Origin of the sequence: Anaerosphaera aminiphila DSM 21120 (assembly GCF_900129925.1) — a bacterium.
Taxonomy (GTDB): Bacteria; Bacillota; Clostridia; order Tissierellales; family Peptoniphilaceae; genus Anaerosphaera; species Anaerosphaera aminiphila.
Genome location: NZ_FQXI01000001.1, coordinates 403,700 through 461,370, shown reverse-complemented (window position 1 = coordinate 461,370; position 57,671 = coordinate 403,700). Strand labels below are relative to the sequence as shown.

The following is a 57,671-nucleotide window of genomic DNA, read 5'->3' as shown; positions in this document are numbered from 1 at the left end:
CAAGTTATTATGTTTTTAATTGGAGGGCTTTTAATATACTTAGCTATAGAAAAAGAGTACGAACCTTCATTACTTTTACCTATTGGATTTGGAGCAATATTGTGTAATATACCTCTATCTTCAGCAGTAGGTGAAACCGGATTTTTAACCATTTTATACAATGCGGGAATTTCAACAGAGTTGTTCCCAGTATTAATATTTATTGCAGTAGGTGCAATGATTGACTTTAAACCGTTAATTGCAAGTCCGTTTATGTTGTTTTTTGGAGCAGCAGCACAATTTGGAATATTTGCAACTATGATGTTTGCACTTGCAACAGGTCATTTTTCACTACCGGAAGCAGCTTCAATAGGAATTATAGGTGCAGCAGATGGACCAACTTCAATTTATGTAGCAAAGGAATTTGCTCAAAATTACCTTGGACCAATTTCAGTTGCAGCATATTCTTATATGTCACTTGTTCCTATTATACAACCACCGGTAATTAAACTGCTTACTTCTAAAAAAGAGAGAAAAATTAGAATGAAGTATGCGCAAGTTCACGTGCCAAAGGTTGTGGAAATACTATTTCCAATAGTTATTACTATTATTTCAGGAGTTATTGCTCCAATGAGTGTGGCTTTAATAGGAGCACTTATGTTTGGAAACTTAATTAGAGTTTGTGGAGTGTTGGAGAGATTATCACTAACTGCTCAAAATGAACTTGCAAACCTGGTAACAATATTACTTGGAATTACTATAGGTTCTACAATGTCTGCAGATGCGTTCTTAAATACATCAACACTTATGATTATGGGAATGGGATTAGTTGCTTTTATATTCGACACAGCAGGTGGAGTTTTATTTGCAAAGTTCTTAAACTTATTCTTAAAAGAAAAAGTAAATCCTATGATTGGTGCAGCGGGAATATCTGCATTTCCAATGTCAGGTAGAGTTGTGCAAAAAATAGCTACAGAAGAAGATCCGACAAATTTTATACTAATGCAAGCTATGAGTGCCAATGTAGCTGGTCAATTGGGTTCTGTAATAGCTGGTAGTATGATATTGGCATTAGTACCATTATTTATGTAAGTGGAGGAAGATTATGGACGCTCTATTAATGAAGCAAGGATTAGAAGTTGCCGTACTTGGATTGGCAGGAGTATTTGCAGTATTAATACTATTTTATATTTCTGTAAAAGTAATGTTGGTAATTTTTAAAAATAAAAAATAATAAATTATAAATAAAAATACCCTTCTAATTTTAGGAGGGTATTTTAAATTTTATTTTAAAGCGTAGGAATTTTTAATTATCCTGTAGAGAAAAAATATTGCTACAATTAAGCTAAGTCCTTCAGAAATAGTAGCTGCAAACCAAATGTTTTCCGCTTTAAAAAAGCGTATTACAAATTGAAGTGCCAGGAAGATAAATACAAATCCTCTGGATAGAGACAGTATAATAGCCGGCTTGGCATGTCCCATTGCAGCAAAGAACCCTCCAATTAACAAGTTAAGTCCAACTATTAAATAGGAAAGAGAATACTTGTGAATACCGGAGTAAGTTATAGATAAAATGTCGAAATCGCTGTTTTCTAAGAAAATTTGAACTATGTCTTTAGTAAAAATATTTACAATTGCAAAGGCAATAAGGCTTAAAATAATTGCTATTGTAATGGCAAAAATTAAAATATTTCGATAGGATTTTTTATCTCCTTTACCATAGTAAAAGCTAACCAGTGGTTGCATTCCCTGTGTTAGTCCGGACATAGTTGCAAGTATAAACAAAGTTATATAGGAAATTACAGTATAGGATATTAAAGACTTCTCGCCTAGAGTAGATGCCAAAAAGTTATTAAACAACAAAATAATTAAACTGGTGGACATTTCATTTAAAAAGTCACCAAGTCCTAAGGGTATAACCTGTTTAAGTAAATTTGGTTTCAGTTTTGTCTTTACGATTTTCAACTTTGACTTTCCAAATATAAAGTGAAATAGAAATACAACACATGAGAGAACTTGTGCAATTCCAGTTGCAACAGCAGCTCCTATAATTCCCCAGTGAAATATTGCTACAAACAAGTAGTCCAGTAGAATATTAGTAAGCCCCGAGACAATTACTCCAACAGTTGCAAGTATTGGGAAACCGTCAATTTTTACCATGACTTCTAAATTGTAGGAGACCATAAAAAATATACAGAAGTAAAGTATTACTGACAGGTATTGCCTTACAAAAACTTCAGTGTATTTAGTTGCTCCTAAAAATTCAACTATTTGTGGTAAAAAAACTTTAAATGAAATTGTAAGTACTATAGAAAATAAAATAAGTATTCCCAGTACTGAAGAAAAAACTTCACTGGCTTCTTTGTTTTTATTTTTTCCCAAGAGTATTCCAACTATAGTTGAAGTTCCAACTCCAAAGATAATGGCCAGTGCAAAAAGTGAATTTACAAAGGGCATTGCAATATTTACAGCTGAAAATTCAACTTCTCCAACATAATTTGCTATAAAGTAGCCATCTACCATAGTATAAAAAGAAAAGACCCACATTGCCATAATAGAAGGTATTACAAAGCGAAAAAATGTCTTTATAAGTGAAGAAATATTAAAACCCCCTGTCATTATTTTAAAATATATTACTACATTCATTTTAACATTTATATTAAAAAAAGGAAATTTTACTAAAGTTGTATTGTTTAACAATATAAATAAATGTACAAAATAAACACAGTATTATGCTTAGTGACCAAAATTATTATAAGTTAGTAAAACAATTTAAGAAAAGAGGAAAATGTTGTATACTATAAAAAGACAATAATTATCTACATATTTATTGTTAAAAGAATAAGGAGGATCAAAAAATGAAAGAACAAAAAAACAAAGAAATTAAGATGGTAGACACCTTTGTTATTATTTTCTTTGTTGTGTTAGCAGCAGCGCTTTTAACATATGTTGTTCCAAAAGGTTCATTTGAAACAGAGGAGATTAGCTATACTTTAAATGATGAAGTAAAAACTAGAACTGTAATAAAAAATGGAACCTTTGAATATGAGAGAGATGAAGCAGGTGAACCACTAAGAGATGGAGTCAAAGTTTTTGGAACAGATGCCGACGAAAAGCCTGGATTTTTAAACTATATGTTTGAGGGAATTGTTTCAGGAGATAGGTCTGGAAGTGCTATTGGTGTAATCGCTTTCATATTAGTAATTGGTGGCGCATTTCAAATAGTTATGAGTACGGGAGCTATTGATGCTGGAATAATGAGAATGATTACAAAATTAAATGGAAAAGAAGCCATATTAATACCCATATTATTTTTACTTTTTTCTCTTGGAGGAGCAATTTTTGGAATGGGAGAGGAGTCCATACCTTTTGTAATGATTGTAGTTCCAATGGTTATAGCCATGGGATATGATGCTATTGTAGGGGTAATGGTCACCTATGTGGCAACTCAAATCGGATTTACCACTTCATGGATGAACCCATTTTCAGTTGCAATAGCACAGGGAATTGCACAAGTTCCGGTTATGTCAGGAGCTGGATTTAGAATTATTATGTGGATTGTATTTAATGTTGTAGCTATTACATTTACAATGCTATATGCTAGGAAAATTAAAAGAGATCCTAAAAAATCACTTGCCTATGAATCAGACCAGTACTTTAGAGATGATTTAGAGAAAGGTAAAAGTGTTGAGCAGGACTTTAAGTTGGGACATAAATTAATAATTTTAGACCTTGTTTTAGTAATGATTTGGGTTATTTGGGGAGTAGTTAAAAAAGGTTACTATATACCGGAAATTGCCAGTCAATTTTTTACAATGGGTTTAGTAGCAGGAGTTATAGGAATTATATTTAAATTAAACAACATGACTATGGATGGTGTGGCGAAGTCATTTAGAGATGGAGCTAAGGACTTATTGGGGCCTGCTTTAGTAGTTGGTATGGCTCAAGGTATTATTTACGTACTAGGTGGTACAGACCCTACAAGCCCAACAGTTTTAAATACTATTTTACAATCAGCTTCAGGATTAATTGCGGGACTGCCTGCTGCTATATCAGCATGGGTTATGTTTGTATTCCAGTCAATATTTAACTTTTTTGTAGTTTCAGGTTCAGGACAAGCCAGTCTTACAATGCCAATAATGGCACCACTTGCAGATTTAGCAGGAATTACAAGACAAGTCGCAGTATTGGCATTTCAACTAGGTGATGGACTTACAAATATTATAGTGCCAACATCCGGACTTTTAATGGCAGTACTTGGAGCGGCAAAAATAGAGTGGATTAGTTGGGCTAAGTTCCAAATTAAATTTCAAGTACTACTATTTGTACTTGCTTCAGTATTTATGTTTGTAGCAGTAGCTATAGGATTTGTATAAAATGAAAAGCACTTTAAAACTAATTAAAAATGCTGAGATCTACAGTCCCAAATATCTGGGGAAGAAAGATATTTTAATAGGTGGTAGAGAGATTTTAGCAATTGGAGATAATTTAAAAATTGATAGCAGTGTTGAGCATGAAACTGTTGATTTTAAAGGGGATTATTTAATTCCAGGACTAATAGATAACCATGTTCATATAATTGGAGGTGGAGGTGAAGGTGGATTTAAACTTCGCACTCCGGAAATTATGTTGTCAGATATTACATTAGCAGGAGTTACTACAGTAATAGGAGTTCTTGGCACAGATGGAACGACCAGAACTATGACAAATTTATTGGCAAAGGCAAGAGGGCTTGAAGAAGAGGGTATTACTACTTTTATTCAAACAGGCTCCTATGAAATTCCAGTTAGAACTATAACAGGTTCAATTGTAGATGATATTATTTTAATAGATAAGGTAATAGGAGTAGGAGAAGTTGCACTTTCAGATCATCGTTCAACTTGTCCTACATTTGAAGAGCTGGCAAAAGTTATATCTCAAGCCAGACTTGGAGGAATGCTAAGTGGTAAGGCAGGGGTAGTAAATGTTCACATGGGAGATGGAACAGATATGTTAAGTCTTATTTATGAAGTTTTAGATAGGACTTCAATTCCAATAAGACAAATTGTTCCAACGCATATGAATAGAAACCCTCAGCTATTTTCCGAGGCAATTAAATATGCAAATATTGGTGGTTTTGTAGATTTTACTACAAGTACTACTGAGGTATTTTTAGCCGAAGGAGAAACTAAGTGTTCTAAAGCTATGGAAATATTTTATAGAAAGGGAATACTTGACAGAGTTACCCTATCGTCAGACGGTCAGGGTTCACTTCCTGAGTTTGATGGAGATGGACATATGACGGGAGTTGGCGTTGGAGAGGTAAAGAGTATTTTTAAAGAAATAAGAGATTCTATAGTTGAAGAAAAAATACCTTTAGAAGATGCCATAACTGTAGCTACTAAAAATACAGCAGAACATTTTAAATTAGATAGAAAAGGCGAAATAAAAGTTGGAAATGATGCTGATTTACTTCGTTTAGATGAAAATTATAATATAGTAGATGTATATGCAATGGGAAATACATTAGTTAAAGATAAAGCTCCCGTTGTAAAGGGAACCTATGAAAAATAGGAGTTGCTTGTGCAACTTCTTTTTTTTGTGTTATAATTTTCAATAATATATAAGAATCTTTAACTAAAAGATTTGAAATGTTAGAGGTGGTAATTTGAAAAATTTAGAAACGAATGTAAAAGATACAGCACTTATTTTTGAAGGCGGTGGAATGCGTGGAGTATTTACAGCTGCCATTGCCAATGTATTAAATGAAAAGGAAATATTTTTTGACTATGTAGCCGGAATATCAGCAGGTTCAAGTAATACTGTAAACTATATTTCAAGAGATGCTGAGAGGACAAAAAAATCCTATATTGACATTGTAGATGATCCAAGTTTTGGAGGACTTAAAACTTTTTTAAAGGGAGAGGGCTTTTTTAATTCGGAGTATATTTATGAAAAGTGGGGAAAATTTGATGGAGCAGCTCCATTTAATATGGAAAATTTTCTCTTAAATCCGGCAAAATTTAAAATAGGTACATTTAATATAAATACTGGAGAGACAGTATATTGGGGAAGAGAATATGCAAATACGATTGATAGGCTTATGAGAATAGTTAGAGCTTCATCATCTATGCCATTTTTCATGCCTAAGACAGAAATTGAAGGAGAAATGTACTATGATGGAGGATTAAATGGTGGAATACCATTGGATATTGCAAAAAAAGATGGATACAGCAAGTATTTTATAGTTAGGACTAGAAAAAAAGACTATAGAAAAGTTCCAATGACTAAGAGAGAAGATTTATTGATAAAGACATATTTTAAGAAGTATCCCAAAGTATATGATGCAATGGCAGTTAGATACGAAAAATATAATAGTACTTTAGAAAATATAAACCAGTTGGAAAAAGACGGGAGAGCACTTGTAGTCTATCCTGAAGAGATGTTTGTTGAAAGTAAAGATACTGATAGGAAGAAGTTAACAGAGATGTACAACATCTCTTATAGTCAGGGATTAAAAGAAGTAGAGAAGTGGATAAGTTTTTTAAATTTATAGTGCTAAAATTTTGAAAAACACAGTATAAATGCAGTGGAATATCCAATTTGAAAGTAAAAAGTTATATAATAATATTAATAAAATAAATGAGAAGTATTTTTAGAGTTTTAATTATTTTTATTAAATTACTTTAAAAAGTAAATAATTGTTATTAGTATTTTAAATTGGAGGTTTTTCTATGCAACTTTTAATTACACTTTGTATTGCACTTGCTTGTGGATTTTTGCTATATAAATTAAAAGTTCCCGGTGGAATGATGGTTGGAGCAATACTTGGTTCGGCAATTTACAATATACTTACAGATAGTGCCGTATTTCCTGCTGAGGCTAAGTTTTTAGCACAGGTTATAGCCGGAGCATTTATTGGATCTGGAATGAATAGAAGTGACTTAGTAAGGCTTCCAAAACTTATAAAGCCCATTTTAATATTACTTTTAAATTTAATAGTGATAAATATTGTACTGGGAATATTAATTTGGAATATAAGTGATTTAGACCTTTTAACTTCTCTTATGAGTGTAGTTCCCGGAGGGATGAGTGACATTCCACTAATAGCAGCTGATATGGGAGCCAATACAGGAGTTGTGGCAACATTACAATTTGTCAGAATGAGTGTGGGAGTAGGATTATTTCCAATACTAATTCAAAAATTGGATACTAAACTATCTCATGAAAAGCCAAAAAAATCTGAAGAGAATAAAAAAGGCTCAAATATAAAAATAAATAGAGAGTACAACTATAGACACTTAGCTATAACACTTTGTGTGGCGCTAGTTGGTGGATACATTGGAAAGAAGTCTGGTGTTCCCGCAGGTATACTTGCATTTTCAATGATTAGCGTACTCATATTAAAACTTACAACAGGAGTTGGCAATTTGCCACTTGAACTTAAAAGACTGGCTCAAGTTTTATCTGGAGCTTACATAGGAGTGGGAATTAGAGCCAGTGATATTGCGATTGTGAAGACGCTGTTATTGCCGGTACTGCTTATTATATTATTTTACTTATTAAATTGTCTGTGGACTGGATTTGTTTTAAATAAACGTTGTAATTTTGAGAGAAAGGAAGCCCTGCTAGCTGCAACTCCGGCTGGAGCCAGCGATATGGCGCTTATTTCTTCAGATATTGGAGTGGACAGCGTTGATTTAATAGTAATGCAAATTGTTAGAATGATAGTAGTAATTTCAGTATTTCCTCAAATGGTTTCACTGGTAGTAAATATTCTACAGTAATAATAAAATTTTAGAAAATATTTAGATTCTGTTTAGAATTTATTTATCTTTGAACTTTATAATATAAGTAGTACTAAAAAGGAGAGGATTGTAATGAGGAGTATATATTTAAGAAAGGGAATAATCTTAACACTTTTATTGGCTATGGTGTTGGGAATGACATCAATTGTCTATGCAGAAAAACAAGAGACAAAAATATCTGCAGAAGAATATGGTAAAAAGGCAATTAATATAATGAATAAGAATGGACTCTACAGTAATACTAAAGAGTGGGAAACTGCTAAAGAGAAAGCGTTAGAAGATTTAAAGCACACAAAAACCTATGAAGATACATATCCTATCTTAGAAAAGGCAATTAAAGTTGCAGGTGGGAAACACTCATCAGTTTCAATAAAACCAACAGTTGACACTTCAAAAGAAAAAACTGAAAAAGAGTATCCAAAGTCTTCATATAAAAATAATATACTTACGCTAAAAATGCCTAGCTACATGGGAACCAGTGAAGAGGGGCAAAAATATGCAGACACTTTGGCAAATGCAATAATAACCAGTAAAAACTTAAAAGGAGTAATAGTAGATCTTTCAGAAAATGGTGGAGGAGATATGGGTCCTATGCTTGCAGGTTTGGCGTCGCTACTGCCAGATGGAGATTTAATGTACTTTGAAACAAATAAAATTACTTCACCTGTAAAATTAGTAAATGGTCATATAGTTGGTGGTGGAACTCCAACTAGAGCAAAAGTGGGGCATATTAAAGTAAGTGTTCCCGTTGCAATAATAACTGGAGAAAAAACTGCAAGTTCTGCTGAGGCAACACTTGTATCTTTTATGGGTCTTGATTATGTAAAGACATTTGGAAAGCCGACTGCAGGGTATGCAACAGGAAATGTAGTAATGCCTTTAAGTAATGAAGCAAAGCTTATATTAACTACATCAAGAGATAAAGCTAGAACTGGAGATGTTTTTGACGAGAATCCAATTAAGCCAGATGTAGTAACTGAAAAACCTTATGAAGAAGCAGTTAAGTGGATAGAAGAACAAATAAAGAATTAGATAAAATGAAAAAGAGACTTTAAACAGTCTCTTTATTTTTTATACTGAAAAGTCAAAAAAATAACTTTTCTTTTTTGTATCAATATTTTTAACTGGTTCTTTAATAATTGTTTCTATAGAAATTTTAAGAGCTCTACAGATTTCTTCAGTGGTCATACTTGGAGTGTTTGGCTTATTTACTACCTGTGTTTCTAAATAGGGTACGTGAATAAACCCACCTATTATACTATTATATTCCTTATTTTTATTTATAAAGTAGAGTAGTCCATACATAATGTGATTACAGACATAAGTGCCCGCAGAGTTTGAAATATCGGCAGGAATATTTTCAGATTTTAAATTTTCAACAATTTTTTTAATGGGTAGTTTTGAAAAGTAAGCATTTTCACCATCTTTAAAAATGGGAACGTCAACTGGCTGCATGCCTTTATTGTCAGGTATTCTAGCATCATCAATATTTATGGCAACTCTCTCAGGAATAATATTGGCTTGACCACCGGCTTGGCCTATACATAAAACTATACTTGGATTAAAATTTTCTATGGCTTTAATTAAAATATCAATGGAGTCTTCAAATATAACGGGAAGTTCAAGTTTTATAATGTTATAGTCAAGAATTTTGTCGGGAAGCAGCTTTATGGCTTCATAACCTGAATTGACGGTTTCACTGTCAAAGGGTTCAAATCCTGTAATTAAAAGGTTCATAAATATCTCTCCTCATCATTAATATACTAGATAATAAAATTTTACTATTAAAAAAAATAAATTCAAGTAGACAATTAAAAACATTTAACTTGACTTGAATATCAATATATCGTAATATTACAATATATTGATATAAGGAGTAGTATAAATGGATATGAAAAAAGATTACGATCTTTTAAGAGAGCGAGCAGAGTTGTTAAAAGTATTGGGACATCCTGTGCGCCTTTGTATAGTTAGAGGACTTTTAAACGAGGGAGAAAAAAATGTGGGAGATATGCAGGAGTGCTTGGAAATTCCACAGTCTACAGTTTCTCAGCACTTAGCCATATTAAAGTCAGCAGGGATAATAGATAATTCAAGACAAAAAACAGAAAACTATTATCACATTTCAAGTCCGTTGGCAAAAGAACTAATAGAAGTACTATTTAAATAAAGGAGAATGACTGATGAAAAAAACTATTGTAATTGTGGGTGGAGTTGCCGGCGGGGCAAGTGCTGCTGCGAGACTTAGAAGAATAAGTGAAGATACGAAAATTATAATGTTTGAGAAGGGAGAGTTTATATCCTTTGCAAATTGCGGTCTGCCATATTATATTGGCGGAAGTATTGTGGAAAGGGACGCTCTACTTGTTCAAACAGTTGAGGGAATGAACGAGAGATTTAATATAGACATAAGAAATTATAGTGAAGTTAAAAGTATAGATAGAGAAAATAAAAGTGTTTCAGTTTTAAATATAAAAGAAAATAAAATTTATGAACAAAGTTATGACGTGCTTTTACTTTCTCCGGGGGCAAGTCCAATTAAACCACCTATTGCAGGGCTGGAAGATTCAAAAAATGTATTTACACTTAGGAATATTCCAGATACAGATGTGATAAAAGACTTTGTAGATAATAAAAAACCGAAAAGAGCTACAGTTATAGGTGGCGGATTTATTGGTGTTGAAATGGCTGAAAATTTAACAGAGCTTGGAATTAAAGTTACATTAATTGAAGCAACTGATCAAGTTATGGCTCCTTTTGATACAGAAATGGCGGCAATAATTCACAATCATTTAAGAGAAAATAATGTGGATTTAATTTTAGGTGATGGAGTAAAACAATTTGAAGAAGAGGGAAGAGTAATAGTAACCTCCAGTGGAAGAAAGATAGAAACTGATCTGACAATTATGTCAATAGGAGTTAAACCAGATAGCCAAATTGCTGTAGAAGCAGGCTTAAAAACAGGAAAAAAAGGGCATATTATTGTAGATGAACACATGAGAACTTCTGATGAAAATATATTTGCAGTGGGAGACGTAATAGAATTTAAGGACTATATATTTAAAGAGCCAATGTCTCTTGCTCTAGCTTCACCAGCAAATAGACAAGCTAGAATTGCAGCAAATGTAATCATGGGTAAGGAAGATGTCTACAAGGGATTTTTAGGTTCATCAGTGGCGAAAATATTTGACCTTACAGCAGCTTCAACTGGGTGGAATGAAAAGAGACTTAAAGCAGAAAATAAAAATTTTGACAGTGTTACTGTAGAGTTAAATAATCATGCCGGATACTATCCTGGAGCAGAGCCAATTCACTTAAAAGTGCTATATGAAGTACCAACAGGCAGAGTGTTAGGTGGTCAATCTATAGGGGCTTTAGGAGCTGAAAAGAGAATAGACGTACTTGCAACGGCAATTCAGGCAAATATGACTGTAGATGATTTAACTGACTTAGAATTATCTTATGCGCCACCTTACTCTTCAGCAAAAGACCCGGTAAATATGGCGGGATATGTAGCACAAAATAAATTAGAAAGTACTTTAAAAGACGTAAGTGTCTTGGAAATAGATGAGATAGCAAAAAATGAAAATGCATATGTAATTGACGTACGAGAACCTGAAGAAGTAATACTGGGAACTGTGCCGGGTGCAGTAAATATTCCAATGGAGGACTTAAGAAAAAAAGTTGATGAAATTCCCAAGGACAAAGATATATATATAACTTGTCAAGTTGGAAGGAGAGGCTATTTTAGCTGTAGAATTTTAGATGGCTTGGGAGTAAAAGCAACTAACTTAGCCGGAGGTTATTCACTTTACAGAGAGCAATATGGAATAACCAGTAGCAGTGAAGAATCAAATCAACTTGAAAATTTAAATGTGTCTTGTGCAGATAATCCGGATATATTAAAAAAGGACTTCAGTATAAATAAATCAGTTGATGCAAGAGGATTACAATGTCCTGGACCAATAGCCGCAACTTATAAGGCACTAGAAGAGCTAAACGATGGAGATATTCTTGAAGTAAAAGCTTCAGAACCTGGATTTAAAAGAGATATTGGTGCATGGAGTGAAAAAACCGGCAATAGATTAGTGAGTTTAACTAAAGAAGACACTTACTATAGGGCAATAATATCTAAGGGAAGGCAAGAAGTTAAGACTTTAGATACAAAGAGCAAAGATGGTGCTACAATGGTAGTATTTTCAGGGGACTTAGATAAGGCAATGGCATCTCTAATAATTGCAACAGGAGCTGCTTCAATGGGAAAAGAAGTTACGATGTTCTTCACATTTTGGGGCTTGAACATCCTTAGAAAAAAAGGTGTAAGTGTTGAAAAAGACAGTATGGAAAAAATGTTTTCCATGATGATGCCTGAAGGAATAAGTGAATTAAAACTTTCAAAGATGAACATGGCCGGAATGGGAACTACAATGATGAAAAAAGTTATGGATGAAAAAAACGTAGACTCTCCTGAAAAACTGTTAAAGCAAGCTAGGGAAATGGGTGTAAATTTAGTGGCTTGTGCAATGAGCATGGATATTATGGGAATAAAAGAAGAAGAGTTAATTGATGGAGTAGAAGTTGCAGGAGTGGCGACCTACTTGGCAAGAACAGAAGAAGCAGGACTTAATTTGTTTATATAAACAATCAACATGGAAGAATAAAGCCTTAGTTTATTGTTTTAACTGTAATTAGAAGTGCAAAGGGTAGTGTTAATTATGCTGTTTTTCATAATTGTAGTTGTTTAAATAGTATAATAAATTCTTTGTTTGCCACAGGATTTTAATATAATTTGCTATAATAAATATTATATTGTATAAATAGTATAGTAGCGAAATTAAAGTAGGTGGAGAAAAATATGCAAAATATTGGATTTATAGTAAATTGTTTTACACTAGTGTTTTTAATTATATTTCTATTGGCTCTATTAATTTTAAGGGAAAAGGCTGTAATGTTTATAAGAACCTTTAGTGAACTTCCTAAAAATCAAAGAGACAAGTACAATAAAGTAGAAATAATTAATGACTTTAAGAGAAATATAATTTACTCTATAATATTTTTAGCAATAAGTTCTCTGATATCTTATTTTATTTCATCAAAAGTGGGAGTAGTACTCTTTGCGATTTGGATAGTTGTATATTTTATAAATAATATATATTTTAACAGAAATTTTAATAAATATAGAAGTGAATAAATAGTATAGAGAGTTGTGATTTTTCACAACTCTTTTTCTAAAAGAAGATATTTAATGTATAATAAGTTTAAAGAGTATTGTTAAATAAATTTTAGTTTAAGGAGGCAATATGGAAAAGTTATCTAGAGAAAATGTAATCTACAATTTTGAAAATGGAATGAGAGAAAGTTACAGAGTAAAGGAAAATGAAATATTCACTGTAGAAACCTGTGACTGTTTTCACCAACAGATTACAAGTGAAGAACAAGTTTTGTTAGAAATAGATATGGACATAGTAAATCCGGCAACTGGACCTATTTATGTTGAAGGTGCCAAAAAGGGCGATATATTAAAAGTTGAAATATTAGATATTAAAGTTGCAGATAAGGGAGTTAGTGCGGCAATACCAGGCTCAGGAGGTCTTCCTGAAGAATCAAGAGATGCAATTGTAAAAGTAATAGAAATAAAAAATAGTAAGGCCAATTACTTGGGAAAAGAAATTCCAATAGTTCCAATGATTGGAGTAATTGGAGTTGCACCTAGTGAAGAAAGTGGAGTTTGGGGAAGTCACACTCCATATAGACATGGTGGAAATATGGATACTAAGACTATTACTAAGGGAACAACGCTTTATTTTGACGTTGCTCAAGAAGGAGCTATGTTGTCTCTGGGAGATTTACATGCTGTAATGGGAGATGGAGAACTTTGCTTTACAGGACTTGAAATTCCGGGAGAAGTGGAACTGAAGGTCTCAGTCATAAAGAGTAGTAGAGAGCTGGGTTGGCCGGTGCTGGAGTCAAAAGATAAAATTTCTATAATTGCCTCTGGAGAGACACTGGAAGACGCTATGAAAGAAGCTGCCAGTGCAGGAGTTAAGTTTATTAGCGAGGCTTTAAATGTCACATGGGCAGAAGCTTATGTCATGGCAAGTTTAGCACTTGACCTTAAAATTTCACAAGTTGTAAACCCAATGAAAACCATAAGAGCAGAAATTCCAAAGTATATTTTAAGTATGGAGAAACTTTTAGAGGACAAGTAAAATCAGTATAGTAGGTTATTAAATATATAGAATTAGAAATTAAAAACGGACTGAAATGTAGTCCGTTTTTATATTTAGAATGGGTATTAATTAAAATATAGATTAGGGGTGTTATTGTGAATCCAAGAAATAAAAAAAGTAAAACTAAAAAGGATGAAAATAATAAAAAAATACGCTTGTGCTGTGGAAGTGACTTATATAAAAACACTATAGAAAATTACGTAAATAGGAGAATAAGTGTAGAAGAAAATCTAGAAAAAAAGAAATAAATTTTTAAAGTTGACCTATAGCAAAAGTTTTTAGTTGATATGTTATAATTATATATAATATTTAAATGCAATATAGATTTGAAAGGACGTTAAAAAATGGGAGTATATGGAGTAATTAGTGGTAAGGGCGGAGTTGGAAAGTCGTTGGTGACCAGTCTTTTAGCTGTAGAAAGTAATAGAAGAGGTCTTACAACGGCAATACTGGATGGAGATTTAACGGGGCCTTCTATTCCGAAAGCTTTTAATTTAAAAGATAATTTACTGGGAGTTGACGGTCTTATTGAACCTGCGGAAACAAAAACGGGAATTCAAGTAGTGTCTATTAATTTAATGCTTGACGATCCATCTCAACCGGTGCTTTGGAAAGGACCACTTTTAGGTGGAGCAATAGATCAGTTTTGGAAAGAGACAAACTGGAAACACGTAGATATGACCTTTATAGATATGCCACCTGGAACAGGAGACATTGCAATGAAAGTTATGACAGATATTCCGCTAGATGGGTTAATATTAGTTACAACACCTCAGGACTTAGTTCAAATGATTATGAAAAAAGCTGCGAATATGGCTAAAAAGCTAAATATTCCAATTATTGGACTAGTGGAAAATATGAGTTACTATATTTGTCCTAACTGTAATACTAAACATGAAATATTTGGACCTTCTCAAGTAAAAGAAGTTGCTGAAGAAATAGGAGCACTCAGTCATGTGAGCTTGGGTATGAGTGAGGAAATAAGAAAATTAGTTGACAGTGGAAATATTGAAGAAATAAAAGAAACTGGGCTTTCCTCAATAGTAGATAAGCTAATTGCAAAAGAATAGAAATTAAAAAATAGACAAGTTAATTTACTTGTTTATTTTTATGCGTAAAAGAGAAAGTAGAAGTTTATTTTCTGCAATTATCTCATTTATTGTTTAAAAATACTGTATAATATATTTGAATCTGAATTTCAAAAGGTGAGTTTTAACTATTAAATTTTAAATTATAGAAATAGAGTTGAAAAATATGAACATGTTAATAGAATCAATCAATTTAAAGGGAAGTGTAAAGGCCATAACATCTAAGTCATATGCTCACAGAGTGTTGATTTGTGCTGCACTTTCAGATAAGTCAACAACTTTTAAAATAGATGAGTTTTCAGAAGATATACTTGCTACTATTAGCTGCTTAGAAGAATTAGGGGCAAAAATTGAAATAGACGGCAGTAAAATAGTAGTCTATCCAATAGTAAAAAAAGAAACCATTCCAATATTAAACTGTAAAGAAAGCGGTTCAACACTTAGATTTCTCTTACCTGTGGCAACTACAATCTATGAAAGAGTAATATTTAAAGGAGAGGGACGCCTTCCGGAGAGGCCGCTTAGTGACTTAGTGGAAGAAATTGAAAATCATGGTGTTAAATTCTCGTCAAGGACTATTCCCTTTGAAACAGAGGGAAAGTTAAATTACAAAGAGAGTTTTAATATTTCGGGAAATATTAGCTCGCAGTATATTTCAGGCTTACTATTGGCAGCGGGTATTTTAGAAGACGAAGTTGAAATAAATATTACAACAAAACTGGAATCTAAGAGCTATATAGATTTAACAGTGGAAGTAATGGAAAAATATGGAATAGAAATAGTGGAAAGTGGCAACAAAATTGTAAAGAGAAAAAGTTACAAGACAATTTATAGAGAGGCTACAATAGAAAATGACTGGTCAAATGCGGCCTTTTTTCTCTGTGCTTCAGCACTGGGAGATTTAATCTCAGTAGAGGAACTGAATTTAAAATCACTTCAACCTGATAGAGAAATTGTGAGTATACTTAGAAGATTTGGAGCTAAAATTGAAGTTAAAAAAAATATTGTAAATGTATACAGAAGAACTCTAAAGGGAATTACTATAGAATTATCGGAACATCCGGATTTGTTGCCGGTATTGGCAGTTGTTGCATCTATTTCCAAAGGAGAGACAAAGTTTATAAATGGAAAGAGACTTAGATTTAAAGAAAGTGACAGAATAAAATCTACAGTAGAAATGATAAATAATTTAGGCGGAATGGCAATGGAAGAAGCTGATGGTTTAACAGTAATTGGAATTGAAAAGCTAAAGGGCGGAATAGTAAATTCCAGAGGAGATCACAGAATAGTAATGGCAGCAGCAGTAGCCAGTATAGTTTGTGAAAATGAAGTAAAAATTGTTGGGTCAGAAGCTGTAAATAAGTCGTATCCAAAATTCTTTGAAGATTTCAAAATTTTAGGAGGAGATATATGTCGTCAATAGTTGGTAATAAATTAAAACTTTCTATATTTGGAGAATCTCATGGAAATGGTATAGGAGCCGTAATTGATGGACTCCCCGCTGGAGAAGAAATTAATTATCTTGAATTAAATGAATTTTTAAAAAGGCGCTCGCCTGGCAAAAAATTCACGACTAAGAGAGTGGAAAAAGATGAATTTGAAATACTCTCAGGTGTAAAAAAAGATTATACTACAGGAAGTCCACTGGCAGTTACATTTAAAAACTCAGATGCAACCAGTACAGACTATGAAAAAATTAAAAATATTCCAAGACCTTCACATGCAGACTATACAGCCAATATAAAATACAAAGGGTATGCAGACTTAAATGGTGGAGGTCACTTTTCAGGTAGGCTTACAGCACCAATGTGTTTTGCAGGAGGAATTGCCAAACAGATTTTAGAGAGAAAGGGAATTTTCATAGGAGCTCATTTAAAAAGTGTTGGAGATATTGAAGACATAGATTTTAAGGATATTGAGTTAAGTGATGAAATTTTTAAAAGCATTTTAAATAGAGAACTTCCCATATTGGATTTAGAAGCCGAAAAAAACGCAAAAAATTACCTTGAAGAAATTCAAAAAGAGGGGAATTCCATAGGAGCTATAGTGCAATGTGGTGTAATAGGAGTTAAAGCCGGCTTGGGAAATCCAATATTTGATGGTATAGAAAACAACATTGCCAAAATAATGTTTGGAATACCTGGGGTAAAGGGAGTGTCTTTTGGAAGTGGATTTGAATCTGCTAAAATGAAAGGTTCAGAGCACAATGACGAGTTTTATTTTAAAGATGGAATTATAAGAACTTACACTAATAACAGTGGGGGAATACAGGGCGGAATTACCAATGGAATGCCCATTGTAGTAGACGTCGCCATAAAACCAACTGCATCTATATTTTTAGAGCAAAATTCAGTTAACTTAGATACAGGAGAAAATACAAAACTTAAAATAATGGGAAGACATGATCCCTGCATTGGAATAAGAGCTGTTCCTGTGGTGGAGAGTTTAGTAGCATTTACTCTATTGGATTTTATTATATAAGGAGATTATATGAATCTTGAAGAATTGAGAAGAGAAATTAATTTAGTTGATGAAGAAATTTTGAAGTGTTTTATTAAGAGAATGGATATTTCTGAAAAAATAGCACTGGGAAAAATTGAAAATAATATTGAACTTGTAAATAAAACCAGAGAAGAAGAAATATTAAATAAAGTTGAAAGTGAATCAAAAAAATATTCAAAGTATTCTAGAAAACTCTTTATAACCTTAATGGATTTAAGTAAAGAGTTTCAAAGAGAAGTAATTGGAGATTAATATGTTGTATGGCTTATTGGGAAAAGGATTAGGACATAGCTATTCTAAACTAATTCACAGAGAATTTGGAGAATATAATTATGAATTATTTGAAAAAAGTGAAAGTGAAGTAGAAAAATTTATATTAGGTGAAAATATTAAGGGACTAAATGTAACTATGCCCTACAAAAAGATGGTTGTAAAATACTGTGACTATGTATCGGAAAAAGCAGAGAGAATAGGCGGTGTAAATACACTTGTATACGATGAGAATAGAAAATTACATGGTTACAACACTGACTACAATGGGTTTTTATATTTAATAGAGCACAATAATATAAAAGTTATAGGTAAAAAAATAGCTATACTGGGAACGGGAGCAACTTCAGAGACAATACGGACAGTACTTGAAGATTTAGGTGCAAAGAATATTGTAAAAGTATCCAGGACAAGAAATATAACTTATAAAGATGAGGAATCTTATATTGATTCAGAAATTTTAATAAATTCAACTCCAGTGGGAATGTACCCAAATTGTCCTGATGAAATTATTAACTTAGACAAATTTAAAAACCTTGAAGTTGTAGTAGATGTAATCTATAATCCAACGAGGACGAAACTTTTAATAGATGCTGCAAATAAAGGTATAAAAGCTGTAAATGGACTTGAAATGTTAATAGGACAGGCAAAATTTGCAAGTGAAATATTTACTAATAGTAAAATTGAAGATAAGTTAATAGATGAAGTAGTGAGAAAATTTAGGATGTCTTTGGAAAATATAGTAATTATAGGGATGCCCGGCTCGGGAAAGACTTCAGTTGGAAAGTCAGTCGCAAGAAATATGAATAGAGAGTTTATAGATATTGACTTGGAAATAGAAAAGACTGTTAAAATGAAGCCCTCAGAAATAATAAATCAATATGGAGAACCACACTTTAGGCAACTTGAAACAGAGGAGTTAAGGAGACACTGCATGAAAAATGAAGTGGTAATTTCTACAGGTGGAGGAAGTATTCTAAAAAGAGAAAATTACTACTATATGAAAGAAAATGGAATGCTATTTTTATTGGAACGTGAATTATCTAAATTAGACAGAAAGGACAGACCTCTTTCAAAATCAATAGAAAAACTATATGAGCAGAGAAAGGAAAAATATATTGATTTTTCTGACATTATAGTCCAAAATGAAAACATTGAGGAAACTGCAAAAGAAATAGAGGGAAAATTTTATGAAAATTTTAGTAATTAACGGACCAAGTATAAATTTTATAGGTATTAGAGAAAAAAATATATATGGCACTGAAACCTATGAAAAATTAATAAAGATGATTGAGAAAAGAGCCGGTGAACTAAATATTGAGCTGGAGACATTTCAGTCAAACCATGAAGGTGCAATAGTAGATAAAATTCAAGAGGCATATGGTGTATTTGACGGAATAGTCATTAATCCTGCCGCCTATACACATACCAGTGTGGCAATTTTAGACGTTGTAAAAGCTGTTGAAATTCCCACAGTAGAAGTTCACATTTCAGATGTAAATAATAGAGAAGATTTTAGAAAAATTTCCTATATTAGAGTAGCTTGTGTAAAGAGTATTTCAAATAGAGGATTTAATGGATATATAGAAGCAATGGAATATTTAAATGATAACTACAATAAATAGTGAAAATGCCTAGGCAAAGTTAATTGCTTAGGCATTTTTATATAGTTTTATAAACTTTAAATATTATATATAATATAGCTAAAGAACTAAAGCTAGGAGGAGAAAATATGATTGATTTAAGAAGTGATACACTTTCAATTCCCACAAGAGAAATGCTTGAAAGTATAAAGATAGAGGATTTAGGAGATTCAGGTAGATTAGACAGATTTGGAAGAGGAGAAGATAGAGCAGTAAATGAACTTGAAGACTATGCTTGTAGTTTACTGGAGAAAGAAAGAGCAGTATTTTTTTCGTCAGGAACATTGGCAAATAATGCAGCAATATTAACTCATTGTAAACCTGAAGATAAAGTGTTAGTAGATAAAATTCAGCACATTTATAAGACAGAAAAAGCTGTATTTAGCAGTAAGTTTGGACAATTACAGCCTGTGTTTTATAATTTAGATGAAAATGGAACTCCCTGTTTAGAAAGTTTGGAGAAAAATTTACAAGGTGGAAATATAAAATTATTAATATTAGAAAATTCTCACAACTTTGCCGGAGGAACTTGTATAGGTTTAGAAAAATTAAGAGAAATACATAAATTGTCGAAAAAACACAGTGTGCTAATACATATGGATGGAGCTAGGATTTTTAATGCAGCTTTTAGTTTAAAAGTTGATTTAAGAGAAATTGTAAAATATGTAGATTCGGTTATGTTTTGTCTGTCTAAAGGGCTTGGAGCTCCAATGGGTTCACTACTACTAGGTAATAGTGCTTTTATAGGGGAAGTGCTGGAAGTAAAGAAAATATTAGGTGGTAATATGAGACAGGCAGGAGTTATTGCAGCACCTGGACTATATGCACTTAAAAATAATATTGGGAAATTAAAAATGGACAATGAAAATGCAAAGTACTTTGGAAATATGGTAAAGAGTAACGGAAAAATAAGAGTTCAAGGAAATATTGAGACAAATATTGTTATGTTAGATATAGAAAAGACTAAACTTTCAACAGAAGAATTTTGTGAAAGAGCAAAAGAAAAGGGACTTTATATACGGCCAGTTCTGGAAAATAAAGTTAGGCTCGTATTTTATAGCGATATTTCCAGAGAAGATACAATAAGAGCAGGAGAAATAATTTTAAACTTAGAAAGTGAACTTTAGTTGTAAGAAAATTTAAAATTGAAAGCAGAATATTTGGGGTAAATAAACTATAGATAGAATAAGGTGTAATTAAATACATAGAAAACTTTTAAAATTTGAAAGGTGGTATCTATTATGACAAATAATGAAAAGAGAGCTCACGATGTGGCGTTAAAATGTATGGAGTTGGCATATACCTCTAAAATTAAATTTCCATTAACTGATACTGACTCAATTTATAAAGAACTGTATAGAATTTATATAGACTCCTATGAAGAAGTGTTAGAAGCGCTTAATAGAGCATATTCTTAAAATTAAATTTTAGTAAGTTAAGCAGGTCATTATTTCAAAACCATTGAAGTAATGACCTGCTTTTATTTTAAGGTTAATTGTAGTTTGAATATATTATTTAATTAAAGCTAAACTATAGTGGCTTTTCTAACAAAATGGCAATAGTATTACTATTTTCTGTATATTTTTCTCCAGCGACATTTCCATAGATATCGAGAATATTAAATCCAGCATCTCTGCACTCTTTGATTAAAGTTTCTCTATTAAAATGGCTATTCCATACATAGTAACTTTTAGTATTTTTATTAGTTATTATAGTATAGTGTTCCAAAGTTATATAGTTGGGGTATTTATATCTTGCAATTAATTCTAAATATTTGTGTGGACTCCAAAAACCATTATTTTTAAAAACATTCCAAGTTTTATTTTCAGAAAAGTAGTGGAATTTTCTTGTAGAAAACACATCAAATAATAGTCTGCCCTTAGGTTTTAAAGCAAGATAAATTTTTTCTAATAATAATTTTCTATTTAAATCTGATAATGCTCCGTAATCACAATATATTAATGTGGCAAGGTCAAAAGAATTTTTATAGTTTAATTTTAAATAGTCACAAACCAAATAATTAATGTTTAGATTTTTGCTAAGAGCTGAATTCTTAGCGTATTTTATAGAATTTTTTGAAATGTCGATTCCAGTAACATCATAGCCTAATTGAGAAAATTTTTCAGCGTATAGTCCTGGGCCGCAGCCGAGATCTAATAGGAGCGGATTGGTTAATGGAGATGCAATTTTGAAAATCCACTCTACAGACTTTTCAATAAAGTCAATTTTTCTACTTGCACTGTCAATAGATGGATTAAGGTGAGCGTTCAAAAGTTGCCTTGAAATATACTCATCTTCCCAAAATAGTATTTCTCCAGTTTTAAATAGTTCTGGTTTTTCTAGTAGACAGTTATTTTTTTCTAACATAAGTATTCCTCCTTAAATTTGAATAATAAAAAAGCCATAGATTTTACTCTATGGCTTTTCTAATAAGAAAAGATTATATAAAGAGTAAAATCAAATCAAAGATAGGCATACAAAAATAACTACATAAGTAGCTGTTTCAACCTATTTTGTTGACTTTATTTACTCTTTTCCAGTTATTAATATATTTTTAAAATATTTAATATTCCGGACTAATCACCTCTTAACTTTATTATCTTAATGTAAGAATATATTGATATGCTTAATTTGTCAATATAGGTAATAATTTATTACATGTTAAATTTAAGTAATAATTACATTTTAATGGGATAATATAGTTATTTTATGTAATTGGGAACAATATATTTGCCTTTTTTATTATGAAGTATGTCAATTTCATTTTTTAAAATTTCAAAGAATACTTTTAAAAATTTTGTCATTTTATAATCTACATTTGTAACAAAACTTAATTCCAGATTTGTTTCCAGTGTGTTAATTGGAAACGCACATAAAAATGAATCTTCTGGAGAATATTTATTACTTTCAATAATTCTCTGTAGTATTAATTCAGGACTAATAGTTGCTGTACTACTTTTTTTACACATTAAAAATTGTGTGTCATAGTCACTTATTGAAATGTTGTTGGCAAGTATAATTTTATTTTCTATTAAATATTTATTAAAAACTTCTGTAGTAGTGCTATATGCCAAGTTTAAAGTAAAAGGTATATCTTTAAAGTTTTCAAGGTTTACTCCATATTTTGATTTATTAATGAAATCAATATAGTTTTCCTTAAAACAAGCTTTAAGTGTCCCAACTGAAATAATTAAATACACGGCATCAGTTCCAATAGGAGTTATATTTAAAGATTTATGAAGATTAGTATTAACCCCTAAAAAACAATCTAAACTACCATCAATTACCATTTTCTCCATAGTTTGTGTTTCATTTAAAATAATTGAAATGTCTACATTTGGAAAAGACTTTCTATACTCAGGAATGACTTCAGGTATTAGTATTCGAGCTCTTGTAGTATTAATTCCAAATGAAAAAGAACCCATATCTTCTTTATTTAATTCCAATAGTTCATTTTCTAAATTAGTTTCCAATATTTCCATTTGTTTAATGGTTTTAACGAGAGCTTCTCCTTGTGGAGTCAGTGAAAGAGAGGGCTTTCTAACAAATAATTGTGAGTTAAGTTTTTTTTCGAGGCGCATAATATGGTCGCTCATGCACTGTTGTGTGACATAAGTTTTTTTAGCTGCCTTTGTAAAATTTAATTCTTCAGCTGCAATTAAAAATAATTCATAGCTTTTATTCACAGTTGTACCTCCTTAGTAAATTAATATTATTTAATATCATATCATAGTATTAATAAAGAACGCTCACAATAAATATGTTGTTAGATAGCTTAAAATTAATTGTTTTACATTGTTGTTTTTAATTAATAGAATGTAGTTAAGAAAAGGAGGTAGAAAAGTGAAGAAAATAGACAGTAATGCGGAAGCTTACTATGTTGGTTTAATGGGTTCAGTTGGTTTTAGAAAAAAAGATATAGACAAGCCTGTTATTGGAATTGTCAATTCTTGGAATGAAGTAAACCCGGGACACAAACCATTAAAAGAATTGGCAGGATATGTGAAAGAAGGCGTTTGGGCTGCTGGCGGAACACCTGCTGAATTTAATGTCCCTGCTCCTTGTGATGGGATATCACAGTTAAGAGGTATGAACTATGTTCTCATGCAAAGAGATTTAATAGCAGGTTCTATTGAGTCAATGGTAAGGGCTCACAGTTTTGATGGTTTAGTTTTTATGTGTTCTTGTGACAAAATTGTTCCAGGGATGTTAATGGCAGCGGCGGCATTGGATTTGCCGAGCATTTTTATTACAGCAGGTTCAATGGTTCCATTTGAAGATGGGAACAAAACACTTGTAACCCCAGATTTAAAAGAGTCTATCGGAAAGTGGAAGGCCGGAAAAATTTCTAATGAGACCTTTGAATTCTATAAGGAAAACATTTGCCATTCCTGTGGAACTTGTTCAATGTATGGAACTGCTAATACAATGGGAGTTTTTGCTGAAGTAATAGGACTATGTCCATTTAATTCAACAACTGAACTTTTCTGTTCATCAAATAAATTTAAACAGGCAAGAGATGTTGGAGAGAGGATTGTAGAATTAGTAGAGGAAAATGTAACTGCAAAGACATTTATGACTAAAGAATCTTTGGAAAATGGGATAAAACATATTTCTGCAACAGGCGGTTCAACAAATGCAGTGCTACATATTCTTGCAATTGCAAAAGTGGCGGGAATTGATTTGGATTTAAAAACATTTGACAGTATTCAAAAAAGTGTTCCGGTTATAGCAAAGTTTAAACCATCTTCTGAATATAACCTCTATGACTACACTAAAGTAGGAGGAGTACTTGCAAGTTTGAGTTCAATAAAATCTGCTTTAGATTTAAGTACACCACATGCAATGGGAAATAGTATTGGTGATTGGATAGAGTATAGTAATGCAAAACCGGATGGCGTAGTAATAAGAGAATTTGACAATCCATTACTAGAAAACGGATGTTTTTCAATTTTATATGGAAATTTAGCGCCAAAAGGTGGAGTTGTTAAAAAAAGTGGAGTTCCAAAGGAAATGTTTGTTCATAGAGGTCCTGCAGTAGTATTTGATTCAGAAGAGGAAGTTATGGATTGTATGATGAACTCAGGTATAAAACCTGGCGATGTCTTAGTAATTAGATATGAAGGAGCTAAAGGTGGTCCGGGAATGAGAGAACTATCTATACCAGCAGCAATGTTAGTTGGAATGGGTTTGCATACTTCTGTTGCAATGATAACAGATGGTCGATTTTCAGGAGCAAGCAGAGGGCCTTGCGTGGGACATATATCACCTGAAGCAGCTGAAGGTGGACCTCTTGCATATATAAAAAATGGAGACACTATAACTATTGACTTAAATAATGAGTCAATTGATGTAGATTTAAGTGAGGAAGAGTGGGAGAAGAGAAAGTCAGAAATGAAAATTCCTATTAAAGAGACAACTGGAATTCTAACAGCTTATAAAAATTCTGTTAAAAGTGCAGATGAAGGAGCTTTATGGCTTTATTAAAACTAGATAAAATATAAAAATTAAATATTAAAAGGAGTGATTTTATGAGTACTACAGTTGCTTTTATTATTGGTTTAATAATACTTTTGGTGTTGTTACTAAAGACAAGAATTAATGCATTTATCTCTATTATGATTGCTGCAGTATTTATCGGGGTTGCCTCGGGATTAGGTGGAGTGGAAACCATGGATGCAGTAAAAGATGGTTTTGCATCAACATGTGGTAGTGTAGGTATAGTAATTATAATGGGAACTATGCTGGGATCATATTTAGAGGAGTCGGGAGCAGCTAAACAACTTGCTGAAACTATACTTAGTTGGGTAGGTGAAAAACGTGCAAGCTTGGCAATGGCTATTAGTGGATATATAGTTTCTATTCCCGTATTTGTAGATGTGGCATATGTAATGTTAGCTCCGCTTTATAAATCAATACATAGACGTTCAAAGAAAATTCCAATAGGTTCATTGGCAACGGCACTTGCAATAGGGTTGCTTACGACAAACTCTATGGTTCCTCCGACACCAGGGCCTATTGCAGTTGCAGGACTTTTAAATTTAGACTTGGGAAGAGCTATAATGTATGGGCTTCTAGTAAGTGCTATTATGACAATTGCCGGTTGGGCGTATTGTGAATTTTTCTTAGCAAAAAAGCCTGATGATTGGTATACATATCAAGAGGGCGTAGTTATAAATGAAGCTGAGATAGAAGAAGAGGAAGAAGAAACTAAAACGTTACCTAACTTCTTTATATCTATACTTCCAATACTTATTCCAATTATCTTAATAATGTTAAATACAACTTTTAAGGCAACGTTGGGAGAAGGTCATGTTTTAGTTAGCTTATTTGCATTTTTGGGAAATTCAAACTTTGCAATTTCTGTTGGTGTATTTTCTGCAATAGTTTTACTTATGAAATATATGAATAAGGAAGCAATATTTAGAATAATGAATACATCTTTAAATAGCTGCGGTATGATTATATTTATAACAGCAGCAGGTGGAGCTTTAGCAAAGGTTATTGGTGAAACAGGTATAGACAAACAAATAGCTGATACTTTAATAGGAAGTGGATTGCCATTAGTGTTAATACCGTTTTTAATTTCAGGATTTTCTAAATTTGTTCAAGGTTCAGGTTCAGTTGCTATGATTATGTCAGCAACACTATGTGCACCACTTGCCACTGCAGGATATATTGACCCGGTTTTAATATTTTTATCTGCTTGTGTTGGATCAAACTTTGGCTCACAAATTAACAATAGTTTTTTCTGGGTTTTTGCCAATATAAATGGATATGATACTAAGACAGGTATTAAGACATTGTGTGCAGGTCAGTTAATTATTTCAATAGTTGGAATAGTAGTAACAATGATTTTAAGTATGTTTATGTAATTATGGTTTTTATAAAAATAATAAACAAATAAAAACAGTCGGTTTAAATTGAAATCGGCTGTTTTTATTTGTTAGATTAATGTTAAAATAGATATATTAAAGTAATTAACTTTAAAATTACAAAAGTATTTATAGATGTTGGAGAAGAGATGGAAAATTTATTTATAACTGTTACGGGTTTAAAACACTACAAGGCGTCAGAATTGCTTGAAGTTGGGATGAAGCTTATATGTATTAAAGATTATGACAATAAATATGACCAAGATGCCATGGTTGTAGTTACAGAGGATATGTATATTGTGGGATATGTTGCAAATAGTCCTCATACTGTAATTAAGGGAACAAAAAGTGCAGGAAGAGTTTATGACTATTTTAATTTAGGGGCTTATCTTGAAGTTATGTTCATTACTAAGGATGCTTCTATTTGTAGAGTTATAAATCAGGACATAAGTGATGTGTTTAAAAATGGTGTAGCAGACGTATTTGAAGAAATTTTTGAAGATTTTCAAGATGAGTAGTTATTATTTAAAGAGTGGGAGGAATAAATGAAGGAAATTGTAATAAGACGAAGTTTTAAAAAGCAGCTAAATTTAACTTTTATGGCTACTTTAATGGTGTTGTTAAGTTTTTTTGTATTTTTGATGGCTCCGGAAATAGCTCATAGCAATACATTTATATCATTAATAATGGCAGTGGGATTTGTGGGAGTTATATTCTTTTCAATATGTCTAATTTATATAATCTATGGGTTATTAAAATCTAAAGATATTTTAAAGATTGATAAAAATGGATTTTTAGAGAAGAGTAGCTTTATAAGTGGGAGTTATATACTGTGGGCTGACGTGAAGTCCATAGTGGGATATACTTCAATGGGTCAAAAATATATTGGAGTGGAGTTAAAAGATAGTGAAAAGTTTTTAAAGAGTTTGCCAATAATTAAGAGAGTGTTGTTAAAATTAAACTTAAAACTGGGATATCCCACAATATTAATTAATTTAAACTCTTCAAAGGTAGATTATAGTGAAACTTTAAGCAGTATGGCAAAGTTTTTTGACATGTGGAAATTAAAAGATAAATAGGGTACCATATAATTAAAGATAGGAGATGATATTTTGGATAGAAGATTAAAAAAATCAGAGCCATTTATTCAAGCTGCTAGAGAAATGAAAGGCAGAAATATTATTATTCAAATTGCAATTTTTATATTAATTTTTATTGCATCTCAGTTTGTTTCAGGAATTGTAATGTATATTTTCTCAATGGGTTTAAGTTTAATAAACAATGTAATTGCTGAAACAGAGCTTTTAGAACTTATTGCTATATTGACACTATTTTCAACACTAGGAGCTACATTACTTGGAATATTATACTGTAAGTTTATAGAAAAAAGATCTCTATTTAGTATGGGATTTATAAAAAAAGGTATTTTAAAGGAATATGGAGCAGGTTTATTAATAGGTTTTATAATGATTTCTATTCCTGCACTAATAGGAATTGCAACTGGAGCTTTTAAAATTACCAGTATTAATAGAGAAATGTCGGTGGGATTATTTTTACTATTTTTTCTAGGTTATGTATTTCAAGGAATGAGTGAAGAAGTCTTACTTAGAGGTTATTTATTTGTGTCAGTTTCAGTAAAAAATAGTTTGAGTATTGCGATTTTAACAAACTCAATACTATTTTCAGCTTTGCACTTTAAAAATCCCGGGTTTACAGGACTTGCAGCTTTTAACTTAGCTTTATTTGGAATTTTTGCATCACTTTATTTTTTAAAGAGAGGTTCTATATGGGGAGTAGGGGCTATTCATAGTATTTGGAATTTTGCCATGGGAAATATATATGGTGTGGAAGTAAGTGGAACGAAATCGGCTTCAGTACTGTTTAATTCTGTAGCAGATCCAAATATGGCTCTTGTAAATGGCGGTTCTTTTGGATTTGAAGGTGGATTAGGAGTTACTTTTGTTTTAATAGTTGCAATAGTGTTAGTTGTTTTATTTGGAGATTATAAAAAACAAGAGTATTTTATAAAGGAAAAAGAAGAACTAAATATATAAAATGAAAATAGATAGTGAAATTTCACTATCTATTTTTAAAATTATTTACAATGTTTGTGTTCATGCTTATGTTCATGTTTGTGATCGTGGCAGCTGTGATTTTCATTTCCATGGTTATGACAATTGCCTTCTCCATGTCCGTGTTCATGTTTATGTTCGTGTTTGTGGTCACAATTTGCCTCTCCACTCATTGGAAGTTGTCCTTTAATAAATGAGTCAACTTGTTCGTCAGCATCACCTGATGCTCCTGAATAAATTGAAATTCCAGATTCACGTAGGGCATTAACTGCACCGCCACCAATACCCCCACAGATAAGTGCTTCTACTTTTTGTTCTGTTAGAAAGTCTACAAGTGCACCATGTCCTGATGCTGGTGTTTCTACAATAGTCTTATTTTTTAAATTTCCGTCTTCAATTTCATAAATTGCAAAGTATGGAGTTCTTCCAAAGTGAGAAAAAACTTTGTCATTTTCAAATGTAACTGCTATTTTCATATTATTATTCCCTTCTTCTTTAAATGTATTTTCATTTAAAATTTTTGTATAATTTCCTCCGTCAATTGACAGTGGAATAGATTCAACTAGAGCACGTGCAACTTTTTTACGCGCGGACTGTAGTAAGTACTGTACACTTTGTCTTGAAGTTTCCATAGAAATAGAGGCTTCTTGTTGTGAAAGTCCCATATAGTCAACTAACCTTAAACATTCCCACTCTTCAAGATTTAAAATTAATTCTGATTTAGGAGAATAAGTTTCATCAGTTGATGGATACCAAGACTTTAACACAGGTTGTGAACGTATAATTTTACTTTGAATTTGTCTGGCCATACTCCCTCCTTTATTGTTAGCATATGCTAATAATAATATATAATTTCAAAATAGTCAACAACTTTTATAATTTTAAGTATATACTACTACTTGACACGTACTATGTATAACGATATACTTATACTACGTTTAACGTAATAGGAGTGATGTTATGAAAAATAAAATAGAAAGTCCATTGACAGAAACAGCCTTTTTAATTTTACTGGCAATGACTAAACCTAATCATGGCTACGGTGTTCAACAGTTTGTTGAGAAAAAGACTAAGGGAAGAGTTGTATTTGGGCCGGGGACTTTGTATGGAGCTATAAACAACTTGTCAAAAAAAGGATGGATAGAACAAGTGCCGGCAGAAACTGAAACTCGTAAAAAAGAATATATTATAACAGAGCTGGGAAGGGAAAATTTAAACTACGAAATAAAAAGACTTAAAGAGTCACTGAGTATAGCAGATGAGATAGCAAAGGAGGAAAGAATATGAAAAAATTTCATATATTTTTAAATCCAATTGAAAGTAGAGAAGGTTGGTTAAATAAAGTTGCAAAAAATGGATATAAATTAAAATATGTATATGGTGGATTAATATATGAGTTTGAAAAGGCAGATAATGCAGTTAAATATGCTGTTCAATATATTGGAAATATGAATAATGTTAAGAGAGTTAATTATGAAAATTTCTTAAGTGAGATGAACTATAGTGTTTGGAGTGTTCCCCTTAATTTAGGTTCACTTTCTATAGGGAGATTTAAATGGAGACCTTATGCTACTGTTGGAGGTCAAATTACAACTTCAAGTGGAATGATTAACCGAGAAATTTTAATAATAGAAAAAATATCTAGTGAAGAAAATTTTAAATTGTTTACAAGTGTAGAAAGTAATTTATCAGATTTAAAATTTCGTCGAAGGATTAATATATATTTATTCATAATATCTTTACTTACTATGTTTTATGGTTATAGTACAATGGAGAATACACTACTTAAAAGTATTGTGACTACACTGCTAATTATTTTATTTTTAGTATCTATTTTTAATATTGTAAAATTATCTAATTTAATTACTTCACTAAAGAAAGATGGAAAAATTATAGAGTAGTTGCCATGAAATGAAATACAATTTAAATTTATAGTAATATCAGTTCAATTTATGTATAATAAAAATGTAGCTTAAAAGATTATTTAATTAGCTGCAAATTTAACCTTATTGGAGGAAAATATGAGTTTTATAATTATTATAGCAGTAGTTGTTATTGTAGCTTTGATAGTTGTTTCTATGTACAACAGCTTAGTAAGAGAAAGAGAAATGGTTAGAAATGCAAAGGGACAAATAGCAACACAAGTGGAGTCCAGGTGGGACGCCATTAGCAGTTTAATAGATGCAACTAAATCTTATGAGAAACACGAAGATGAGTTGTTGAGAGATATAACGAAGAGCAGAACTGGCGTTGGTAGAAATTCTGATGTTAAAGATTTTGAAGCAGAAGAAAATTTATTTAATCAAGCTATGGGTAGAATTAACGTAGTTGCGGAAAACTACCCGAACTTAAAAGCTTCAGATGTATATCAAAATACAATGATTCAAATTGCAAAATTTGAAGACAATGTAAGACACTCAAGAATGATTTACAACGACACAGTTACTAAATACAATACCAATATTCAAAGCTTTCCAAGTAGTTTAGTGGCTAGTGCTTTTAATTTTGGACAGGAAGCTTATTTTGAAAATACAAAAGAAAAAAACGAAGTTCCAAGTTGGAATTAACTTCTAAAGGTGCGGTTAAAATAGTATTTTAATCACACCTTTTTCAAACTATATAAAGGACTTGATATATGAAAAATAAAATTTTACAGTTAATTATACTTATGTTAACTATAGTGGTCTTTCCAATTAAGAGCTACGCCACAGAATTAAATAAGGTTGACATAGATGTTGAGCTTCAAGACAATGGAGACGCTGTAATTACCAGTAAGTGGAATTACTACGATGATGACAAAACTGAGCACTATATTGTAATTGATAATTTAACAGACTCGGAAATAAAAGACTACTCAGTTTTATTTAATGGAAAGCCGATGGAATATGAAGAGGATTGGGATGTAGATGGGTCTTTTGAAGAAAAGACAGGAAAGTATGGAATAGTAAAGACTGGTAGTGGATATGAGCTTTGCTATGGAAAGACAGAGTATGCAAACAATGAATTTACAGTTAAATACACTGTTACAAATTATATTAAAGAGTTAAAAGACGCCCAATTGCTCTATTGGAGGTTTATAAATGATGATTTGTCAGAACCGCCAAAAGAAGTAAGTGTTACAATTTCATCAGATAAGTACAATATCAATAAAGACAATGCTAAGATTTGGTTTTTTGGATGTACTGGAAACATTGAATTTAAAGACGGAAAAATTGAGATGAAGTCTCTTAAAAGTTTAAATAAAAGTGAGTATTTAACTATTTTAACAAGGTTTAACTTTGGAATGTTTGAAACTACTTCTGTAATAGATAAAGATTTTGAATACTATAAGGACATGGGATTTAAAGGGTCTTACTATGAAAAGGAAAGTAAAGTTATTGGATTTTTTAAAAGTACTTTGGGAATTGCCTCTTTAATATTAGCAGCACTTGGAGTAATTTTACTAATAGTCTTTTTGCTTAAAAAGTGGGAAAAATACGTTCAATCTGATGAATTTGAAGGATGGAAAGATGACAGGTTAAATATAGATAAGAAGCAATATAGAAGAGATGAGTACTTTAGAGAAGTGCCCTATAATGGCGATATAGGAGATTTATATGTAATTTTGGAAAGAAATTGGACAAATACTATGGAAAATTACATCTCTGCATATTTACTAAAGTGGATAAAAGAGGGAAAAATAGAAGCTGTAAAAGAAGAAAAGGGACTTTTATTTAAAAAGGAAAAAGTATCTTTTAAAATCTTTGAACAAAGTGCTATTAAATCTACAGACTTCGTAGAAAAATACTTTTATGAAATAATGCTTGAGGCATCAGAGGGCGACGGAGTTTTAGATGAAAAAGACTTTAAAAATTGGGCAAAGGAAAACTACGAAAAATTAGAGCGTAAACTTGAAGAATTTAAAAATAGATCTAAGAGCAAACTTAGAAAAGATGGATATTTGGAAATTAAAATTCAAGTTAACAAATACACTAAATATATAACTACAACTTATAGCGAAGAGGGAAGAGAACTTTGGGGAAATCTTGTTAAATTTGAACATTATCTAAAAGACTATTCAATGTTAAATTCCAGAGATTCTTACAATGTTCACATTTGGGATGACTTTATGATATATGCAGCTCTTTTTGGAATAACTGAGGAAGTAAAAAAAGAATTTGAAAATATATATCCAAGTTATTCTAATGAGACTAACTATGACTTAGCAACAATTTACTATGTAAATAGTTTTTCGAGAGGATTTTCTTCATCTTATAGCAGCAGCTTTTCTTCCAGTAGTAGTGGAGGTGGAGGCGGAGGTTCCTTTGGTGGCGGCTCAGGAGGAGGTTCCAGATAAGTTAAAAAAGATAGCAATCTTAAGATTGCTATCTTTTTTAACTTACAACTAAATTTTTTGCAAGCATAATTAGCTTATTACAGAAACTAATAGAACTTTTAAAGCTGTGTTTAACAGGAGCTACTGTCTCTGACGCAGCGGAGATTTTATCTGCAATACAGACTATCCAACTTTCAGCATATTTTGGTGGAAGTGGAACTAGTGGAAACATGTGTCTAAGAATTATATTTTCCTCAGTTTTATTTAAATTAAAATCTCTACTGGCATTTTTCCAAGCGGCTTTAGGGTGAGTAAAACCATGTAGAGAAACTCCGTTGTTTTTGTCGTGCCAATCATATAGAAAATAATCGTGAAGTAGGGCACCTCTTATCATATTTTTATAATTTACTTTTATATTTAAAGTTTCAGCAATATTGCAACTTAGAAGTGCAACACTTATTGAGTGTTCATATATACTGGTATCTCCATGTTGCATATATTTTTTTGTATCCATAAATCTGGAGTTGTACTTTAAAGCATCCACTTCTTCTTCAATTAAAACTTTATAACTATCAGATTTTTCCATAAAATCTCCTAAATTAATATATTTTATATTTTAATTATATACACTTAAGTTAATATCTTCAATCAAATAATTGTTAAGTTTTATCAAAGAAAGTATTAAATATAAATAATATTCTTATAATCTATTTTGTAAATCTTCAAGTGAGTATTTAAGTTTTTTAACTTTTTCTAGACTGTTGGATATTTTAGATTGAGTAAACAAGTCAGAAAATATATTGTCCATAAAGACATCTAAGAATTGGTTTAATCCGCTAGTGTTAAAATTTCCATCAAAGTCTATATTTGAACTATTTAACTCTGACTGTAGTAAACTTAGCTTTTTTGACAGATTGTTGAATTTTTTTTCTGCCTTATTAATTTTACTGTGTTTTATAAAGCTGGAAATAGATTTTCCACCAATCATATCATAAATACCCCAATTTCTTGCAGAGCGCAAATCACTTTCTACGTCTTTTAAGTCGTTTAGTACATCTTTTATAAGATTTTTTATTGAAATAATATCAGACATATTCATAACCTCCAATCACATTTATTTTAGCATATTGCAGAAATAAAAAGAACTGCTTAGTTAAAAACAGTTCTTTTTATATATAGAGTTATTTTAAATAATTTACATTTTCATAAGTACTGGAAGTTGTGTCATTCCATATACAAATAATACTGCTATTACTATGAAGATAAAAATTTCATAGGGTTTAAATACTTTTTGCTTGTAGTATTTCTTTACGTAAATGAACATAATAGCACCTGGCAATAGTGTTAATATTGTCAATATAGTATATATAAATCCTGAAGCATATATTAGCCAAAACATATAAACTGTGGCAATTATTCCAATGATATAATTTTTAGTTGAATCGGAAGATTTTTCTGTGTGAGTTAATTTTAGCTGATATAGAGCTACGCAAGTATAAGGTAACAAGATTGTTGCAGATGAAAGTTGTGACAGAAGTGAATAAGCTTCATCAGTTATTAAAAATGACAACAACAATATTTGTACTATAATATTTGTAATTAATAGTGCATTAACTGGTACTTGATTTTTATTTTCCTTAGTAAAAATTACAGGGAATAATTTTCTTTCTCCAGCTTGATAAGATACCTCCTCAGCAAGAAGTGTATTTGCAATCCAAGCTCCAAATATAGAAATTATTACGCCTAAGTTTACAATAATAGCACCTGGTTTCCCAATAACTCTTTCGAGTATATAGGCCATTGCAGGATTTGGTAAGCTTTGAATTTCAGCTTGAGTCATAATTCCATATGAAAATACAGTAATGCTCATATATATTACAGTTACAGCTGCGAATCCAAGTAGTGTTGCCTTTCCAACGTCACTACGTTTTTTAGCACGTCCTGAAAATACAACAGCACCTTCAATTCCAATAAAGACCCAAACAGTTACCAACATAGTATTTTTTAATTGATGAACTACATCTGGAAGATAAAAGTTGTCAGTATTCATACTCCAGAAGCGGTGAAAGAAAATTCCCTTATTAAATCCACCAATTACACAAACAATAAATATTATTATGGGGATTAATTTTGCCACCATAACCAAGTTATTTAAAAAGGTTGCATTGTCAAGACCCTTACAAATTATATAGTGAATAAGCCACAATATAAGGGAGGCACCTATAATAGAGAGGATGTTTTCACCATTCCCAAAAGCTGGAAAAAAATATCCTATTGCACTAAACATTAGTGTTCCAAATGCAACATTTCCAATAATTACTGAAACCCAATAACCCCAGACTGAATTAAATCCCATAAAATCTCCAAAACCCTCTTGAGCAAAACTAAAAATTCCGGCATGTAAATCTGGCTTTTTGTTACTTAAGTTTTGCATACAAAATGCCAGAGAGCCCATACCTAAGCCGGCAATAAGCCAACTTAGGATAGTAACTCCAGCTGATGCAGAACTAGCCATTTCTTTTGGAAGATTAAAAATTCCGGCGCCTATTATTGCACTGACAATAATACCTACTAATGATACGACATTAAGTTTTTTATCGTCTTTTTCCATAGAACTCCTCCTAACTATAAAAGACTAGGGGTGATATCAATAATGAAAAGAGTTAAATTAGAATCTTAGTGACAAGCAACTTAATCCGCCGTCAATTTTTCTATATTCAGAAGTATCTACAACTAAAACTTTATAGCCTAAATCTTCAATTTTCTTTTGTACATTAGGATATCCTGCAGGTACTAGTACATAGTCATTAACCCAAATACAGTTAGCGCCATATGCTTCGTCCATTTCAACTGGAACTTTGTTAAATTTTTCAAATTCTGGAGCTGTTTTAAATTCACCAGCAACTAAAAGATTGTTGTTTTCTAAATATGCAAGGCCGGTTTTTAAATGAAGCATTTCCTTCATTTCTACAACTTGACCTGAAAGTCCGTATTTTTCTAGAATTTCAATCATTTGTCTAGCGCCTTCTTCATTAGTACGTGCAGAATGTCCAATATAGAAGTGATCTCCAACCATCATAATATCTCCTGCTTCAATAGTTCCTGGAGCTTTGATGTATTCAATATTATCATAGAAAGATTTTAATGCTTCAATCATATCGTCGAGTTCAGCTTCTTTTCTTCTAGTTTCTGCACCAGGGCGAGTTATAATTGCACACTTACTAGTGCATAGGGCAACATCTTCAACGAAACAAGAATCCGGAAATTCATCCTTAGGTTCTAGAACAGTTACATTTACACCTGCTTTTGTTAAAGCACTTACATAGTTTTCATGTTGAACTAAAGCTTTTTCATATACTGGCTTGCCTTCATGGGCACTGGTTAAACCTTCACTAATAGTTTTAGATGGAACACGAACAATAACATTTTTAAACATAATAAATCCTCCTTAAATTTTGTATTTACTTTTCCTTACAAGAATAGTATACAATATACAATGTTAAGTTTCAAGACTTTTTTTAATTATTGTGGTAAAATATAATAGAAAAATACAGCATAATTTAAATAAAGATTATAATAGACCTTAAGGAGTAATTATGAATATGAAAGACAGCGTATACAACTTTTTATCAGAACAAATTTCTCTTGGAAATATGAAGCGTGATGATAAGATAACAGAGCAATTTTTAGCTGAACAACTAAACATTAGCAGGACACCAGTTAGGGAAGCTCTCTTCCAATTGAGCTCTGATGACATACTTGAACATGAGCCAAGAAAGGGCTTTAGAATAAAACAGTACTCAAAAGAAGATGTAGAAAATTACTATGAGATAATAGGATTATTAGATGGTAAAATAGCAAGTTTAACTGTTGATATCTTAGATGAAGATGACTATTCTATTATGAAATTTTATATTGATGCAATGTATTCTGCAATAAATAATGAATTGTATACTAAATACAATGAAATACAAAATAAATTTCATGATGTGTATATATATAAATGTGAAAATAAAAAAATGCTTTTAGAAATAATCAAACTAAAGAAAAAATTTATAGGAACAGATTATTCTAGAATTGAAACTAGTAAAATAAAAGAAGAGCTAATCGTAACGAATAAAGAGCATGAAGAAATATTGAGAATGTTTATAGAAAAGGAAAAAGAAGAATTAAGAAACTATATTGAATTTATTCACTGGAGAAAAGATAAAGCTGCTTTAGATAATTGGTAAGTAAGGGAGCTTAAAATCTGTTCTTTTTTATTGAAATATCTTTTATTTATAAGTTAAAGTGGCAAAGTAATAATATGAATCACTTCTAATTTGTGTTATAATGTTTGGAAATATCTAAATGGAAGGTGATGAAATGTTAAAAGTTGGTATTGTTGGATCCACAGGTTATGCAGGTGAAGAACTGGTAAGAATGTTGCTAAACCACAAAGAGGTGGAAATAAAATGGCTATACTCTCAAAGTTATGTAGGGGAAAAATACAGTAAAGTATTTGGCAATTTTTTTAAGATAGTCGACAGCACTTGTGTTGGTGGAGATGTTGATGAACTAAGCAAAGAAGTTGACTTAATATTTACAGCCACACCTCAGGGATATTGTTCTGGAATTGTAAACGAAAAACTTTTAGATAGAGTTAAAATAGTAGATTTAAGTGCAGATTTTAGAATAAAAAATATAGATGTGTATAAAGAGTGGTATAAGCTTGATCACAAGTCGCCGGAATTTATAGCAGAAGCTGTGTATGGACTTTGTGAAATTAATAGAGATAAAATTAAAGATGCAAGAATTGTTGCAAATCCCGGGTGCTATACTACAGCATCTATATTGGCACTTTATCCACTTGTGAAAGAAAAAATTATTGATGTAAACAGTATTATAATAGATGCAAAGTCAGGGACAACTGGAGCAGGTAGAGGAACCAGCCTAGCTAATTTATACTGTGAGGTAAATGAAAATATTAAAGCTTACGGAATAACCAACCATAGACATACTCCTGAAATTGAAGAGCAGTTAAGCTATGGAGCAAATGAAAATATTATTATAAACTTCACACCTCACTTAATACCAATGAACAGGGGAATTTTAGCTACATCCTATGTAAATTTAAATGGTGAGAAAACTTATCAGGATATTAAATCTATTTATGAAAAATACTATGGAGATGAATATTTTATTAGACTTTTAGATGAAGGAGTTTATCCTGAAACCAAGTGGATTCAAGGAAGTAATTATGTAGATATTAACTTTAAAGTTGATGAGAGAACTAATAGGCTAGTAGTAATAAGTGCAATAGACAATTTAGTAAAGGGTGCCGCTGGTCAAGCTATTCAAAATATGAATATTATGTTTGGATTTAAAGAGTCAGAAGCTATATTCCAAGTTCCAATGTTTCCATAGTTAAAATTAATAATAAATTGGAACTTTTATATTTTAAGGAGAGTAGTTATGGTTGAAAAAGCAGATTTTAATGAAATTGAATATAAAGCAAATGTGCTAATAGAGGCATTGCCATACATACAAGAACTAAATGGAAAAATAGTAGTTATAAAGTATGGTGGAAGTGCAATGGTAGATGACCTTTTAAAAGAAAATGTTATGAAAGACGTAGCGCTTTTAAAGTCAGTTGGAATAAAGCCGGTAATAGTTCACGGTGGTGGCAATGAAATATCCAGATGGTCAAAGTATAGGGGATTAGAGTCCGAGTTTTACAAGGGACTTAGAGTAACTGATACTGAAACTATGGAAATTGCTGAAATGGTCTTGGGAAGTGTAAATAAGGGTCTGGTTTCCTATATGGAAAGTGTAGGAGTAAAAGCTGTAGGGTTAAGCGGAAAAGACGGATTTACAATTAAAGTAAATAGGAAATTAGTAGATGGGAAGGATATAGGATTTGTTGGAGATATAGAAAGTGTAAATACAGACTTAATATCTATTCTCTTGGATAATGACTATGTTCCTGTGATTTGTCCTATAGGTTTAGATGAAAACTATCAAATGTACAATATTAATGCAGATGAAGCTGCTGCTGGAATTGCAGTTGCACTGGGAGCAGAAAAGTTAGGTTTTTTAACTGACACTGAAGGATTTTATTTGGATTTTGAAGATAAGAGTTCTTTAATTTCTAGGATTTCCGTAGAAGAAGCGGAGAAGTTAGTAGAAGAAGGAAGAATTGAAGGTGGAATGCTTCCAAAAATTCAAAACTGTATATCTGCTGTAAATGGCGGTGTAAAGAGAGTCCATATTTTAGATGGGCGTAAGTCCCACAGTTTGCTATTGGAAATATTTACCAATCAAGGAATAGGTACATTAATTTATAAAAGTGAGGAAATTTTGTGAATAAATATATAGATACAGTTGAAGAAAATATTTTAAAAACTTACAATAGGATGCCTGTTGTATTTGAAAGAGGAGAAGAAGTATACTTATATGATACAGAGGGCAATAAGTATTTAGACTTTGTAAGTGGTATAGGAGTAATTGGGCTAGGGTATAGCAATGAAGAGTTTATAAAAAACATTCAAGACCAAGCATCAAAATTACTTCACACTTCAAATCTATACTACAATACAGCTATTGCTGAAGCTTCAGAAAAGTTGGTAAAAGTTAGCGGAATGACTAAAGTATTTTTTACAAATAGTGGAGCAGAAGCAATTGAAGGAGCATTAAAAGTAGTAAAAAAATATGCCTATGAAAAAAAAGGCGAGGGAAACTATGAAGTAATAGCTTTTGAACATTCTTTTCATGGAAGGACACTTGGTGCACTTTCGGTAACAGGAAATGAAGCTTATAGAAAACCTTTTATGCCACTATTAGAAGGTGTGAAGTTTGCTGCGTACAATAACATAGATAGCGTGAAAAAACTAATTAACAAAGATACTATAGCCATAATCCTAGAACCTATTCAAGGAGAGGGCGGAGTAAATGTTGGAACTGAAGAATTTTTAAAAGAAGTTGAAAAAATATGCAATGAAAATGATATTTTGCTAATCCTTGATGAAATTCAGTGTGGAGTTGGTAGAACAGGTAGTTTTTATAGATTCCAAAAGTTTGGAATTAAACCTGATGTGGTAACATCGGCTAAAGCTCTTGGAAATGGAATAGCTGTAGGTGCTTTTTTAGTAAATGAAAAACTGGCTGACCACTCATTAAAACCCGGAGATCATGGAACCACTTATGGTGGAAATCCAATGGCAGGAAGAGCAGTTTCCACAGTTATAGACATATTTGAAAAAGAAGATATATTGGGACATGTAAATAAAATATCAGCTTACTTTGAAGATAGATTAAAAGATTTAGCTAGTGAATATGATTTTATTTTAGAACTTAAAGGTGAAGGCCTATTGAGGGGTTTAAAATTAAGAGAAGATAAAAAAGTTGGAGAAATAGTAAATAAAGCCCTTGAAAATGGACTTACAGTTGCATCTGCAGCGGGAAATGTATTGAGATTTTTACCTCCACTTATAATTGAAGAAGTTCACATTGATGAGATGATAGAAAAATTAAAGAAGAGCTTTTAATAAAAAATAAAAAGATAGAAAAATGTAGATATGAGAAAATGTCTACATTTTTTGTTTTAAAATACAACTTGAAGTAAAAACATATAGAAAAAAGTTCCCACAGCAATACTTAAAAGTGTACTTCTCTTTCTCACGTGGACTATAGTAATTAATAGAATGGACAGTATTTCAGGAATTGCGTGGTTTCCAGCTGTAAGAGATACGTCTTTTAAACAATAGACTACAAGAAGTCCAATAACTGCATAGGGAAGAACTGTTCCCAAGTACTTAATGAAGTCAGGTGGAGTTTTATTTTCCGGGAACAGTACAAAAGGTAAAAATCTGGTTAAAAAAGTTCCCACTACTATGATTAAAATAGTAATAACACTTTGGGTAGTTGTCATTTTTCCACCTTCTTTCTAAAGATTAAAAACATTAAGAGTATTAGCATTAGAGATGGTATCATAAAGTTTTCCGCTCCAAATACAATTAGACAAAGAGCTGAAGAAAACACTCCCACTAAAGCAGAAATATGTGATTTTGACTCTAACCACTGATTTAAAAATATAACTACGAAGAGTGCAGTAAGTACAAATTCTATTCCATTAGTATTAATGGTAATATAGCTGCCTAAGACAGCTCCAACAACTGTTCCTAAAACCCAGTACATATAGTTTAAAAAAGTTGTAAAAAACATAAACCAACCTCTGTCTATGTCCTTTGGAATTTTGGCAGATACATTTACAGAAAAAGTCTCATCAGTTAAACCAAATATTAAAAAAAGTTTTTTTAGTCCCGTGTTTTTATATTTATCTAACATGGATATTCCATAAAACAAGTGCCTAGAGTTTACCATTAGCGTAAGTATGAGAGCAGCAATTGGATTAAAAGTTGAAAGCAGTAAGTTTACTGATGCAAATTGCATAGAGCCGGCATATACAAATATACTCATACAAATCGGATAAAAAGCTGAAAATCCCTTGCTACTCATTAAAAACCCATAGGATATACTTAAAAACAGAAAACCTGCGGCAATGGGAATCGTATAGGGAAAAGCTGCCTTTAACGCATTTGACTTTATCTTGTCCATTTTGGAATCTCCTTTCAAACATAGTATTTCTAAATAAACTATCACATATTTAAATGTTTTTCTATATAAATTAATGAAGATATTAATATATTTAAAGTTAAGATATTTTATTATGTTATAATTTAACTTGTTAATTATTAATTATTAATGTATATACTTATAAAATGATTAATAAAGTGAAAATAAAAAAATTAGATAATTTATATTTTAATTATTTTTTAAAATATTTTAAAGGAGAGGTACAGTAAAAGTGAGTAATTATATAACACCTATTTTTTCAGGAATAATAGTATCATTATTAATAATATATCTGTCAATTATTCCGGTTATGATATATCAATATAGAAAATATAATGGAGTGTTGGTAAAAAGAAATATAGTCATGTTTTCATTTGTAGTCTATATGCTTACAGCTTGGTTTATGACAATTTTACCATTACCTAGTATAGAAACAGTTGTGGATATGAAAACTATAGAGCCAAATCTTGTGCCATTTAAATTTGTGCAGGACTTTATAGAAAAAAGTGGGTTTGTAATAAGCAATCCAAAAACTTGGTTACACGCTATAAAATCTCCAAGCTTTTATACGGTAGCATTTAATGTGCTTTTAACTTATCCCTTTGGAATATATTTAAGAAAGTATTTTAAGCTTTCTTTGGGAAAGACAATTCTCTGTGGAGTTTTACTGAGCTTATTTTATGAAATAACTCAGTACACAGGACTTTATGGAATATATCCAAAGGCATATAGACTAGCCGATATAGATGATGTAATGGTTAATACATTGGGAACGGTCTTAGGTTATTTAACGACTCCTATTGTGGGAAGGCTATTACCAAAATTAGAAAGTTCTAAAGATAAAAATACATCAGCAAAGGCAAGTTTAATTAGAAGGGGAGTTGCGCTGATTGTAGATTTTATAATTCTAGACATTTTATATGGAATATTGGTTTTTATTTTTAGTGTTTTGGGAGCGGAAGCTTTTTTAAATTTGAATATTGGAGAAGTAATATATTCTTATATTTACTTTATAACCATGCCTTTGGTTTACAATGGAGAAACCTTTGGAATGAAGTTGTTAAAAATTAAAATTGTAAATGAAAATAATAGCGAGTTAAAATTTAAGGAAATTCTTATTAGAAATGGTATTTTAGTTAGCATATTAAAATTAACGGGACTATTAAGCATTATATTAAATAATTTAGAACAAAGTATTATAGTTGTTTTATTGGCACTTGGATTGGGATTAGCTCCTTTGATTTTTTATCTATATGTATTTATAAAGTGGATATTTAAGAGAAATGTTTTATTTTATGAAAAAATAAGTAAAACGAGAACTGTAGTAGATGAAAGTTAAAAATTAAGACTTTATATTTTTCTAACTCTACTAAGAGTAGATAGTCATTTATGCATTCTATATATAGAATATGTAAAGAGGTGAAAATCATGGACCAAGAAAAGATAGGCCTTTTAATTAGAAATTTAAGACTTAATAGAGAAATGACTCAAAAGCAATTGGCTGAAAAATTAAATTTAAGCGATAAGACAATATCCAAATGGGAAAGAGGATTGGGAAGTCCGGATATTTCACTACTTATAGATTTAGCAGGTGTATTTAAAGTTGACGTTGAAGAAATGTTAAGTGGAGAGCTTACAAAAAATCAAATGGTAGGAGGAAATATGAAAAATTCTATGTTTTATATATGTCCACTTTGCGGCAACCTAGTACTTAGTACTGGAAGTATAAATTTATCTTGTTGTGGAAGAAAACTTGAAGAGCAAGAAATGAAAAAAGCTACAGAAGACCAGAAGTTAAAAGTAGAGGCAATAGATAGCCAGTGGTATATAACAAGTGAACATCCAATGTCTAAAAGTGAATATATTTCTTTTGTGGCATTTGCAAACAGTGGGAAGATAGAAATTGAAAAGCAGTATCCGGAGTGGAATTTACAAGTTAGAATCCCAAAGTCAAGTAGGGGAAAACTAATTTGGTATAGTACTAGAGACGGACTGCTATATCAGCTAATATAGTAAATGTAGGATACACTGTAAAATCAGCGCCAACTATGATGAAGTATTTCCATATAAAAATTTATATAGTAGTGTACTATACTGCTTGAAAGTATTAAAAATTTAAATTTATGAATAAAAATCCTTGTAGTCTATTTCCTACAAGGATTTTTATATTTAATATATAATTAAATTTAAGAGTCTTTAAGTTTTAAATACTCATCATAGTATTTATCGCCCTTTTTAATCTTCGCTATTCCAAAACCTGTAAAGCCATATATAGTTGCAAAAATCACACCTGTATAGCAAAGTATAGCCCATGGCAAGTATGAAAGAGTAGGAACACCAAGTGTTTGAGCCATATACACTCCGGCTGCAGTCCAAGGGACAATAGGTTCTACAACAGTGGCGGAGTCCTCAAGTGTTCTTGAAAGGTTTTTCGGATCTAAACCTCTTTTTATATACTCTTTTGAGAACATTTCTCCAGGTAGTAAAATTGACAATTGTCCATTACTTGTAACGCAAACAGCTGTAATACAAGATATAATAGTTGCAAGAATTAATTCTCCAGTAGTTTTTACAAAGCTAAGTAGTTTATTTAAAACTATATCTAAAGAAGAAGTTACAGCTAGAGTTCCGGCAAAAGCATATGCACAGTATGCTATTAGCACAGTATTTAGCATAGAAGTCATACCCCCTCTTTCAAGTAAAGTAGGAATATCAGATATCAAAGATGAGAGTTCAATAGGACTGTTAGTAAACATATTTAAGTTAAACCCACTTATAGCTGCTTCAAAACACTGTTGTAGAGAGAAATTTTGAAATACTACTGCATTAAAAAATGCAACAAAACTCGATAGCAACATAATTGGAATAGTAGGTTTCTTTCTAATAGAACCATATAGTACAATTACTGGTGGTAAGAAGATAAAGGGATTAAATTTAAACAGTGATGAAAGTGAAGTTAAGATAATATTTACATTATCAACTGTTTCAATTGACATTTGTTGAGCGTTATTAAAGCCTACAAAAGTATAGACAACAGTACATATAATAGCCCCTGGTATAGTGGTGTAGAACATGTGGCCAATATGTTCATATAAAGTAGTGCCTGCGGCAATTGGTGCTAAATTAGTAGTATCTGAAAGTGGAGACATCTTATCGCCAAAGTAAGCTCCCGAAACTATAGCACCTGCAACTAGGGGCAAGTTTGCGCCCATTCCCATAGCAACACCCATTAAAGCAACACCTATAGTACCGGCAGAGCCCCAAGACGTTCCAGTACAAATAGATATAATAGCAGTTACAAAAAATGATGTCACAGCTATATACTTAGGATTTATTACTTTTAAACCATAGTAGACCATAATTGGAATAGTGCCACCAATCATCCAAGCTCCTATTAAAAATCCTACAATAATTAAGATAAAAATAGCAGGCATAGTTTTTGAAAGTTTGCCGACAATTGAATCCATTATGTCGTCCCAAGTATAGCCTAACTTTATTGCAATTATACCGGCTATTATAGCTGAAATTAACATAAGTACTTCTGCCCTTAAACCTAAAATTCCATATCCAATTCCCAATAAAAAAATCATTGAAACTATGGGAAACATTGCTAGGGCAAAACTGGGCGTTTGTTTAATTTTATTGTTGTTCATTAATGAATGCACCTCTTTTTATTAAAATTTTTATTAAAATTTACTCACAATTTAACAGTATAGATATTTAAATAAGATTAGTCAACAAGCGTTTGCATATTTTAAATAATAAATTCATATTTAATAAAGTGATTATATATATCGTCTTTTTTTAAAATAGGCTGCACAAAACTCTTTATATTTATAGAGTTAGGAGCATACTGAGGTTCCAGACAAAAGGCAGAAAAATTTGAATAAGTGTTAGTTTTTCCTGTGAAGTTTTCTAAGTTTGAAGCTGTAAAAAACTGCATACATGGATAGTCAGTATATAATTTCATAGTAATATTTGTAGAAGGTGAACTAACTAAAACTTTAAAATCATTGGAAGAGTTTAAAACATAGTTATTGTCATAGTTCATGATTTTTTTATTAGAACACATTTTATCAATTGAAGTAGCATTTTTAAAATTTAAAGGAGTATTTTCAACATTTATTAAATTTCCTGTGGGAATACTTTCTCCGTCAAATTCTGTATAAAAATCTGAATTTATTTGGAAAATGTGATTTTTTATATTTCCCACTCCCTCTCCATTTAAATTAAAGTAACTGTGGTTTGTCAAGTTGACTATAGTATCTCTATTAGAGGTGGCAAAGTACTCAATAAGCAAATCACTTTTAGTAAGAGTGTATTTAACTTTCACAGATAAATTTCCAGGGTATCCCTCTTCAAGATTACTGCTTAAATAAGAAAAAACTATTGAATTATCAACTATTTTATAATTCCACAATTTTTTATGAAATCCTTCAAATCCTCCGTGGAGGTGGTTAGGGGGCTCATTAATAGACAGATTGTACTTTTGGGAGTCAATGCTAAACTCTCCGTTTTTAATCCTATTTGCATATCTTCCTATTGTAGAACCAAAGAACTTATCTTGAATAGTGTATTCTTCTATAGAACTACACCCCAATACAATGTCTAAATTGTATTTGTTGACTATAAGCTTTGTAATCATGGCTCCATAGTTACAAAATTCAACTGTTAAGTTTTCATTTGAGAGGGTGATTACATCAACATAGTTATTAAAATATTTAGAAAATATTTTTCCTGCAATGGTTTTCATAATTTCTCCTATATTTGTATTTTTTGTACATTAAACTATTGACATGAATATATAATAATATATAATAAAATATAAGAATGTACAATATATGATAGAACTTTTATAAGTATGACACATATTGTAATTCGAGTAGTAAATATATTTTTTAACCATTGTGTAACATGTTACACAGAAGAGGGGGCGATTGACTCGTCAATAAGAGATATATCAAAAGCAACAGGTTTAAGCATAGCGACAATATCCAGATATATTAACGATAGTGGTTATGTAAGTAGTGAGTCTGCAGAAGTAATCAAAAAGGCAATTAAAGAATTAGACTATGTTCCAAATGAAAATGCTCGAGCTGTTTTTAAGAATAGTTCAAATTTAATAGGTATAGTTGTATCCAGTTTATCTAATCCATTTTTTGCAGAGATGACAATGCACTTAGAGGAAAAAGCTCAAGAGAGAGGATATGGTGTAATCCTTTTCACAACTAATGACGATATAGACAAGGAACGAGAAGCTATAAGGTTATTAAAAGGCTACAGAGTGAAGGGAATAATTACAACTAGAACTCAATTAAAATCTGAAATGTCTAAATTAAAGACACCAATAGTTTCTTTTGAAACTGAGGTAAATGACAAAATTATAACTGTTGCTGCTGATAATTTTAAAGGTGGGCAGTTAGCTTTAAAACACTTGTTGGAAAGAGGTTGCAAAAAAATACTTCACATTAGAGGTCCAAAGAGTTTTGAAGCTGCAGAGTTGAGATATTTAGGTTTTAAAGACGAAGCTAAAAGGCAAAATGTAAATTTTGATATAGTGCAATTTGATAGTGATTTTCACGTTGCATATAATTTGGAAGAAAACATAGGTGATAAAGATATTACTGAATATGATGGAATTTTTGTATTTAATGATATTGCCGCAGTATTAATTTTGAGATACTTGCTTAAAAGAGGGGTAAATATACCCAAAGAGACAAAGGTTATAGGGTTTGACAATTCTTATATAGGTGGATTAAGTTATCCTAGTCTTACAACTATTGAGCAATCTGTAGACGGAATCGCTTCAAAGTGTATTAACTTATTGCTGGACTTAGTTGAAGGGAAGAATATTAAGGAAAAGAGATTTTATGATCCTGTAAAACTAATTCAAAGAGAGAGTACATAACTTATTTAAAGGGGGAAAAGTATGAAAATTAAAGGTAAAAAGATTTTAGGGTTAGTATTAGTACTAACAATGATGCTTGGAATACTAACAGCTTGTGGAGGAAAAAATGAAAACACAGCTGAAGGTGGAGAAGCTGCAGAGAGTAAAGGCATATTAGTAGGAGTTTCAATGCCAACTAAATCACTTCAAAGATGGAATCAAGATGGTTCAAATATGGAAGCTGCCCTAAAGAAATTGGGATATGATGTAGAACTTCAATTTGCAGAAAATAAAATTGACACTCAAGTATCTCAAATTGAAAATATGATTACTAAGGGAGCAAAAGTATTAGTTGTTGGTTCAATTGACGGAAGTGCTCTTAGTACAGTTCTTGAAAGTGCTAAAGAAGAGGGAATAAAAGTAATAGCTTATGACAGATTAATTGTAAATACAGAAGCTGTTGATTACTATGCAACTTTTGACAATGAAACAGTTGGAACAATTCAAGGAACTTATATTGAAGAAGCTCTAGGATTAAAAGAAGGCAAGGGACCTTTTAATCTTGAAATAACTACAGGACCACTAGATGATAATAACGTTAACTATTTCTTTGGTGGAGCTATGAACGTTCTACAACCATATATAGATAATGGTCAACTAGTTGTTAAATCAGGTCAAACAACTAAAGAACAAGCAGCTACTACTAACTGGGATGAGCAGACAGCTCAAGCTAGAATGGACAATATCATTACAGCAAACTACACAACTGATAAAATTGATGCAGTTCTATGTTCAAATGACTCAGTATCACTGGGAGTTCAATCAGCTCTTAAATCAGCAGGTTACGGTACTGAAGAAAAACCAATGCCAGTTATTACAGGACAAGATTGTAATATAGCAAATGTTAAGGCAATAGTTGCAGGAGACCAATCAATGTCAGTATTTAAAGATACTAGAGCGTTAGCTGACAAAGTAGTAGAAATGGTAGATGCAATTGTAAATGAAACAGAAGTTCCAGTAAATGATACAGAAACTTATGATAATGAAGTAAAAGTAGTTCCTTCATACTTACTAGATCCAGTTGCAGTTGATAAAGATAACTATAAAGAGTTATTAATTGACGGCGGATACTATACTGAAGAAGAAGTAGCTGCAGAAAGCAAATAGAGATTGAGAATTGACCGGGTGAGGTTAATCCTTGCCTGGTCAGCTTAATTTAGGAGGAAAATATGGCAGAGTACATCTTACAAATGAAAAACATTACTAAGGAATTCCCTGGAGTTAAAGCTTTAGATGATGTTAACTTAAATGTAGTAGAAGGGACAATACATGCCATTGTTGGAGAAAATGGTGCAGGAAAATCCACTCTTATGAATATTTTAAGTGGAGTATATCCCTATGGAACTTACTCTGGAGATATAATTTACGAAGGAGAAGTTTGTAAACTTAAAAATATTAAAGAAAGTGAAGATAAGGGAATTGTAATAATTCATCAAGAGCTTGCACTAGTTCCAAATTTATCCGTAAAAGAAAATATATTTTTAGGAAATGAAAGAAGTAAAAAGGGAATAATTGATTGGAATAAAACTTATAATGATGCAAAAAAATATACAGAGCTTGTCGGTTTAGATGAAGATTTAAATGCGTTAATAGAGGAGATAAGTGTTGGGAAACAACAGTTAGTTGAAATTGCAAAGGCGCTTTCAAAAGATGTAAAACTATTAATATTAGATGAACCTACAGCATCATTAAATGATGATGATAGTGAAAAGCTTTTAAAGTTAATACTGGACTTAAAGAAACAGGGAATAACTTCAATAATAATTTCACATAAGTTAAAAGAAATAAATGAAATTGCTGATGAAATTACTATTATAAGAGATGGAAAAACTATAGAAACACTAAATAGAAAGACAGATGACATATCTGAAGACAGAATTATTAAGGGAATGGTTGGAAGAGAAATAAAAGACAGATTTCCAAAGCGAAATGTGGAAATTGGAGATGTTCAATTGGAAGTTAAAAATTGGACAGTGGAATCAGAAGTCGTTCCTGACAAATTAGTTTCAAATGATATAAATTTATACGTTAGAAAAGGTGAAGTAATAGGAATAGCAGGCTTAATGGGATGTGGCAGAACAGAACTTGCCATGAGCATATTTGGAAAATCCTATGGAATCTATAAATCCGGAGAAATTTATAAAGACGGAAAAAAAATTGAAGTAAATAATCCTAGAGAAGCTATAGATAATAAAATAGCCTATGTAACTGAAGATAGAAAATCTCAAGGGTTAATTTTAGAACAGAGTATAAAAAACAATGTTACATTGCCGAGTTTAGACAAGATAAGTAAAAAGGGCATAGTAAATGATAATGAAGAATTAAAAGTTGCAAATGAATATAAAGAGAAAATAAATATTAAAGCTCCAAATGTAATGTATCACGCTGAAAAATTATCAGGTGGAAATCAACAAAAAATTATGTTGGCAAGGTGGATTTATTCTGACCCTGACATATTAATTTTAGATGAGCCAACTAGAGGTATAGACGTGGGAGCAAAATATGAAATATATACAATAATTAATGAATTGGCAGCTGAGGGAAGGTCAATTATCGTAATATCATCTGAAATGCCAGAAGTAATAGGATTAAGTGATAGGGTGTATGTAATGAATGATGGCAAGATTGTTGGCGAATTAAGCAAAGAATCAGTAAGTCAAGAAAACATTATGAAAGCTATTATGCAATCGACAAAAGGAGAAAAAGATGAATAGTGAACTAAATAAATCATTAGGAAAAAGTAAATTTGATTTTAGAAAATATGCAATGTTCATAGCTCTAGTGGCAATATCTATATTTTTTCAAATATCTACTAAAGGCATTTTACTAAAGCCAATGAATGTTTCTAAGTTGGTTATGCAAAATAGCTACATATTAATATTGGCAATAGGAATGTTGCCATGTATATTGACTGGAAATATAGATTTGTCTGTAGGTTCTGTACTTGGAATGATAAGTGCTGTTGCAGGCATGTTAATTATTACAAAGGGCTTGCCGGTTTGGTTGTCCATTGTAATATGTCTAGGTCTTGGAATACTTGTAGGTGCGTGGCAGGGATTTTGGATAGCATATGTTAGGGTTCCGGCTTTTATAGTAACTTTGGCAGGGATGTTAATATTTAAGGGAATTACTATGATAATTTTAAATGGTAATACTCTAGCTCCATTCCCAATATCTTACAGATACATTGCATCTTCTTTTATGCCGGAACTTGGAAAAATAGGGCCAATAGGTATTAGCACTTTAATTGTAATGGTAGTTTTAATTGCAATGATTGTTTTCTATGAGGTAAATAAGAGAAAACAAGAAGTTAAATACAGTATAGTTTCAACTTCTCATAATAAATTTATAACAAAGATACTATTAGAAGTTGCAATAATTGTATTTTTTATGTATTGGTTGAGTTTATACAAAGGAGTTCCAATTATATTAATAGTATTGGCACTTTTAGTTGTAATTTACACTTTTATAACTCAAAAAACCACTCTTGGAAGAAGTATATATGCCTTTGGAGGCAATGAGAGAGCTACAAAACTATCCGGAATAAATACTAATAGAATATTTTTCTTAGTATATGTCAATATGGGTTTTTTAGCAGCACTTGCAGGTATCGTATTCTCAGGAAGACTAAATGCAGCAGCACCTTCAGCGGGTTCAGGTTTAGAGCTTGACGCTATAGCTTCATGTTATATAGGTGGAGCTTCAGCTTCAGGAGGAGTTGGGACTATTATTGGAGCTGTTATTGGAGGACTTGTAATGGGTATTCTAAATAACGGAATGTCAATAATGGGAATAGGAATAGATTGGCAACAGGCAATAAAGGGATTGGTACTGTTAATAGCAGTAGCTTTTGATGTTGTCAGCAGAAGAAAGAAAGGTTAGGAGAGTAAAATGAATAAATTTTTTAAAGATATGCCGGAAGTAAAATATGAGGGACCAAATTCAAAAAATCCTTTTTCATATAAGTTTTATGATGCAGAAAAAATTATTGATGGAAAGACAATGGAAGAACATTTAAAATTTGCAATGTCTTGGTGGCACACGCTAACAGCTGTGGGAACAGATCCATTTGGTGAAGCAACAATGGATAGAACTTATGGAACAGAAGATCCAATGTTAAGAGCAAAAGCCAGAGTTGATGCAGGTTTTGAATTTATGACAAAAATGGGAATAAAATACTTTTGTTTCCACGATGTAGATATTGCACCTGTGGGAGAAACTTTTGAAGAGACAAAGAAAAATCTTCAAGAAATAGTTGCTTACATTAAATCTAAAATGGAAGGCACAGATATAAAATTACTTTGGGGAACAGCTAATTGTTTCGGAGATCCAAGATATATGCACGGTGCAGGAACATCTTGCAGAGCAGACAGCTTTGCACATGCAGCAGCTCAAATTAAAAATGCAATTGATGCAACTGTAGAACTTGGTGGAACAGGATATGTATTTTGGGGTGGAAGAGAAGGCTATGAAACTCTTTTAAATACAAGAATGGACTTTGAACTGGACAACATGGCAAGACTTATGAAAATGGCAGTAAAATATGGAAGAAGTAAAGGTTTTAAAGGCGACTTTTATATAGAACCTAAGCCAAAAGAGCCAACTAAACACCAATATGACTATGATACTTCAACAGTTTTGGCATTCCTTAGAAAATATGACCTAATGGATGATTTTAAATTAAATATAGAGGCAAACCATGCTACACTTGCAGGACATACATTTAATCATGATTTGGCTATGGCTAGAATTAACGGAGTTTTAGGTAGTGTAGATGCGAATCAAGGAGATGCACATCTTGGCTGGGATACAGATCAATTTCCAACTGACGTAAAAGATGCCACACTTGCAATGCTTGAAATTATAAAAGCAGGCGGATTTACAAACGGTGGTTTAAACTTTGATGCAAAAGTTAGAAGACCTTCATTTACCTATGAAGATATAGTATATGGATATATTAGTGGAATGGACACATTCGCTCTAGGTTTAATAAAAGCATATGAACTTATTGAAGATGGCAGAATTGAAGAGTTTGTAGAACAAAGATATTCAAGCTATAAAGATGGAATAGGTAAAAAAATAGTTGAAGATAATACTTCTCTAGAAGAGTTAGAAAAATATGTACTAGAGGGGAAAGACAATTCAGAAGTAGAAAGTGGAAGACAGGAATATTTAGAAAACATTTTAAATCAAATAATATATAAATAAGAATGAAGGCACAGTATTGTGCCTTTATTCATAGTAGAGGTGAGATATGAAGTATTTTTTAGGTATAGATTTAGGCACTTCATCTTTAAAGACTGTTCTATACAGTGAGGAATTTAAAACCGTTGCAACTATCAGTAGAGAATATGAAATGATACAGCCACATAATGGCTGGGCAGAACAAAATTCGACTGATTGGATAGCTGCTGTTGATTCAACTTTTAAGGAGCTCAAGGAAAATCATTCTAAAGAACTTGAAAGTTTAATGGGAATAGGCCTTACAGGTCAGATGCATGGCCTTGTAATGTTAGATGAAAATGACAATGTGCTAAGACCGCCAATACTTTGGTGTGATCAGAGAACAGAAGAAGAGTGTGACGACATAAATAATATCTTTGGTGATGAAATTATAAAGATAACAGCAAATCCTGCACTTACAGGGTTTACTCTATCTAAAATTTTATGGGTACAAAAACATGAACCGGAACTGTATAAACAGTGTAAGCACATACTTTTACCAAAGGACTACTTGAGATTTTATCTTTCAGGTGACTATGCCACAGATGTATCAGATGCAAGTGGAATGCAAATATTAGACGTCCCTAATAGAACATGGTCTAAAAAAGTTTGTGACACATTTAATATAGATATGGATATGCTACCAAAATTATATGAATCAGTGGAACCAACAGGATATTTAAAAGAAAATTTAGCAGAAGGACTTGGAATAAAACATAAAGTTACAATTGCAGCAGGTGCAGGAGATAATGCAGCAGCAGCAATTGGGTGCGGTGTTGTAAATGATGGTGAAACCTTTGCCACAATAGGAACTAGTGGAGTAGTATTTACTCAAAGTGATACTATTAGAGCAGATGAAAAAGGAAGAATTCACACTTTTTGTTCGGCAGTTCCAAATACTTGGCATGTAATGGGTGTAACACAAGGTGCTGGGCTATCTGTAAATTGGTTTAAAGACAATTTTTATAAAGATATTGAAGAAAGTGAAATATACAAGAAAATAGAAGAGGACATAAATAAATCTTCTATTGGAAGTAACAAATTAATTTATTTACCATATTTAATGGGCGAAAGAACTCCGCACTTAGATCCAAATGCAAGAGGCGCTTTTATTGGACTTTCTGCAATGCACGAAAGAGAAGACCTTATGAGAGCTGTAATTGAGGGCGTTACCTTTTCGCTAAGAGATTGTTTAGAAATAATCAGACACATTGGACTGGAAGTAGACAATATTTATCTGACAGGTGGAGGAGCTAATAATGACTCTTGGATAAAAATATTGACAGATAACTTTAACTCTTCAATAGAAAAGATAAAAGGCGATGGAGGCACAAACTTGGGAGCTGCAATTTTAGCTTCAATGGCGTGTGGCCACTACACTGACTTAAAAGAAGTATGTAGTAAGTATATTTCCTATGGAGATAAGTACGAAGTAAATGAATCAAACTTAGATGAGTATTCAAAATATTATGACATCTACCAAAAAAGTTACTATGCACTAAAAGATTTATATGTAGATTTAGCGAAAATTTAATAAAAAATAAAAGTTTAGTTTTAAATATTTAGAACTAAACTTTTTGTATTATATATAGCTTAGTTGAGTTTAAATATAATAAATTTTTAAAATGATAGTAAACTATTTCATAGATAGAAATTTTAATATATGGGTAATAGAAGTAGTGTAGTAAATTTGAAGGGGTTGAAGATTATGCAGTTTATTTGTTATATAAAATGTGGAACTTGTAAAAAGGCCAGAAAATACTTAGATGAACAGGGAGTAAATTATGACTACCGTGAAATTACAGATGAAAATCCAACAGAAGAAGAACTAAGGGAATGGATTAAAATTGGAAACAGAGAGTTAAATAATTGTTTTAATACAAGTGGGAAACTATATAGGGAATTAAATTTAAAAGACAAACTAAAAGAAATGACAGATGATGAAAAATTAAAGCTTCTTGCTACAGATGGAATGCTTGTAAAAAGGCCTGTACTTGTGACTAAAGAAAAAGTACTATTTGGATTTAAAGAAGAGGAGTATGATGAACTTTTAAAAACTCTTTAATTTATAAAAGGTACACTTATAAAAGTTAAATATAAATCAACTATTATAGGTGTATCTTTTTGTATTAGAATTGACAAACAGCAGTATTTCTGATAATCTTATTAACTAAATAATCAAAATAAATCCAAGTACAGTTTAATAAAATTTTATATTTATTGAAAATAAAATATATCCTACTATGAGTTTGAACTCATAGTTTTTTTAGAATATGGTTTATTTAAATTGCAGGGTTTAAAGTTAGAAGAGGTGTTGTTTAAAGGTGAGCAAAAAAGGCGTTGTCATAAAGTACGGTGGTTCATCTGTGGCTACTGCTGAAAAATTAAATCAAGTTGCAGATAGGATTATTAGAAAAAAAGAAGAATTTAAAAATATTGTAACTGTAGTTTCTGCTATGGGTAAAAAAACCAATGAACTTTTAAATTTGTCTGAAGAAATATCTTTGAATCCAAATAAAAGAGAAATGGATATGCTTTTGTCTACGGGAGAGCAAATTACAATTGCACTTCTTTCAATGGCACTAAATGAAAAGGGTCATAAGGCAATTTCACTTGCCGGATGGCAGGCTGGTTTTAGAACTTTTGGTCATCACATGAAGAGCAAGGTACAAAGTGTAGACAATGAACTAATAGAAAAGTATTTAGAAGAAGGTTACATAGTAATTATTGCAGGGTTTCAAGGAGTAAATGCAGCTAGAGATATTACTACTCTCGGTAGAGGTGGCTCAGATACCTCAGCAGTTGCAATAGCGGCAAGTTTAGAATATCCCTGTGAAATTTATACAGATGTAGAGGGAATTTATACAGTAGACCCTAGAGTTTATAAAGATGCTAAAAAACTGGACTATTTATCCTATGAAGAAACACTGGAAATGGCAAGTTTGGGAGCAAAAGTAATAGAACCTAGAAGTGTGGAACTAGCTTGGAAATATAATGTTCCAATATATATAGCACTAAACACAAATGACGTTGAGGGCACACATATTGTAAAAGAAGGAAAGATAATGGAAAAAAAGAATATAACAAATTTGTCAATAATGGACAATATACTATTGGTAAATATAGAACTTAATACAAACAATCCTGAGATAATAAATGATGTCTTTGTAAAACTTGGAAATGAAAATGTAAATATTGACATAATAAGTCAAAATAAGTTTTCAGACAATAAGTACTTAGTTTCCTTTACAACTACACTGGACAATAGAGAAGTTGTCTCAAAAATTTTAAGAGAAAAAAAATTGAACTTTGACTATATAGAAAATGTGACAAAAATTTCAATTATAGGAAATGCAATGAGAACACAAGCAGGAGTGGCATCAAGGGCATTTGAAATACTATCTCAAAACAATGTGGAATTACACCAAGTTTCCACGTCAGAAATCAGCATTTCCTACGTAATAGATAACTATAATGTGGAAAAAGTAGTGGCAGTATTTGTAGAAGAATTTAATTTGTAAAATTAGGAGGAAAAATATGGCTATTTTTAAGGGTTCAGGAGTTGCACTTGTAACACCATTTAAGGAAAATGGAGACATTGATTTTAAAAAACTTGAAGAACTATTAGAGTTTCACGTAAAGAATCACACAGATGCAATAGTAATAACGGGAACTACCGGAGAAGCATCAACACTAAACGACACAGAGCATTTAGAGGCAATAAAATGTGCAGTAGATGTAATTGATGGAAGAATACCTGTAATCGCAGGAACAGGCAGCAACGATACCAGACACGGCATTAATTTAAGTGTAGAAGCGGAAAAGCTTGGAGCAGATGCTCTACTTCAAGTGACACCTTACTACAATAAAACTTCTCAAAAAGGTCTTGAAGAACATTTTTTAGCTATAGCAAATTCAGTAAATATTCCAATTTTACTCTACGATGTACCAGGTAGAACAAATATGCCAATAGCACCTGAAACTTTAAAAAGACTTGCAGAACATAAAAATATAGTTGGAATTAAAGATGCGACGGGAAATTTAGGACACACCATAGAAATAAGAAGAGTGTGTGGTGAAGATTTCCAAGTGTATTCAGGAAATGACGACGTTGTAGTTCCTCTACTTGCAGCAGGTGGGTTGGGAGTAATATCCGTATCTGCAAATATTATTCCAAAAGAGACAAGTGAAATGGTACATTTATTCTTAGAGGGAAAAACTAAAGAAGCATTGGAAATTCAAGTAAAGTATAAAAAATTTATAGATGCGCTATTTGTAGAGCCAAATCCAATTCCTGTAAAAGCGGCAATGAATATGCTTGGATTTGAAGTTGGTGGAATGAGACTTCCTCTATATGAAGCTTCAGATTCTACAAAAGAGTTACTTAAAAATTCAATGAAAGAAATAAATTTACTGTAGGTGTGATTATGAATATACTATTGGTTGGTGCCACAGGTGGCATGGGAAAAACAGTTACTGAAATTAGTAATAATGCAGAAGATTTTGAAATTGTAGCAGGAGTGGGAATTAGCACAGGAGAAAAACTCTCCTATCCACTTTATCAGGAATTTGACGATATAAAAGAAAAAATTGATGTAATTTTAGATTTTTCAAATCACAATTTAATTACCTCAATATTGGACTATGCGAAACAGGAAAATAAACCACTGGTAATTGCAACGACTGGTTATACGGAGGAGCAAGTTCAAGAAATACATGATGCTTCTAAGATAATTCCAATATTTTTTACAGGAAATATGAGTATTGGCGTAAATATACTTTTAAGTGTAGTTGAAAATTTATCAAGAGGACTTTCAGATTTTGATATAGAAATTATAGAGAAACATCACAATTTAAAAAAAGATGCTCCAAGCGGAACTGCTAAAATGTTATTTGACGCAGCAAATAGAGGAAGAGATAATACTCTTGCAGAACAAGACGGGAGAGAGGGTGCAAACCTCTCAAGAGAAAAAAATGAAGTGGGAGTCCATGCAGTAAGAGGTGGCACAATAGTTGGAGAACACACTGTAATTTTTGCGGGTGTAGATGAAACAATTGAAATTACTCACAAAGCTCAGTCAAAAAAAGTTTTTGCCATGGGAGCTGTAAAGGCCTGTAAATTTATAG

58 protein-coding genes (1 of these 58 cut by a window edge) are annotated in these 57,671 nt (G+C 31.6%); 45 read left to right on the top strand and 13 right to left on the bottom strand.

The genetic code is table 11. From position 1 onward, the window contains the following. Window positions 1–9 precede the first annotated feature (9 nt). Together BUB47_RS02290 and BUB47_RS10140 are read left to right on the top strand one after the other, a co-directional pair. Window positions 10–1,071, top strand: a complete 1,062-nt coding sequence (locus BUB47_RS02290) for a sodium ion-translocating decarboxylase subunit beta (RefSeq protein WP_073183427.1) — start codon at window positions 10–12, stop codon at window positions 1,069–1,071. Between the two features lie 13 nt (window positions 1,072–1,084). After that, on the top strand, window positions 1,085–1,213 hold the full coding sequence (locus BUB47_RS10140; RefSeq protein WP_268761861.1) for an OadG-related small transporter subunit: 129 nt from the start codon (window positions 1,085–1,087) through the stop codon (window positions 1,211–1,213). A 50-nt stretch (window positions 1,214–1,263) separates the two neighbouring features. Here BUB47_RS10140 and BUB47_RS02285 read toward each other — a convergent pair whose 3' ends face one another. Beyond that, window positions 1,264–2,625, bottom strand: a complete 1,362-nt coding sequence (locus BUB47_RS02285) for an MATE family efflux transporter (RefSeq protein ID WP_083529035.1) — start codon at window positions 2,623–2,625, stop codon at window positions 1,264–1,266. Between the two features lie 212 nt (window positions 2,626–2,837). Here BUB47_RS02285 and yfcC point away from each other — a divergent pair, with 212 nt between their 5' ends. The 5 genes from yfcC to BUB47_RS02260 all read left to right on the top strand — a co-directional run bounded on the left by yfcC (window position 2,838) and on the right by BUB47_RS02260 (window position 8,798). Then, complete coding sequence (gene yfcC, locus BUB47_RS02280; protein ID WP_073183320.1) at window positions 2,838–4,355, top strand: putative basic amino acid antiporter YfcC; 1,518 nt, start codon at window positions 2,838–2,840, stop codon at window positions 4,353–4,355. A 1-nt stretch (window position 4,356) separates the two neighbouring features. Continuing rightward, a complete protein-coding gene (iadA, locus tag BUB47_RS02275) occupies window positions 4,357–5,532 on the top strand; it encodes a beta-aspartyl-peptidase (RefSeq protein WP_073183318.1) in 1,176 nt (391 codons plus the stop codon). A 94-nt stretch (window positions 5,533–5,626) separates the two neighbouring features. Then, entirely contained in the window at window positions 5,627–6,514 is an 888-nt protein-coding gene (locus tag BUB47_RS02270) for a patatin-like phospholipase family protein (RefSeq protein ID WP_073183317.1), read from the top strand. 178 nt (window positions 6,515–6,692) lie between these two features. After that, complete coding sequence (locus BUB47_RS02265; protein WP_073183315.1) at window positions 6,693–7,745, top strand: AbrB family transcriptional regulator; 1,053 nt, start codon at window positions 6,693–6,695, stop codon at window positions 7,743–7,745. A gap of 93 nt (window positions 7,746–7,838) precedes the next feature. Then, a complete protein-coding gene (locus BUB47_RS02260; RefSeq protein ID WP_073183313.1) occupies window positions 7,839–8,798 on the top strand; it encodes a S41 family peptidase in 960 nt (319 codons plus the stop codon). Between the two features lie 39 nt (window positions 8,799–8,837). Here BUB47_RS02260 and pcp read toward each other — a convergent pair whose 3' ends face one another. Continuing rightward, entirely contained in the window at window positions 8,838–9,503 is a 666-nt protein-coding gene (gene pcp / locus BUB47_RS02255) for a pyroglutamyl-peptidase I (RefSeq protein ID WP_073183312.1), read from the bottom strand. 148 nt (window positions 9,504–9,651) lie between these two features. Here pcp and BUB47_RS02250 point away from each other — a divergent pair, with 148 nt between their 5' ends. The 13 genes from BUB47_RS02250 (at window position 9,652) to BUB47_RS09975 (ending at window position 20,917) form a co-directional block, all read left to right on the top strand. Beyond that, a complete protein-coding gene (locus BUB47_RS02250; RefSeq protein ID WP_073183310.1) occupies window positions 9,652–9,936 on the top strand; it encodes an ArsR/SmtB family transcription factor in 285 nt (94 codons plus the stop codon). 13 nt (window positions 9,937–9,949) lie between these two features. Then, window positions 9,950–12,406: a CoA-disulfide reductase gene (locus tag BUB47_RS02245; protein ID WP_073183309.1), complete on the top strand. Its 2,457-nt coding sequence runs from the start codon at window positions 9,950–9,952 to the stop codon at window positions 12,404–12,406. 215 nt (window positions 12,407–12,621) lie between these two features. Continuing rightward, on the top strand, window positions 12,622–12,957 hold the full coding sequence (locus tag BUB47_RS02240) for a DUF3784 domain-containing protein (protein WP_073183307.1): 336 nt from the start codon (window positions 12,622–12,624) through the stop codon (window positions 12,955–12,957). A 109-nt stretch (window positions 12,958–13,066) separates the two neighbouring features. Beyond that, entirely contained in the window at window positions 13,067–13,975 is a 909-nt protein-coding gene (locus tag BUB47_RS02235; protein ID WP_073183305.1) for an acetamidase/formamidase family protein, read from the top strand. A gap of 116 nt (window positions 13,976–14,091) precedes the next feature. After that, the gene (locus BUB47_RS09980) at window positions 14,092–14,244 is read left to right on the top strand and encodes a hypothetical protein (protein ID WP_159430532.1); all 153 of its coding nucleotides are present in this window, start codon (window positions 14,092–14,094) and stop codon (window positions 14,242–14,244) included. A 96-nt stretch (window positions 14,245–14,340) separates the two neighbouring features. Continuing rightward, window positions 14,341–15,066 carry a P-loop NTPase gene (locus BUB47_RS02230; RefSeq protein WP_073183303.1) on the top strand — a complete coding sequence of 242 codons (726 nt, stop codon included), beginning with the start codon at window positions 14,341–14,343 and terminating at the stop codon, window positions 15,064–15,066. Window positions 15,067–15,250: 184 nt separating this feature from the next. Further along, window positions 15,251–16,507, top strand: a complete 1,257-nt coding sequence (aroA, locus tag BUB47_RS02225) for a 3-phosphoshikimate 1-carboxyvinyltransferase (RefSeq protein WP_073183302.1) — start codon at window positions 15,251–15,253, stop codon at window positions 16,505–16,507. Continuing rightward, complete coding sequence (gene aroC / locus BUB47_RS02220; RefSeq protein WP_073183300.1) at window positions 16,495–17,565, top strand: chorismate synthase; 1,071 nt, start codon at window positions 16,495–16,497, stop codon at window positions 17,563–17,565. The genes aroA and aroC overlap by 13 nt, the downstream gene beginning before the upstream one ends. 9 nt (window positions 17,566–17,574) lie before the next feature. After that, complete coding sequence (locus tag BUB47_RS02215) at window positions 17,575–17,838, top strand: chorismate mutase (protein WP_073183298.1); 264 nt, start codon at window positions 17,575–17,577, stop codon at window positions 17,836–17,838. Window position 17,839: 1 nt separating this feature from the next. After that, a complete protein-coding gene (locus BUB47_RS02210; RefSeq protein ID WP_073183297.1) occupies window positions 17,840–19,066 on the top strand; it encodes a shikimate kinase in 1,227 nt (408 codons plus the stop codon). Continuing rightward, complete coding sequence (gene aroQ / locus BUB47_RS02205) at window positions 19,047–19,481, top strand: type II 3-dehydroquinate dehydratase (RefSeq protein ID WP_073183295.1); 435 nt, start codon at window positions 19,047–19,049, stop codon at window positions 19,479–19,481. Before BUB47_RS02210 ends, aroQ begins: the two co-directional genes overlap by 20 nt. Window positions 19,482–19,588: 107 nt before the next feature. After that, window positions 19,589–20,626, top strand: a complete 1,038-nt coding sequence (locus BUB47_RS02200) for a threonine aldolase family protein (RefSeq protein WP_073183293.1) — start codon at window positions 19,589–19,591, stop codon at window positions 20,624–20,626. Between the two features lie 114 nt (window positions 20,627–20,740). Then, entirely contained in the window at window positions 20,741–20,917 is a 177-nt protein-coding gene (locus tag BUB47_RS09975) for a hypothetical protein (protein WP_159430531.1), read from the top strand. 112 nt (window positions 20,918–21,029) lie between these two features. On the opposite strand, the gene BUB47_RS02195 is transcribed toward BUB47_RS09975, so the two are convergent. Together BUB47_RS02195 and BUB47_RS02190 are read right to left on the bottom strand one after the other, a co-directional pair. Further along, on the bottom strand, window positions 21,030–21,866 hold the full coding sequence (locus tag BUB47_RS02195; protein ID WP_073183292.1) for a class I SAM-dependent methyltransferase: 837 nt from the start codon (window positions 21,864–21,866) through the stop codon (window positions 21,030–21,032). Between the two features lie 335 nt (window positions 21,867–22,201). Beyond that, window positions 22,202–23,185 (bottom strand): LysR family transcriptional regulator, encoded by a 984-nt coding sequence (locus BUB47_RS02190; protein ID WP_073183290.1) that lies wholly within the window; start codon window positions 23,183–23,185, stop codon window positions 22,202–22,204. A 157-nt stretch (window positions 23,186–23,342) separates the two neighbouring features. On the opposite strand from BUB47_RS02190, the gene ilvD reads away from it, so the two are divergent. The 5 genes from ilvD to BUB47_RS02165 all read left to right on the top strand — a co-directional run bounded on the left by ilvD (window position 23,343) and on the right by BUB47_RS02165 (window position 28,428). Continuing rightward, the gene (gene ilvD / locus BUB47_RS02185; protein ID WP_143270583.1) at window positions 23,343–24,986 is read left to right on the top strand and encodes a dihydroxy-acid dehydratase; all 1,644 of its coding nucleotides are present in this window, start codon (window positions 23,343–23,345) and stop codon (window positions 24,984–24,986) included. A 44-nt stretch (window positions 24,987–25,030) separates the two neighbouring features. Next, window positions 25,031–26,374, top strand: coding sequence for a GntP family permease (locus tag BUB47_RS02180; RefSeq protein ID WP_073183288.1), 1,344 nt, complete (start codon window positions 25,031–25,033; stop codon window positions 26,372–26,374). A gap of 149 nt (window positions 26,375–26,523) precedes the next feature. Continuing rightward, window positions 26,524–26,892, top strand: a complete 369-nt coding sequence (locus BUB47_RS02175; RefSeq protein ID WP_073183287.1) for an HIRAN domain-containing protein — start codon at window positions 26,524–26,526, stop codon at window positions 26,890–26,892. A 27-nt stretch (window positions 26,893–26,919) separates the two neighbouring features. Continuing rightward, on the top strand, window positions 26,920–27,453 hold the full coding sequence (locus tag BUB47_RS02170; protein WP_073183285.1) for an STM3941 family protein: 534 nt from the start codon (window positions 26,920–26,922) through the stop codon (window positions 27,451–27,453). Between the two features lie 33 nt (window positions 27,454–27,486). After that, window positions 27,487–28,428, top strand: a complete 942-nt coding sequence (locus tag BUB47_RS02165; RefSeq protein WP_073183283.1) for a CPBP family intramembrane glutamic endopeptidase — start codon at window positions 27,487–27,489, stop codon at window positions 28,426–28,428. 41 nt (window positions 28,429–28,469) lie between these two features. On the opposite strand, the gene BUB47_RS02160 is transcribed toward BUB47_RS02165, so the two are convergent. Beyond that, window positions 28,470–29,255, bottom strand: coding sequence for a NifB/NifX family molybdenum-iron cluster-binding protein (locus tag BUB47_RS02160; RefSeq protein ID WP_073183281.1), 786 nt, complete (start codon window positions 29,253–29,255; stop codon window positions 28,470–28,472). Between the two features lie 151 nt (window positions 29,256–29,406). Between BUB47_RS02160 and BUB47_RS02155 the strand changes: the two genes are divergently transcribed. The 4 genes from BUB47_RS02155 to BUB47_RS02140 all read left to right on the top strand — a co-directional run bounded on the left by BUB47_RS02155 (window position 29,407) and on the right by BUB47_RS02140 (window position 32,782). Next, window positions 29,407–29,733, top strand: a complete 327-nt coding sequence (locus tag BUB47_RS02155) for a PadR family transcriptional regulator (RefSeq protein WP_073183280.1) — start codon at window positions 29,407–29,409, stop codon at window positions 29,731–29,733. Next, complete coding sequence (locus BUB47_RS02150) at window positions 29,730–30,347, top strand: DUF2812 domain-containing protein (RefSeq protein WP_073183278.1); 618 nt, start codon at window positions 29,730–29,732, stop codon at window positions 30,345–30,347. Before BUB47_RS02155 ends, BUB47_RS02150 begins: the two co-directional genes overlap by 4 nt. Window positions 30,348–30,467: 120 nt before the next feature. Further along, a complete protein-coding gene (locus BUB47_RS02145; protein ID WP_073183276.1) occupies window positions 30,468–31,013 on the top strand; it encodes a LemA family protein in 546 nt (181 codons plus the stop codon). A gap of 68 nt (window positions 31,014–31,081) precedes the next feature. Further along, window positions 31,082–32,782, top strand: a complete 1,701-nt coding sequence (locus tag BUB47_RS02140) for a DUF2207 family protein (RefSeq protein ID WP_073183275.1) — start codon at window positions 31,082–31,084, stop codon at window positions 32,780–32,782. A 37-nt stretch (window positions 32,783–32,819) separates the two neighbouring features. On the opposite strand, the gene BUB47_RS02135 is transcribed toward BUB47_RS02140, so the two are convergent. The 4 genes from BUB47_RS02135 to BUB47_RS02120 form a co-directional block, all read right to left on the bottom strand. Continuing rightward, a complete protein-coding gene (locus BUB47_RS02135) occupies window positions 32,820–33,347 on the bottom strand; it encodes an HD domain-containing protein (RefSeq protein ID WP_073183273.1) in 528 nt (175 codons plus the stop codon). A gap of 114 nt (window positions 33,348–33,461) precedes the next feature. Then, window positions 33,462–33,854, bottom strand: coding sequence for a hypothetical protein (locus BUB47_RS02130; RefSeq protein ID WP_083529034.1), 393 nt, complete (start codon window positions 33,852–33,854; stop codon window positions 33,462–33,464). A 102-nt stretch (window positions 33,855–33,956) separates the two neighbouring features. Continuing rightward, complete coding sequence (locus BUB47_RS02125; protein WP_073183269.1) at window positions 33,957–35,372, bottom strand: basic amino acid/polyamine antiporter; 1,416 nt, start codon at window positions 35,370–35,372, stop codon at window positions 33,957–33,959. A 57-nt stretch (window positions 35,373–35,429) separates the two neighbouring features. Beyond that, the gene (locus BUB47_RS02120; protein WP_073183267.1) at window positions 35,430–36,197 is read right to left on the bottom strand and encodes a dimethylarginine dimethylaminohydrolase family protein; all 768 of its coding nucleotides are present in this window, start codon (window positions 36,195–36,197) and stop codon (window positions 35,430–35,432) included. A 160-nt stretch (window positions 36,198–36,357) separates the two neighbouring features. On the opposite strand from BUB47_RS02120, the gene BUB47_RS02115 reads away from it, so the two are divergent. The 4 genes from BUB47_RS02115 (at window position 36,358) to BUB47_RS02100 (ending at window position 40,287) form a co-directional block, all read left to right on the top strand. Continuing rightward, on the top strand, window positions 36,358–36,993 hold the full coding sequence (locus BUB47_RS02115) for a GntR family transcriptional regulator (protein WP_073183265.1): 636 nt from the start codon (window positions 36,358–36,360) through the stop codon (window positions 36,991–36,993). Between the two features lie 118 nt (window positions 36,994–37,111). Beyond that, entirely contained in the window at window positions 37,112–38,167 is a 1,056-nt protein-coding gene (gene argC / locus BUB47_RS02110; protein ID WP_234945618.1) for an N-acetyl-gamma-glutamyl-phosphate reductase, read from the top strand. Window positions 38,168–38,215: 48 nt separating this feature from the next. After that, window positions 38,216–39,106, top strand: coding sequence for an acetylglutamate kinase (gene argB, locus BUB47_RS02105; RefSeq protein ID WP_073183264.1), 891 nt, complete (start codon window positions 38,216–38,218; stop codon window positions 39,104–39,106). Continuing rightward, complete coding sequence (locus BUB47_RS02100; RefSeq protein WP_073183262.1) at window positions 39,103–40,287, top strand: aspartate aminotransferase family protein; 1,185 nt, start codon at window positions 39,103–39,105, stop codon at window positions 40,285–40,287. Before argB ends, BUB47_RS02100 begins: the two co-directional genes overlap by 4 nt. A 56-nt stretch (window positions 40,288–40,343) precedes the next feature. Here BUB47_RS02100 and BUB47_RS02095 read toward each other — a convergent pair whose 3' ends face one another. Together BUB47_RS02095 and BUB47_RS02090 are read right to left on the bottom strand one after the other, a co-directional pair. After that, window positions 40,344–40,670 carry a branched-chain amino acid transporter permease gene (locus BUB47_RS02095; protein WP_073183260.1) on the bottom strand — a complete coding sequence of 109 codons (327 nt, stop codon included), beginning with the start codon at window positions 40,668–40,670 and terminating at the stop codon, window positions 40,344–40,346. After that, window positions 40,667–41,356: an AzlC family ABC transporter permease gene (locus tag BUB47_RS02090; RefSeq protein WP_073183258.1), complete on the bottom strand. Its 690-nt coding sequence runs from the start codon at window positions 41,354–41,356 to the stop codon at window positions 40,667–40,669. Before BUB47_RS02090 ends, BUB47_RS02095 begins: the two co-directional genes overlap by 4 nt. Window positions 41,357–41,606: 250 nt before the next feature. Here BUB47_RS02090 and BUB47_RS02085 point away from each other — a divergent pair, with 250 nt between their 5' ends. Together BUB47_RS02085 and BUB47_RS02080 are read left to right on the top strand one after the other, a co-directional pair. Beyond that, window positions 41,607–42,713, top strand: a complete 1,107-nt coding sequence (locus BUB47_RS02085; RefSeq protein ID WP_073183256.1) for a VanZ family protein — start codon at window positions 41,607–41,609, stop codon at window positions 42,711–42,713. An 89-nt stretch (window positions 42,714–42,802) separates the two neighbouring features. Continuing rightward, window positions 42,803–43,387 (top strand): helix-turn-helix domain-containing protein, encoded by a 585-nt coding sequence (locus BUB47_RS02080; protein ID WP_073183254.1) that lies wholly within the window; start codon window positions 42,803–42,805, stop codon window positions 43,385–43,387. 173 nt (window positions 43,388–43,560) lie between these two features. Here BUB47_RS02080 and nhaC read toward each other — a convergent pair whose 3' ends face one another. Together nhaC and BUB47_RS02070 are read right to left on the bottom strand one after the other, a co-directional pair. Further along, a complete protein-coding gene (nhaC, locus tag BUB47_RS02075; RefSeq protein WP_073183253.1) occupies window positions 43,561–45,027 on the bottom strand; it encodes a Na+/H+ antiporter NhaC in 1,467 nt (488 codons plus the stop codon). Between the two features lie 101 nt (window positions 45,028–45,128). Then, the gene (locus BUB47_RS02070) at window positions 45,129–46,127 is read right to left on the bottom strand and encodes an aldose epimerase family protein (protein WP_073183251.1); all 999 of its coding nucleotides are present in this window, start codon (window positions 46,125–46,127) and stop codon (window positions 45,129–45,131) included. Window positions 46,128–46,235: 108 nt separating this feature from the next. Here BUB47_RS02070 and BUB47_RS02065 point away from each other — a divergent pair, with 108 nt between their 5' ends. From BUB47_RS02065 to dapB, 10 genes are all read left to right on the top strand, one after another. After that, entirely contained in the window at window positions 46,236–47,282 is a 1,047-nt protein-coding gene (locus BUB47_RS02065; protein ID WP_083529033.1) for a LacI family DNA-binding transcriptional regulator, read from the top strand. Window positions 47,283–47,303: 21 nt separating this feature from the next. Continuing rightward, the gene (gene chvE, locus BUB47_RS02060; protein WP_073183249.1) at window positions 47,304–48,428 is read left to right on the top strand and encodes a multiple monosaccharide ABC transporter substrate-binding protein; all 1,125 of its coding nucleotides are present in this window, start codon (window positions 47,304–47,306) and stop codon (window positions 48,426–48,428) included. Between the two features lie 62 nt (window positions 48,429–48,490). Beyond that, a complete protein-coding gene (gene mmsA, locus BUB47_RS02055) occupies window positions 48,491–50,035 on the top strand; it encodes a multiple monosaccharide ABC transporter ATP-binding protein (RefSeq protein ID WP_073183248.1) in 1,545 nt (514 codons plus the stop codon). Further along, on the top strand, window positions 50,028–51,203 hold the full coding sequence (mmsB, locus tag BUB47_RS02050; protein ID WP_073183246.1) for a multiple monosaccharide ABC transporter permease: 1,176 nt from the start codon (window positions 50,028–50,030) through the stop codon (window positions 51,201–51,203). The genes mmsA and mmsB overlap by 8 nt, the downstream gene beginning before the upstream one ends. 9 nt (window positions 51,204–51,212) lie before the next feature. Beyond that, window positions 51,213–52,529: a xylose isomerase gene (gene xylA / locus BUB47_RS02045; protein ID WP_073183245.1), complete on the top strand. Its 1,317-nt coding sequence runs from the start codon at window positions 51,213–51,215 to the stop codon at window positions 52,527–52,529. 46 nt (window positions 52,530–52,575) lie between these two features. Beyond that, window positions 52,576–54,078 carry a xylulokinase gene (gene xylB / locus BUB47_RS02040; RefSeq protein ID WP_073183243.1) on the top strand — a complete coding sequence of 501 codons (1,503 nt, stop codon included), beginning with the start codon at window positions 52,576–52,578 and terminating at the stop codon, window positions 54,076–54,078. Between the two features lie 174 nt (window positions 54,079–54,252). Further along, window positions 54,253–54,609, top strand: a complete 357-nt coding sequence (locus tag BUB47_RS02035; RefSeq protein ID WP_073183241.1) for an arsenate reductase family protein — start codon at window positions 54,253–54,255, stop codon at window positions 54,607–54,609. Between the two features lie 259 nt (window positions 54,610–54,868). Next, window positions 54,869–56,065 (top strand): aspartate kinase, encoded by a 1,197-nt coding sequence (locus BUB47_RS02030; protein ID WP_073183240.1) that lies wholly within the window; start codon window positions 54,869–54,871, stop codon window positions 56,063–56,065. Window positions 56,066–56,081: 16 nt separating this feature from the next. Then, on the top strand, window positions 56,082–56,963 hold the full coding sequence (gene dapA, locus BUB47_RS02025; protein ID WP_073183238.1) for a 4-hydroxy-tetrahydrodipicolinate synthase: 882 nt from the start codon (window positions 56,082–56,084) through the stop codon (window positions 56,961–56,963). Between the two features lie 8 nt (window positions 56,964–56,971). Continuing rightward, window positions 56,972–57,671, top strand: the 5' portion of a protein-coding gene (dapB, locus tag BUB47_RS02020) for a 4-hydroxy-tetrahydrodipicolinate reductase (RefSeq protein ID WP_200779462.1). 50 nt of this gene lie beyond the right edge of the window; 700 of the gene's 750 nt are visible here — the first part of the coding sequence; its start codon is at window positions 56,972–56,974; its stop codon lies beyond the right edge, outside the window.

Excerpts from the sequence above, each read along its gene's own strand:
- BUB47_RS02290 (WP_073183427.1), top strand. The coding sequence starts at position 10 with ATGTTTTTAATTGGAGGGCTTTTAATATACTTAGCTATAGAAAAAGAG.
- BUB47_RS10140 (WP_268761861.1), top strand. The coding sequence starts at position 1,085 with ATGGACGCTCTATTAATGAAGCAAGGATTAGAAGTTGCCGTACTTGGA.
- BUB47_RS02285 (WP_083529035.1), bottom strand. The coding sequence starts at position 2,625 with ATGAATGTAGTAATATATTTTAAAATAATGACAGGGGGTTTTAATATT.
- yfcC (WP_073183320.1), top strand. The coding sequence starts at position 2,838 with ATGAAAGAACAAAAAAACAAAGAAATTAAGATGGTAGACACCTTTGTT.
- iadA (WP_073183318.1), top strand. The coding sequence starts at position 4,357 with ATGAAAAGCACTTTAAAACTAATTAAAAATGCTGAGATCTACAGTCCC.
- BUB47_RS02265 (WP_073183315.1), top strand. The coding sequence starts at position 6,693 with ATGCAACTTTTAATTACACTTTGTATTGCACTTGCTTGTGGATTTTTG.
- BUB47_RS02260 (WP_073183313.1), top strand. The coding sequence starts at position 7,839 with ATGAGGAGTATATATTTAAGAAAGGGAATAATCTTAACACTTTTATTG.
- pcp (WP_073183312.1), bottom strand. The coding sequence starts at position 9,503 with ATGAACCTTTTAATTACAGGATTTGAACCCTTTGACAGTGAAACCGTC.
- BUB47_RS02250 (WP_073183310.1), top strand. The coding sequence starts at position 9,652 with ATGGATATGAAAAAAGATTACGATCTTTTAAGAGAGCGAGCAGAGTTG.
- BUB47_RS02245 (WP_073183309.1), top strand. The coding sequence starts at position 9,950 with ATGAAAAAAACTATTGTAATTGTGGGTGGAGTTGCCGGCGGGGCAAGT.
- BUB47_RS02240 (WP_073183307.1), top strand. The coding sequence starts at position 12,622 with ATGCAAAATATTGGATTTATAGTAAATTGTTTTACACTAGTGTTTTTA.
- BUB47_RS02235 (WP_073183305.1), top strand. The coding sequence starts at position 13,067 with ATGGAAAAGTTATCTAGAGAAAATGTAATCTACAATTTTGAAAATGGA.
- BUB47_RS02230 (WP_073183303.1), top strand. The coding sequence starts at position 14,341 with ATGGGAGTATATGGAGTAATTAGTGGTAAGGGCGGAGTTGGAAAGTCG.
- aroA (WP_073183302.1), top strand. The coding sequence starts at position 15,251 with ATGAACATGTTAATAGAATCAATCAATTTAAAGGGAAGTGTAAAGGCC.
- aroC (WP_073183300.1), top strand. The coding sequence starts at position 16,495 with ATGTCGTCAATAGTTGGTAATAAATTAAAACTTTCTATATTTGGAGAA.
- BUB47_RS02215 (WP_073183298.1), top strand. The coding sequence starts at position 17,575 with ATGAATCTTGAAGAATTGAGAAGAGAAATTAATTTAGTTGATGAAGAA.
- BUB47_RS02210 (WP_073183297.1), top strand. The coding sequence starts at position 17,840 with ATGTTGTATGGCTTATTGGGAAAAGGATTAGGACATAGCTATTCTAAA.
- aroQ (WP_073183295.1), top strand. The coding sequence starts at position 19,047 with ATGAAAATTTTAGTAATTAACGGACCAAGTATAAATTTTATAGGTATT.
- BUB47_RS02200 (WP_073183293.1), top strand. The coding sequence starts at position 19,589 with ATGATTGATTTAAGAAGTGATACACTTTCAATTCCCACAAGAGAAATG.
- BUB47_RS09975 (WP_159430531.1), top strand. The coding sequence starts at position 20,741 with ATGACAAATAATGAAAAGAGAGCTCACGATGTGGCGTTAAAATGTATG.
- BUB47_RS02195 (WP_073183292.1), bottom strand. The coding sequence starts at position 21,866 with ATGTTAGAAAAAAATAACTGTCTACTAGAAAAACCAGAACTATTTAAA.
- BUB47_RS02180 (WP_073183288.1), top strand. The coding sequence starts at position 25,031 with ATGAGTACTACAGTTGCTTTTATTATTGGTTTAATAATACTTTTGGTG.
- BUB47_RS02175 (WP_073183287.1), top strand. The coding sequence starts at position 26,524 with ATGGAAAATTTATTTATAACTGTTACGGGTTTAAAACACTACAAGGCG.
- BUB47_RS02170 (WP_073183285.1), top strand. The coding sequence starts at position 26,920 with ATGAAGGAAATTGTAATAAGACGAAGTTTTAAAAAGCAGCTAAATTTA.
- BUB47_RS02160 (WP_073183281.1), bottom strand. The coding sequence starts at position 29,255 with ATGGCCAGACAAATTCAAAGTAAAATTATACGTTCACAACCTGTGTTA.
- BUB47_RS02155 (WP_073183280.1), top strand. The coding sequence starts at position 29,407 with ATGAAAAATAAAATAGAAAGTCCATTGACAGAAACAGCCTTTTTAATT.
- BUB47_RS02150 (WP_073183278.1), top strand. The coding sequence starts at position 29,730 with ATGAAAAAATTTCATATATTTTTAAATCCAATTGAAAGTAGAGAAGGT.
- BUB47_RS02145 (WP_073183276.1), top strand. The coding sequence starts at position 30,468 with ATGAGTTTTATAATTATTATAGCAGTAGTTGTTATTGTAGCTTTGATA.
- BUB47_RS02140 (WP_073183275.1), top strand. The coding sequence starts at position 31,082 with ATGAAAAATAAAATTTTACAGTTAATTATACTTATGTTAACTATAGTG.
- BUB47_RS02135 (WP_073183273.1), bottom strand. The coding sequence starts at position 33,347 with ATGGAAAAATCTGATAGTTATAAAGTTTTAATTGAAGAAGAAGTGGAT.
- BUB47_RS02130 (WP_083529034.1), bottom strand. The coding sequence starts at position 33,854 with ATGTCTGATATTATTTCAATAAAAAATCTTATAAAAGATGTACTAAAC.
- BUB47_RS02125 (WP_073183269.1), bottom strand. The coding sequence starts at position 35,372 with ATGGAAAAAGACGATAAAAAACTTAATGTCGTATCATTAGTAGGTATT.
- BUB47_RS02120 (WP_073183267.1), bottom strand. The coding sequence starts at position 36,197 with ATGTTTAAAAATGTTATTGTTCGTGTTCCATCTAAAACTATTAGTGAA.
- BUB47_RS02115 (WP_073183265.1), top strand. The coding sequence starts at position 36,358 with ATGAATATGAAAGACAGCGTATACAACTTTTTATCAGAACAAATTTCT.
- argC (WP_234945618.1), top strand. The coding sequence starts at position 37,112 with ATGGAAGGTGATGAAATGTTAAAAGTTGGTATTGTTGGATCCACAGGT.
- argB (WP_073183264.1), top strand. The coding sequence starts at position 38,216 with ATGGTTGAAAAAGCAGATTTTAATGAAATTGAATATAAAGCAAATGTG.
- BUB47_RS02095 (WP_073183260.1), bottom strand. The coding sequence starts at position 40,670 with ATGACAACTACCCAAAGTGTTATTACTATTTTAATCATAGTAGTGGGA.
- BUB47_RS02090 (WP_073183258.1), bottom strand. The coding sequence starts at position 41,356 with ATGGACAAGATAAAGTCAAATGCGTTAAAGGCAGCTTTTCCCTATACG.
- BUB47_RS02080 (WP_073183254.1), top strand. The coding sequence starts at position 42,803 with ATGGACCAAGAAAAGATAGGCCTTTTAATTAGAAATTTAAGACTTAAT.
- nhaC (WP_073183253.1), bottom strand. The coding sequence starts at position 45,027 with ATGAACAACAATAAAATTAAACAAACGCCCAGTTTTGCCCTAGCAATG.
- BUB47_RS02070 (WP_073183251.1), bottom strand. The coding sequence starts at position 46,127 with ATGAAAACCATTGCAGGAAAAATATTTTCTAAATATTTTAATAACTAT.
- BUB47_RS02065 (WP_083529033.1), top strand. The coding sequence starts at position 46,236 with ATGACACATATTGTAATTCGAGTAGTAAATATATTTTTTAACCATTGT.
- chvE (WP_073183249.1), top strand. The coding sequence starts at position 47,304 with ATGAAAATTAAAGGTAAAAAGATTTTAGGGTTAGTATTAGTACTAACA.
- mmsA (WP_073183248.1), top strand. The coding sequence starts at position 48,491 with ATGGCAGAGTACATCTTACAAATGAAAAACATTACTAAGGAATTCCCT.
- mmsB (WP_073183246.1), top strand. The coding sequence starts at position 50,028 with ATGAATAGTGAACTAAATAAATCATTAGGAAAAAGTAAATTTGATTTT.
- xylA (WP_073183245.1), top strand. The coding sequence starts at position 51,213 with ATGAATAAATTTTTTAAAGATATGCCGGAAGTAAAATATGAGGGACCA.
- xylB (WP_073183243.1), top strand. The coding sequence starts at position 52,576 with ATGAAGTATTTTTTAGGTATAGATTTAGGCACTTCATCTTTAAAGACT.
- BUB47_RS02035 (WP_073183241.1), top strand. The coding sequence starts at position 54,253 with ATGCAGTTTATTTGTTATATAAAATGTGGAACTTGTAAAAAGGCCAGA.
- dapA (WP_073183238.1), top strand. The coding sequence starts at position 56,082 with ATGGCTATTTTTAAGGGTTCAGGAGTTGCACTTGTAACACCATTTAAG.